Raw genomic sequence first — 55,990 nt, forward strand, 5'->3', positions numbered from 1 at the left:
GTTCCCAGTATTACGTTCAGGCGCGCGAGGCGCTATCCAAGGCCAACGCCGAGGTGGATATGGTCTCGGCGATCCTCAAAGGCCGCGAGGATTCCGTCACCCGCCTGACGGTAAAATCCCCGGTGCGCGGGATCGTGAAAAATATCAAAGTCACCACCATCGGCGGCGTGATCCCGCCCAACGGCGAACTGATGGAGATTGTGCCGGTGGACGATCATCTGCTGATTGAAACCCGCCTCTCGCCGCGCGATATCGCCTTTATCCACCCGAACCAGGAGGCGCTGGTGAAGATCACCGCCTACGATTACGCCATCTACGGCGGGCTGCACGGGGTGGTGGAGACTATATCCCCGGACACTATCCAGGACGAGGCCAAGCCGGAGGTGTTCTACTACCGCGTGTTTATCCGCACCAGCCAGGATTACCTGGTGAATAAGGCGGGCAGGCATTTCTCGATCGTGCCGGGGATGATTGCCACAGTGGACATTAAGACCGGGGAGAAAACGGTACTGGATTATCTGATCAAGCCGTTTAACCGGGCGAAGGAGGCGCTGAGGGAGCGATAGTCTTCGCCGGGCAGCGGCTACGATCTTCTCCCTCTCCCCAAAGGCTGAGGGTTCCCCACACATTAATGCTAGCACTGAACAATCCCCTCGCCCCTTTGGGGAGAGGGTTAGGGTGAGGGGAACATACGGCTGTGGTGGTCATTCCGTTCACTTTAGCCACCTTTAATCCCCCACTGCCCCGGCGTTTTACCGGTCCATGCTCTGAAAACCTCAATAAATGCGCTGACGCTGCTGTAGCCGCAGGACAGCGCAATCCATCCCACCGGCTTCCCCGCCGCCAGCCACTCTATTGCCTGCATGACGCGCGCCAGCTGCCGCCAGTTGACGAAGTTCATTCCCGTCTGGGCGCTAAATCGACGGTTAAACGTACGTACGCTCATCCCGGCATGGCTGGCATGGCTCTTGACCGTTTGATTATCATCGACACACTGCAGCAAGTGGCTGACCACGTTCTTCAGACGCGGATCCGTCGGTACGGGCAGATAAAAGTGCACCTGAGGCGTCAGGGCAAGCTCATCCAGCAGCAGGGTGAGCTTTCGCGGATCGTACTCGTTTTCTGCAACGCTTAAGCGGGAAAACAGTGCATGAGTGAGATCGTCGGGCTCGAACAGCGCGGGGGCATCGGGAAGCATTGCACAGCACGGAGGGTCAAGATAGATAGCGCAGCCTTCTATCGCGCTTTCAGAAAAGGCGGCATGCTGCTGGCCCGGCGGGATCCAGCCAATATGGTTTGCCGGTACAACCGAACGCCCCTGTTGGGTCTCAATCACCAGCAGCCCCGTTGCAATACGCCAGAGCTGTCCGGTGGGATGGCTGTGCCACGCGGTGCGGTAACCGCCGGGATGGCGGAGCGTCTCTGTACCGATCATCTTATCCTGGCCGAAAATCGTTATTCATCGACGTATTACAGAAACTACGCCGTCGACTGTCAAGGATAATGGTGGCTCAACTACACAAGGAGCCAACATGAGCATCATCACAACCCTGATAGCCCAGCCTGACAATACCCTACAGCGCGAAAAAATGGCGTGCCTGTTAAGCCGCTTGTTCAAAGGCGAATTAGATCCCGCAGAGGTGTTCACGCCCGATTACCAGCAGTACACGGATGGTCACGCGCTTGATTATCGGGGTTTTGTGCAGCACCTGAACCACGTCCGCTCGCAGATCCGCGCGATCGCATTCAGGGTAGAAGAGCTGGCCTGTCACGAGAATCTTTTAGCAGACCGGCACTGGGCTACGGTGACGTATCCAGATGGTCGCCAGGCGGAATTAGAGGTGTATATGTTTGCCGCACTACGCGAGGGGAAAATCTGTCGTATCCATGAAGTGACGCAGACGATCGGCGGCGATGCTTCAGACCGCGCGCTCGCCCACGCCACGCAATAAGCTCACCCTGCGCGCACAACGGCAACTGCCGTTATGCGCGCTCTGTTACAGGGAGATTTTCAGGCGTCGAACCGCTTCTTTAAGCTGCTCATCCGTTGGGGTGACGAATGACATGCGCAGCGTTGTCGGGTCCGGTTCGTTGCAGTAGAAGAACTCGCCCGGTACAAACACCACGCCGTTGCTTAAGGTTTTTTCCAGCCATTTCGTCGTATTCATGCCGTTGTTCATTTTTGCCCACAGGAACATCCCGCCCTTCGGCTTATGGAACGACATCACATCGCCCAGCTCGGCTTCCAGTTCCGTTGCAAACGTCTGGTATTTCTGGCGATAGGCCTCGCGGATCATTTTAATCTGGTTCGCCAGACGCCCGGTTTTCAGGTACTCGTAGGTCATCAGCTGGGACAGCGTGCTGGTGTGCAGATCGGTGGTTTGCTTGAGGTTCACCACCGCGCGCTTCAGCCATTCCGGCACCAGCACCCAGCCCACGCGGGTGCCCGGCGCGAGGATTTTGGAGAAGGTAGAGGTGTACACCACGTTATCCTCATTGCCGATATCTTTCGCATGGGCAATCAGCGGGCGGAACACGTCGTCGGTGTAGTTAATTTCGCTGTATGGATCGTCTTCGATAATCACGAAATCATAGCGCTTTGATAATTCCACCAGCTGTTTACGGCGCGCTTCGGAAAGCGTTACGCCGCCAGGGTTACCAAAGGTTGGAACGATATAAACCGCCTTGATGGTTTTCTTCGCCACCAGCGCCTCAAGTTCATCGACCTTCATGCCGTCGCCATCGGTGCCGACGGATTCAAAATTCGCCTGTGCCAGGCCAAAGACCTGCAGCGCGGCGAGATAGGTAGGACGTTCAACGACAACCGTATCGCCCGGATTAATTAACGCACGCGCCAGCACGTCCAGAGATTGTTGAGAGCCGGAAGTAATGACCACGTCATCGGCCTTACAGGCGATGCCGCGCCCCTCGCAGATGCGTTTAATTTCTTCGCGCAGCCCCGGTACGCCTTCCGTCAGGCCATACTGGAACGCCTCGCCAAAATTCTGTGACAACACGGCATCGGCGGCAATTTTAAGCCCTTCGCGATCGAACAGGTCCGGATTGGGAATACCGCCGCCCAGCGAAATCACGCCCGCCATTTTGCTATGTTTTAATAATTCACGGATGGCAGATGATTGCAGGCCCTGCGCGCTGCTGGCGAGTTTGTTTGCAGACATTCTTTGATTACCTTCTTTTTTTATATTGTGCCCAATCTTAGCAGAATATGAGCAATAAATTCCGTTAGCTTAGGGAGGGGGCGCAAATCCTGACGCCACAGTAAATGTACCGGCCTCGGCGCGGGCGTGAACGGCTCCAGCACGCGCACCAGCCTGCCGCTAGCCAGCTCTTCCGCCACCAGCACTTCCGGTTGCAGCAGCAGCCCTGCCCCGGCTCGCGCCGCCATGCGTAAGCCGTAGCCGTCGTTGCATCTTAAGATCGCATCACGCTTCCAGCGCACCTCCCCTTCCGCACCCGGCAGCCGCCACTCGTTGCGCGCGGTCCACACCGTGTGCGACAGGCACAGATGATCCACCAGATCGGCGGGCGTCTGCGGCGTGCCGTGTCGCGCCAGATAATCCGGCGCGGCGCAGATCACCATGTTGTAGGGACACAGATATTTCGCCACCAGATCGTCATTGCGGATATCGCCAATGCGAATGGCCAGATCGACCCCCTCTTCCACCAGATCGACCATCCGGTTGGTGAGATCCAGTTCGATACGCACTTCCGGGTAGCGCTGCAAAAATGTGGCCGTCAGAGGGGCGATCGCGCAGCCGCCAAACGACGTGGGGGCGGTGACGCGCAGGGTGCCGGCGGGCGCCGCGCGCAGCCGTTCAACCGCGCTTTCGGCAATCGAGACCTGCTCCAGCACGCGCCTGGCCTCTTCGAAATAAACGCGTCCGGCGTCGGTCAGGCTCTGGCGACGGGTATTGCGCTCCAGCAGCCGCGTGCCGAGCTGAGATTCGAGCAGCGCAATATATTTCCCGACCATCACCGCCGACATCTCCAGCCGCGCCGCCGCGCCGGTGAAGCTGCCGCTCTCTACCACCGCGATAAACGTCTCCATGCCGCGAAGCTTATCCATATTCCAAACCCCTGGTTAGCAATCATCTAACTTTAGCCCAGTTTATCTGACTTTTTATTTATTAAAGAATGAGGGCTCACAACATGAGGAGTCGGATATGAAAATCGTCATTATTGGTGCCAGCGGTACGGTCGGTCGTGCCGTAACCGAAGAGTTAAGCCGTCGTCACGAGGTCATCCGCGTGGGTCGCACGCGGGGCGACTACCAGGTGGATATTACCTCGCAGGCGAGCGTGCAGGCGCTGTTTGAGAAAATCGGCCCGGTGGATGCGATTGTCTCCGCCAGCGGTGGTCTCTACTTTGGCCCGCTCGCGACCATGAAGGACAGCGACTTCAACCAGGGCCTGCAGGATAAGCTGCTCGGGCAGGTGCGCCTGGCGCTGACCGGCCAGCATTATCTGAACGAAGGCGGCTCGATTACGCTGATAAGCGGGATTGTGGCGCACGAGCCGATTGCGCAGGGCGTAAATGCCACCACGGTCAATGCGGCGCTGGAAGGGTTTGTCCGCGCCGCAGCCTGCGAACTGCCGCGCGGGATCCGCATTAACCTGATTAGCCCAACGGTATTGACGGAATCCGCCGAAGCGTATGACGGGTTCTTCCCTGGCTTTGAAAGCGTTCCCGCCGCGACCGTGGCCCAGGCCTACCGCCGCAGCGTGGAAGGGGTGCAGAGCGGGCGGGTGTATAAGGTAGGTTACTGAGCCTTACGGGCGGACATCAGCACCAGCATCGGGCGCTCCGCCTCTTCGGACAATGCAGGCCAGGCGTCAATCTGCGCCTGCGTTGGTCCCCACTCATTGACTTCACTTATCGTTAACCCGGCCTTTATCAGCGCGTTAAGCGTGGTGCCCAGCGTGCGGTGGTATTTAATCACTCCATCCGCCAGCCAGTTGCTGACGCGCTGGCTTTCATCCTGATAATGGTTCACGCCCCAGAACCGCTCGCCGCTGTCGTCGGTCAGCCAGCCCTGACGGGTGGCGCAGGTGTAAATCGGGTGCTCCATCGAGAAGACCAGGCTGCCACCCGGTTTTAGCGCGCGCTGAACGTTGGCGAATAGCGTGTCCAGTTCCGGCAGGTAGTGCAGCGCCAGCGAGCTGTAGACCAGATCGAGACTGTTTTCGCGAAGCTGAAGAGATTCCAGATCGCTACGCTGATAGTGAATCTGCGGGTCATTCGTCAGTTCAGCCGCGCGGGCAAGCATTTTTTCTGAGATATCGACGCCCGTAACGTCGCTAGCGCCCAGCGCGCGCGCCGCGCGGCAGAACCAGCCGTAACCGCAGCCGAGATCGATAACCGCTTTACCGGTTAAATCAGGCAGCATTGCCTTGAGCGCAGGCCACTCAGGCGCACCGTCCAGCCCGTGCACCGAACGCGGAAGCTGAGCGTAGCCTTCAAAAAACGCCGGGTTGTCGTAGATGTTTTGTGCCATGACGGACTCCTTTATCGCAACAGAGGCGAGGGTAAAGCACCCCTCGCCCGTTGGCAACGTATCCGTCTGATAAATCACAGCCTGCGCCGGATTTTCTCCACCATGGCTGTGGTTGAGATCCCGTAGCGGTCATGGAGGGTTGGCAACGCGCCCGCATCAAGGAACGCGTCCGGCAGCGCGACGGTATCGAAATCCACGTTCACGCGGTTGCGCATCAACAGCGACGCGACGGCTTCGCACAACCCGCCTACGCTGCTGTGGTTTTCCGCCACGATGAGCAGCCGTCCCGGCTTCGCGGCCTGCGCCAGGATCGTCTCTTCGTCCAGCGGCTTAATGGTGGGCGAGTGCAGCACCGCCACGCTGACGTTATCCTTACGCAGCTGCTTCGCCGCCTCCAGCGCACGCATGGTCATCAGGCCTGAGGCGACGATCAGGACATCGCTCCCCTCTTCCAGCAGCGCAGCTTTGCCAATCTTAAACTGGTAGTTGTACTGGTCCAGCACCACCGGCACCTTGCCGCGCAGCAGGCGCATATAGACAGGGCCATCGTGCGCTGCCATCGCCGGCACCGCCTGTTCCGTGTCGATTGCGTCACAGGGATCGATAATCGTCATGCCCGGAATACCGCGCATAATCGCAATATCTTCCGTCGCCTGGTGGCTCGGCCCGTAACCGGTGGTTAGCCCCGGCAGCGCCGCACAGATCTTCACGTTCAGGTGCTCTTCAGCAATCACCTGATGGATAAAGTCGTAGGCGCGGCGGGTAGCGAAGACGGCATAGGTTGTGGCGAAAGGAATAAAGCCCTCTTTCGCCATGCCGCCCGCGGCCCCCATTAGCAGCTGTTCGGCCATGCCCATCTGGAAGAAGCGTTCCGGGTAGGCCTGGGCAAAAATGTGTAGATCGGTGTACTTCGACAGATCCGCCGTCATGCCGACGATCTCCGGTCGCTGTTCCGCCAGCTTCACCAGCGCGTGACCGAACGGTGCGGCGCGCGTCTCCTGGCCCTCTTCCGCGATAGAGGCAATCATCGCCGACGTGGTTAAACGCGGTTTTTTCTCCGTGGTCTGGCTCATTACAGCACTCCTTCAGGTTTGTTGGCATCCAGCACGGCGAGTGCCTTTTGCCACTCGTCAGCATCCACGCGAATAAAATGGTTCTTGTCACGCTTTTCGAGGAACGGCACGCCCTTGCCCATCAGCGTGTCGCACAAAATGACGCGCGGCTGGTTTTCCGGGTAGCGTTTGGCGTTATCAAACGCCGTCACCAGCGCAGGAACATCGTTGCCGTTCACGCGCTGCACGTACCAGCCGAAGGAGGTCCATTTATCCTCCAGCGGCTCAAAGCCGAGGATCGCGTGCGAGTTGCCATCCGCCTGCTGGCGGTTAATGTCCACCAGCACGATCAGGTTCGACAGGCCGTGATGTGCCGCCGACATCGCCGCTTCCCAGGTTGACCCTTCGTCCAGCTCGCCGTCCGACATGGAGTTAACGACCCATGCCGCGCTCTGCTTGTGCTTCAGCCCCAGCGCCATGCCAACGCCAATGCTTAAGCCCTGCCCCAGCGAACCGCCGGAGATCTCCATACCTGGCGTGTAGGTTGCCATACCGGACATCGGCAGGCGGCTGTCGTCCGCACCATAGGTCTCCAGCTCCTCTTCAGGAACGATCCCGGCTTCAATCAGGGCCGCATAACAGGCAATGGCGTAATGGCCGTGGGAGAGCAGAAAACGGTCGCGCTCTTCCCACTCCGGCTCGCCCGGCTTTAGGTTCATTCCGTGGGTAAACGCGGTGGCCAGCACATCGGCATAGCCCAGCGCCTGCCCGATGTAGCCCTGCCCCTGCACTTCGCCCATGCGCAGCGCGTAGCGGCGAATGCGCCAGGCCGCAGCGGCAACCTGTTGAACTGTGGTATCCATCATCGTCGTATCTCCTTAATGGATCAGCATCCCGCCGTTCACGTCGAGCGTGATACCGGTGGAGTAAGAAGAGAGGTCGCTGCCGAGGAACAGCGCGGCGCGGGCAATATCCTGCGCGTCTCCGAGGCGGTTAAGCGGAATGCCCGCCAGAATGGACGTTTTCATCTCATCGCTCAGCTTGCCTGCGGTGATGTCCGTCTGGATAAGACCCGGCGTGATGCAGTTTACCCGCACATTGTCGGGCCCCAGTTCACGCGCCATGGCTTTTGCCAGTCCCAGCACACCCGCTTTTGCAGCGCTGTAGTGTGGGCCGCCGAAGATGCCGCCGCCGCGCTGGGCCGATACCGATGAAATGCAGACGATGCTGCCCGACTTTTGCGCGCGCATAGTGGGAATAACCGCCTGGGACATTAGCAGCGTGCCGCGCAGGCTGACGTCAAGCACCGCATCGTAATTTTCGCGTTTGATATCCATCAGCTTGATCGGCTGAGTAATGCCGGCGTTATTCACCAGAATATCGATGCGCCCGTATTTCCCCAGCACCTGCTCAATGGCGGCATTAACCTGTAATTCATTGCTGACGTTCGCCGCAAGGCCCAGATGTTCGTCGCCCAGACTCGCGGCGGCAGCCCGGCTGGCTTCAGCGTTTAAATCGATAATCACCACTTTCGCACCCTGTTCGGCATATAATTTCGCCGTAGCGAAACCCAAACCGCGTACGGAAGCCGCGCCGGTAATAACGGCGACTTTATTTTTCAGTAGCATATATTTACTCCATTCGGACAAGAGATATTTAATGATTTATTTCGGTTCTTCCAGCAGCATAATCATAATTAAGCCAATGGCTGCGCAAATACCGAAATAAATAAACACGGAATTAAAACTACCTGTTTTATCCAGCAGATAACCTGCCAGCATCGGGGAAACAAATCCGCCGAGATTACCGCCGCTATTGATGATGGACGCGGCAATGGGATAGGTTTTACTGTCCGCAACAGCCATGCCATAAGCTGTAAAAGCGGGCCAGCCAATATTCAGACAGAGACCGACAAAAAATAGTCCGACGCAAACCGCCACGGTGCTTTGCGGAATATTCAGCATAATGACCATCATTAAAACGGTGCTGATGGCGGTAAACATCATGGTCGGTTTACGTCGGCGGCCGAGCAGTTTGTCGGAGACGTAGCCGCCAAAAATCGCACCGATAAATCCACCGATGCACGGCATGCTGGCGACCAGCCCCATGCTCATAAACGTAAAGCCTTTCTCTTTCACCAGATAGAGCGGGATCCACGTCAACAGTCCGTACAGCACGCTGACCATCATAAAATAGGCCAGGCAGTCGCCGAGAATATTCTTCGAGGTAAACAGCCCTTTCACCGTGCTTACCGGGGCTAACTCCCGCACGCGGATCAGCCGATCGAGGCGTGCAAAGCCCGGTGAAATCACGATGTTTTCACGTCTGGCGTCCGGCGTCTCCTGGCCGGCGGTAATGGTCTCCAGCTCCGCTTTAGAGACGAATGCGCTCTCGGACGGCTTCGTACGTACCAGCAGATACCACAGGACGGCAATGACCAATCCTGGGATCGCAAAGGAGAAAAAGACCCAGCGCCAGCCCCAGGTCATGGCGATCCACACGGCCAGCGGCGGCACGAGGATGGGCGCGAACATGGTGGCGGCGATGTAGACGCCCGTGGCCGTGGCCTTCTCCTTTGGCGGAAACCAGTTATTGATGGTGGAGGCCAGCCCGACCGGGCACGGCCCCTCTGTTAACCCCAGCCCCAGGCGGATACACTTCAGGCCCAGAACCGAGGTTGCGGTGCCCATCAGCCAGGTAAAGGCAGAGAAGCCGAATATCGACAGTGCCACCATGCCGCGAATTCCCTTTTTGGCAATAAAAAAGCCCGCAGGAATTTGGCTCAGGGCGTATCCCAAAAAAAACATGCTGGCGATGGCACCGGCTTCGAAATTATTGATATGAAATTCGTCAATGATAAACGGCAGTACCGCACCAATATTTGTTCGGTCAGCATAGTTAATGGCATAAACAATAAAAATTAATGCCAGCACAACGAAACGGTAATTGGTTTTTTTAGTCTTTATGTAGGGGACAGCTTGTTCTATACGAGACATAACTTACCTCATTATTCGAACACCGTGAGTCGTTTTATTATTGCGTTCAACGTCAATATATCGGCTCCCCCATGAAACGCCATTCAATAAAGCTCATTTATTGCTGAGATAAATTTGATTCGCGATACAGCTCAAAAAAATAACATCGGGATAAAATTGCCCGCTCGCAGTCTCAATGTTATGTTTTTTATCAATTATCGTGTAAGGAGTAGGCCATGTCCGCGCAGGATCGCCAGACGTTATCGCTGCCCTCGCTCAGAAATTTGCAGGCGTTTATCGCCGTTGCTAACGCCCTGAGCATCCATCAGGCGGCGGAACAGCTCAACGTCACGCCTTCGGCGGTAAGCCACCAGATCGCGTCGCTGGAATCGTGGCTGGGCAAGAAATTATTTATCCGCAGCGGCAAAGGGGTTCAACTCACCCCGACGGGAGAAAAATATCTGCGGGAGGTCTCGGCGGCGATGAGCGCCATTGGACGCGCCACCGATCAGATCGTGAAAGAAAAAGACAATGCTGTGCTTCGCGTGCACTCTTCCCCCACTTTCGGACTGTCATGGCTGTTGCGCCGTCTGGGCAGATTCCGCGCAGAATATCCTGATATCACCATCAATCTCACCTGCTCCTATGAGAACCTGCAGTTCGCCAGAGATAATATCGACATTGATATCCGTCATGGTATTCCGGACTGGGATGCTTACCGGGTGATGACCATTAAAAACGACACGCTGGTAGTATTAGCCTCGCCGGGCTATGCAGAAGAGCATCCCATCAGCACGCCCGCCGATCTGCTGCAACAGTCGCTTATCTCCTCCACCAGCACTCTGGTGAACTGGGAAAAATGGTTCGCCTGGCACAATATCGACAGGCCCTGGCTCAATTTCAGCCTCAGCTTCGACCGTTCCTATATGAGCTTTGAAGCGGCGCGCATGGGGCTGGGGTTTATTCTGGAGAGCAAAATGATGGCTACCGATCACCTGAAGGATGGCTCGCTGGTACAGGTGCTGCCGGATGAGATGGGAATCGCCATTAACGCGCATCATCTGGTGATGCCGCACATGAACGAACGCGCGTGGAAGATCCAGCAGTTCGTCGAGTGGATTGATCGGGAGTTGCGATTGTCGGGGTATCACCTGTAGCGATACCCCATCGTGGCGTCAGGCGACCGTGCCCCAGACGAGATTCCCCTTGTGGAACGTCGCGGTGCGCGGAGAAATGCGCGCCACGGCCTCGGCGGAACAGGAGGCGTCCACCAGCACAAAGCTGGCGTCGTCCTGCGCTTTCGGCCATACGCGTTCACCTTTATCGTTCAGCGGCAGCACGTCGCCGGTAGCGATGCCGAGCGCGCGGGAGAGCGTCTGCTCGTTCGGGCGAATATAGAGCTGGGCGTACAGATTGGCTTTCTCCAGCATGTCACCCAGACCGTACGGCGACCAGTGGTCGATCACGCTGTCGGTGCCGGTCATAACAAACACGCCCTTCTCCCGCAGCTGCTTCAGCGGCATGTGCAGGGTGCCAATCGGCACGGTGGAGGCGATGGTCACCTGCTGCGCCGCCATGCGGGTGGCAATCTCATCCACCTGCTGCTCGTTGAGCGTCGCCAGCGCGAAGGCGTGGCTGATGGTCAGCTTCCCCTTCAGCTCCGGCGTTTTCTCCACGGTTTCCACCATGTAGTTCACCGCCGCCACGCCCGCCGGGCTGGTTTCATGGAGGTGAATATCCACCCCTTTGTCGTAATCCAGCGCAATCTGGAACATGGTATCGAGCGATTTCTCCATCGCGCCGTCAACGCTGGTTGGGTCCAGCCCGCCTACGTAGTGCGCCCCCGCCTGCATCGCCTCGCGCATCAGCTTTTCAGCGTTGGAGAGCAGCAGGCCGTGCTGCGGGAAGGCAACGATTTCGCAGTCAAAACCTGCGCTGCGGCGCGCCAGCACCGCCTGCAAATTTTCCAGGTTTTTCAGGCCGGAAACCGGCTCAATATTGCAGTGGCTGCGGGCGATGGTGGACCCTTTAGACTGGATCAGGTCGATCAGCTTTTCGGCGCGTTCTTGCGTGTAGGGCTGTAACTCCGGCAGCAGCTTCTGCTCCAGGCGGATCATGTCCTGAATGGTGGTGCCCGCCGGACGGTTCAGGGAGCGCCACGGGCCGCCGTAGAAGGTTTTATCCAGGTGAATGTGCATGTCGCGCATCGCCGGAAGCATCAGCTTTTTACCCGCGTCGTAGTGCGGCAGGGTCGCGTCGGCGTGGCTGCCGTTATCGCGCAGGGCGACAATTTTCCCGTCTTTGATCTCCAGCGTTTTCAGCTCGGTGCGGGTGCTCGTCGCCACGCTGCCCTCGAAATTAAACCCGGCCTCCAGCAGCACGTTGTCCAGATAGTAATGTTTCGCGATGATCTTCATCGGTTTACCCGTCTCGCAGGTTGCCTTTGCAGAGTCGGCAGCATACGCGACGGAGCCGGTGGCGCCAAACAGCGCGCAGGCGGTGACCATTTTGCCGCTCTGGCTGATAAACTCGCGGCGGCTTTTGTTTTCACTCATCTTATCTTCCTTCATTAACAATGTGGGTACCCGTTTCACCGCGCAACGCCGCGGGAAGGCGGTCCGGCGAGGTGATGATCACGCGCCTGCCGCCGTGGCGTAAAAATGCCAGCGAGGCGACGATTTTGGGCAGCATGCTGCCCGCCGGGAAGTGGCCTTCGTCCATGTAGCGCGTCATCTGCGCTACATTGACGGTGTCCAGCATCTGCTGGTCTGGCTTGCCGAAGTTAACGCAGACTTTCTCCACGCCGGTGGTTATCACCAGCACGTCGGCGCAAATCTCACGGGCCAGCAGCGCGGTGGAGAGATCTTTATCGATAACCGCATCCACGCTCTGATAATCCCCCTGCTCGCTGCGCACAACGGGAATGCCTCCGCCGCCCGCGCCGATGACCACAAAACCTTTCTGCGTTAGCGCCTTAATCGCATCCGCCTCGACGATGCGCAGCGGCTGGGGCGAGGCCACCACGCGGCGATAGCCCCGGCCTGAATCCTCGACAAAGTGCCAGTCCGGGTGCGCGCGCTGCAGTTCGTCGCGCTGCGCCTCGCTGAAGAACGCGCCGATCGGTTTTGTCGGATGCGTAAAGCCGGGATCGTTTTTATCCACCTCCACCTGGGTAACGACCGTGACCGCCTTTTGCTCGCCACGCGCCGCCAGGCGGTTGTTTAGCGCCTGCTGAATCAGGTAGCCGATGCCGCCCTGGGTATCCGCCACGCAGTTTGCCAGCGGGGTCAACGGCAGCCCTTCCCGCTCGTGGGCGATCTCGGCGCGGCGCAGATCCAGCCCCACCTGAGGGCCGTTGCCGTGGGTAAGCACGATGTCATAGTCGGAGGCCAGCATTTCGAGCACGGACTCGGCCACCGCTTTAACCGCCTGCGCCTGATGCTCAACCGACTGGCTGGCGTTGTCTTTGATAATGCTGTTGCCGCCAATGGCGACGACCATAAGCTCTTTCATTTTGTTTCCTTTAGAAGGTGCGTTCTGGTGCCCTCACCCCGGCCCTCTCCCACAGGGAGATGGGGATTAACAGAGGTATCCAGCACATGCTTCACCACAAACATGCCGCCCATCATCAGATACGCGGTGACGAACATCAGCGAACTGCCTTCGGCAAAGCCCACGACCGGAGCGTGGATCACCCCGAACAGCGCCAGCAGCGCCCCGCCCGCCGCAGCCACGGCCCCGCGCAGCGGTTTGTTGATGATGGCGAAGATAGCGATACAGCCCCAGAGCATGCTGGCGAGCGGCGCGCCGTTGCCGAGGTGCATCAGCCCCTCGTAGTAGATCCCTTTGCTGTGCAGCACGTCGGTGCCAATTTTCGCCGCGCTGGTTCCCGCCGCGCTCATCACGCTGTTCATCATGGTCAGCGCCCAGTTAGCGATCCACGGGAACAGGCAGATAAAGATGACGGGCACCTCCACTTTCGGCGTTTCCCGCACCACCTGGTTGGCGGTGACAACGCCGATAAACACCAGAATCGGCACGATAGCGGTCATCGGTATGATGGCGAGCATAAAGGCCCCCAGCCCGAACAGCGGCACGATGAACATGGTCACGCCGGACGCCAGCGTGTAGCCGATGCTCGCCCCCCATCGCCTTCCAGCCGGGATGGCCCACGTAGACCGTGACCGGGAACGGGTTGCCCATCAGGCAGCCGAGCATGGAAGCCAGGCCGTTCGCCAGCATCACCCTGCGGGTCGGGTACTCATCCCCCGCCGCGTGGGCGCTTTCGATGTTCTCCAGGTCAAAGATGTAGTTCGCCAGACCCAGCGGTACGGCGGACGCCAGATAAGGCAGCGCGTGCGGCAGGCCCTGCATAAAGCTGTCCACGTGCACCTCCGGCGGGTTAAAGCCGAAGGATGACATGGACGCCTTAATGGCATCCGGGCTTTGCAGTCCGGAAATCCACGCCAGCGCCGTTCCGGCAATCAGCAGCAGCAGGCCGGTCGGGATTTTGGCGAAAATCGGCTTTTTACCGAACCAGTTAATGAAGATCAGCAGCAGAACGATGAACGACACGGTGGGCGCTTCGAACGCCTGCAACATCGGGTTCATCGCCAGCAGCAGCAGGCCAAGACCGGACAGGCACGACAGCAGCACGGTACGCGGGATCATCTTGCGAATGGTCTCACCCAGGAACGAGCCGCCCGCGAGGATCATTGCTTCCACAAAGCACCACACCAGGCCAATCTGAATCGCGAAATCCGCATCCCCGGTTTGCTGGTAGACGGGCATCAGAACCAGAAAGGTCACGGTAAAAATCGAGGGTGCGCTCGGGCCGGACGGCAGCGCGGTGACGTCCGTACGTCCGGTGGTGCGCGCCATTTGCAGACCAAACCATGTGTAGCATAAGCTCGCTACCAGCACCGCCAGCCCGAAGGCCGGCGCGATGCGTCCATAAACAATCTCCTTCGGGATGCCGACGACAAAAATGAGCAGCCCCATCATGGTCAGCAAATTAGTCAGGTTGTTGGTCATCAACCCGAAATAGGCCGCCCAGTCACCTCTTTTCCACTCCAGTTTCATGTTTTTCATGGATGCATACCTTATAGAACGTAGCGATCGCGGAAGGTCAACAGCGCCTTTTCAAAACAGCTAAACGGCGGGTGAACGATGCCCGCCCCAATCATGCCGATGCCCGCGTCTTTGTGAGCAATGGCGGTGTTGATCACCGGCAGAATGCCGCTGCCCGCCACTCTGGTGATGTCGATGGCGGTTGGAATGCCCATAAACGACAGCAGCGGAATGGTGACGTTCGGGTTCTCGCCGAGGGTGATTTCGCGCATCTGGCGCGAGAAGTCGATGGCTTCCTCCACCGTGCCACCCACCAGCGCAACGATGGCCGGTGCCGTCGCCATCGCAAAGCCGCCGATGCCGTAGGTTTCGGTGATGGCGCTGTCGCCAATATCCAGTCCGGAGTCTTCCGGCCTGTAGCCCGCGAACATCGGGCCAATCACCTGCTGCGCCGGGCCGGTGAACCACTGTCCCGGCAGGCCGGAAACGCGCAGGCCGAACTCGTAGCCGTTGCGCGCCATGGTGGTAACCACGGTGCTATATTCAATGCCGTGAGCGGCATCCAGCGCGGCTTTACACATCGCCATCCACGTCGGGCCGGAGAAGTAGTCGCTGCTGGCGACAAACTCAAACACCTCGCGCTGCTGCTCCACCGGGTAGCCCGCCTGAATCAGCCCCGGCGTCAGCGCCTGGATCAGCAGCGTGGTGCCGGCGTTGTTGCGGTTGTGGCACTCGTCGCCCATGTGCAGCGCCTGGGCCAGCATCAGGCGCAGGTCGATTTCGCCGATGATATTCATCGCGTCGCGCAGCATCGGGCCGAGCACGTCGCGCATCCAGTTCAGGCGGTCGATCACGCTCTGGTCGTTAGCGCCCATACGCAGGATCTTCGCCATCTGCTCGCTGAGGTTGGTGAAGGCGCGGTTGCCGTAGGTTTTGTTCTCAACAATGTGCATAAACATCGACGCGGAGGTGACGCCCGCCATGGAGCCCACGCAGTCGTGCTCGTGGCACGGCGAGAAGGTGATCTCCCCGGAAGCAGCCAGCCTTGCAGCATCCTCCAGATCCGTCGCCAGCCCTTCAAATAGCAGCGCCCCGGTAACCGCGCCCTTCATCGCGCCGCACATGTTTTCCCATGCGACGGGCGGACCGGCGTGCAGAATGGTGGTGCGGGTCATGCCCGGCACTACGTTAATTGCCTGGTCATAGCCCACCAGCACCGGGTGAGACTGGATGATGCGCTCAAGGGCGATTTTGTTCGCGGCGGCGATCTTCTCCGCCAATGGTTTTTTCGCCAGCTGGTCGAGCGCTTCCACCACCTGCATGTTGCCCTGCCCCGGCGGCGTCCAGTCGAGCTGGGTCACGGGAACGTGCTGCTTTTTGAGGTCGTCGCTGAACATCGCAATGCCGACGTTAATGACGTTAAGCGGCTGGTTGAATAAAGTGGTCATTATGCTTTCTCCCCTTTGCAGACAAATTCGCGTGCCAGTAATCCGGTGTTGGTGCTGCTGCTGGCCCAGATGACGCCTGCGTCGGTCAGCCGCTGGCACTGCTGCGCCAGCGACTGCGGATCCTGGTCGGTGCCGAGCACGTAGCCGAGGATCTCCAGCGGACGGTTATCGGCTTTCGCGATCGCCTGTGCCTCTTTGATCGCGTCGATCATCACCCCTACCGGATCCTCGTGCGCGCCAAAGCCGAGCACGAAGTCCATCACGATGACGCCCACCTGCGGATCGCGCGCCTCCTGCAGCAGGCGGCTGATGCGGTTGGTCGGGTCGATCATTGGGTGCGGTTTGCCGTTGGTGAAGTCGTCGTCACCGAAGTCAAGGAAGGTGTGGGCCTGGCTGACGCTGATGTCCTTCAGGCGCTTAGCCGGATCCGGCTGGATATTGCTCCAGACATCGTCGAACTTCTCCAGCGCGGCAAACATCGCCTCGTCGCACAGGGTGCCGCCGCAGAACAGGCCGCGAATGTACTTCTGCTGTGGGGTCAGGCGGGCGCGCACCTCTTCAATCAAAGGCCAGTTGAGCGGATGCAGATCCAGGGACTCTTTTTTAATGCCGGTAAGCAGCACCGCCTTCAGCGCCGCTTCTTTGGTGCCACGCGCAAACTGCAGGCCGTCTTCATCGGCGGGCGGTTCGCTGCGGCCGAGGAAGCAAACAATCACCGGCTTGCGGCAGGCTCTGGCGCGGGCCAGCACTTTTTCTGCCACGGCAGGAGCCGCTGGTTTGGAGATGAGCGCAATCACCCGGGTGCCCTCATCCGCCTCAAGCATGTCGATGGCGTCGAGCATCATCAGGCCACCGATTTTTTCGCTGAGATCGCGCCCGCCGGTGCCGATCAGCTGCGACACGCCGCCGCCGAACTCGTGAATGCGCACGCTCAGCTCCTGGCTGCCGGTGCCGGAGGCGCCAACAATCCCAATCGGCCCGCGACGTACCGCGTTGGCGAAGCACAGCCCCGCACCGTTGATGATGGCGGTCCCGCAGTCTGGCCCCATCATCAGCAGCCCTTTCTCATGCGCCAGCTGCTTCAGTGCCAGCTCGTCGTCGAGCGACACGTTATCGGAGAACAGCATGACGTTAAGATCGTTTTCCAGCGCCTGACGCGCTTCGCGGGCGGCAAAGGTGCCGTTGACGGAAATGACCGCCAGGTTGCTGTCCGGGCGATGAGTTTTGGCGCTGGCAATCGTCGCGTAGCGTGCTTCATGGGTGCCGCCGCTCGCTTTATGGGTAAATAAAGCCTCTATTTCCGCCAGCGTTTCATCGTTCGCCGCGTCGCCTTTAATCACGATCATCAGGTCGCCATTTTTGGCTTCCGCTAATTCCGGCGTGAGCAGCCCGAGATTTTTCAGAACGCCTTTATTCATTTCCGTCGCCATTGCCACAAACGCCTGTTCGACGCCCGGCAATTTATTGGCTTTGGTGGAAACCGACATTAAGGAAACCGAATCGAAATACGTGTTCTTTTTTATGACGATTTTGGTTGGCATTGTTTTCTCCTGAATACGGATAAAAGGGGGCCGCCGTCGCGCAGAATGCACGTCGGTAAAAATACTGTTTGAATTAACGGCCAGCCGGACGTGGCTGGCCGAATGCGTTATGCGCCCGCCGCCAGCAGCAGATCGGCTATTGCATCGAAGCCTTTTTCCCGCGCCAGTTCGAGCGGGGTTTTGCCGTATTTATCGGTCATGTGCGGATTCGCGCCGTGATCCAGCAGCAGCTTCACAATTTCCTGCTGCTTTGCGCCGCCGTCATTCAGCACGATGGCTTCCAGCAGCGGCGTCCAGCCGACAAAGTTAGTGTGGTTGACGTTAATATCGGTTTTTTCCAGCAGCTCGCGCACGATTTCAACGTGGCCTTTTTCACTGGCAGGGGTAATGCCCACGCCGCCGAAGCGCGTCAGACGGTCGAGATCCGGATTCGCCGGAAGAACGATGCGCAGCAGGGTTAAATCATTAGTCAGGCAGCTTATCAGGAAGGGGTTAAAACAGGTCTGGTCCTGTTTATCAATATCCGCGCCGGCGGCAATTAAAAATTCCACGCAGGCATAATGCTTTTTCAGGCTGGCAATAATAATGGCGGTTCTTTTCTGGCGGTTGGTGGCGTTAATATCCACGCCGTTATCCAGGCAGGCTTTTAGCGCGTCGATGTTGCCCTCTTCTGCCGCCAGCAGAAATTCCGTAACGAGTGCGTTTGCAGACATATTCAGTCTCCCAATGTTTCACTTCTGTTGACCTGAGAATAGCAACAGCCTGGTCACAAAAGAATCCGCTTAAAAATGATTCATCGACACGCAATTCATTGTTGAGTTAAATTCAACAGTCAGGCGAAAACGTGCGTCTGTGCAACCTTTTTCTTATGGTTTACCGCTATTTAGCGCCTCAGACAGCATTATCCTTATGGTTGTAAAAGCCTTGCAGGACACGGCTCCGCGTAAATAGTCAGAACTGTGACACACTTCAAATATGATGTAACGGCGCTGTTAAAATATGTTCAAAACTGATGGCTGAGGATGCTGTGATATGAATTCCATCTTTACCGAAGAGAACCTGCTGGCCTTCACCACCGCGGCACGCTTCGGCAGCTTCAGCAAAGCCGCCGCCGAGCTGGGTGTGACGACCTCCGCCATTAGCTACACCATTAAGCGCATGGAGACCGGGCTGGATGTGGTGCTGTTTGTGCGCAACACGCGCAGCATCGAGTTGACGGAGTCCGGGTTTTATTTTTACCGTAAGGCCACCGACCTGCTGAACGATTTCCACGCCATCAAGCGCGGGATTGATACCATTTCGCAGGGCATCGAGGCGCGAGTACGCATCTGCATTAATCAGCTCTTGTATACGCCGCGCCATACCGCGCGTTTGCTGCAGGTGCTGAAAAAGCAGTTTCCCACCTGCCAGATCACGGTGACGACCGAGGTGTATAACGGCGTCTGGGATTCGATCATCAACAATCAGGCCAACATCGCGATTGGCGCGCCGGATACGCTGCTGGACGGCGGCGGGATTGATTACACCGAAATTGGCGCCATTCGCTGGGTGTTTGCCATCGCGCCGGAACATCCCCTCGCCTTTGTTCCCGAACCGATAGCGGAGAGCCAGTTGCGCCTGTACCCCAACATCATGGTGGAAGATACCGCGCATACCATCAACAAGAAGGTCGGCTGGCTGCTGCACGGGCAGGAGGCGATTCTGGTGCCGGATTTCAACACCAAGTGCCAGTGCCAGATTCTGGGGGAAGGGATTGGCTTTTTGCCGGAATACATGGCAAGAGAAGCGATGGAAGACGGTCTGCTCATCACGCGGCGTATTAACAATCCGCGTCAGGACTCGCGCATGCTGCTCGCCACGCAGCATGCGGCGACCGGCCAGGTGACGCGCTGGATCAAACAGCAGTTTGGCCCGGAAGGCGTATTAACCGGTATATACAGTGATTTACTGTGGCGTGCTTAGTTTTTCGTCTGCACCCAAAACGCGTGGATAAGGCCCGGGAAGTAACCCAGGATGGTCAGAAGGATGTTCAGAATAAACGCCCAGCCCAGTCCCTTGCCAAGCAGCACGCCCAGCGGCGGGAGAATAATCGTAAAAACAACGCGCCAAAAACCCATAATCACTCCGTGCAAGCTAACCAATTGAAAATTAAAAAGAGACATTTCTCTAAGCATAGCCAGTTTACGGGTTACTGCCATTCGTCTCTCGCGCTTTTACCTGCCTTTACCCTCTTTACACTGGCTTAAGCCCTTCCTTAAATGTTCTACTACTCATAAATTGACCGTAAGGAAACACCATGTCTCTTTCTCTTATTTCGCCACAGCAGGCGAACGCGCTTATTAAAGAAGGCGCAAAACTGATTGATATTCGCGATCCCGATGAGTATGCCCGCGAGCATATTCCGGCAGCACGCTCCATACCGCTGGATTCTTTACCCGGCGGGCTCAACGCTGCCCCTGGTGAAACGGTGATTTTCCACTGTCAGTCCGGGACACGGACATCAAACAATGCTGCGCGACTTGCGCAGGCAGCGTTGCCGGCTCAGGCCTTCGTGGTTGAGGGGGGCATTCAGGGCTGGAAGCAGGCCGGGCTGCTGACCGTTGAAGATAAATCCCAGCCGCTCCCGCTGATGCGGCAGGTACAAATTGCCGCCGGGCTGCTGATCCTCTGCGGCGTGGTGCTGGGTTATAGCGTCTCCAGCGGCTTTTTCCTGCTGAGCGGTTTCGTCGGTGCCGGGCTGCTGTTCGCCGGTGTGACAGGTTTTTGCGGTATGGCACGGTTGCTGAAAGTGATGCCGTGGAACCGTCATACCTCATAAGCAGTAATCAATGAATTACGCTGTACCCGGCATCAGACGTCGGCTAAGGTGAAGATCGCTAAAACGATGAGGAGGTTATATGTTTTCTGTCGGTGATTATGTGCAACCGCTTAAAGGCGGCCCAAAGCTGAAAGTGCTCGAAGTGAACGGTGAAAACGTGGTGGCGGTACAGGCCAGCAATGAACAAGGCGAGAAATATACGCTGAAAGCGGTCGATTTGGCGCCGTATACCGAAGAAGGTGATTTCGGCGTCTGCTGAACAGACAACCGGGCGGCTTGTTCCGCCCGGTCCACGTATTAGATCAGAAAATCATCCAGTGATTTACCCTCTGCCAGCGCGCTGGCAATAGGCTTCGGCGTGCGGCCCTGGCCGGTCCACGTTTTTTCTTCACCGTTCTGGTCAATAAAGCGATATTTCGCTTCACGCGGTTTACGCTTTTTAGTCGGTTTACCCGCCTGCGCCAGTTCTGAACCCAGCAGGTCAGTCGGAGAAATACCATCGGCTTTCATCAGTTCCAGCAGGGTATTAATTTTTTCCTGCTGTTCAGCGCGCTGCTGCTCTAATTCCGCCAGCTCATTGCGTTTTTCTTCAGTAACGACCCTGACCTTTTCCAGCATTTCCTCAAGAACGTCCAGGGTTAATTCTCGCGCCATCGCGCGCAGGGTTCGGATATTATTAAGATTCTGTAACGTCAAAGACATATTATTGAAAACCTTTTCTTTGGGGTAAATAGATAAATCGCCCCAAGAATAATTCATTTCAGTTGAAATATCTACTCAAAGGTCCAAACGGGCATAAATGTAAATATATTTAAATATCGCCGTTAATAATAGCGCATAGCATTGGCGGGAAACACGTAGATCTAATCACTGAATCAATATAAATGGTCAACTTTAATCCAAATCACAGCATACTGCGCTCTCATCAGGGGAGTGGATTTCTGCGTCAAAAGCAAAACATCTAAGACATTGATTTATATAAGTAAAACATTTGATGAGACATATTATAACGAACCGGATAAAAAACAACCAATTTTAGAGAATTTTGTGGACAAAAGGCGAGTAAATAAAAATTAATCACTAGTTGTTAGTTCAAACACAGAGATATACGCTATACACCTCAAACAAACCAACCTAAAGCACTAGCCGCTGAAGGAAAACCGATTCCACTGCGTTCTTCTCAAGGAGTTCAGACATGTTCTCGCCGCAATCTCGCCTGCGCCACGCGGTGGCGGATACTTTCGCGATGGTTGTCTACTGTTCCGTTGTGAACATGCTGATTGAAATATTCCTCTCCGGAATGACCTTCGAGCAGTCACTTTCTTCTCGTCTGGTGGCGATCCCGGTCAATATTATTATCGCATGGCCTTACGGGCTATACCGCGATGCCGTCATGCGTTTCGCGCGCCGCATCAGCCCGGCGGGCTGGATGAAAAATCTTGCCGACGTGCTGGCGTACGTCACATTCCAGTCGCCGGTCTACGTGGCTATTCTCCTGACAGTGGGCGCGGACTGGCACCAGATTGCCGCAGCGGTCAGTTCGAATATCGTGGTATCAATGCTGATGGGTGCGGTATACGGCTATTTCCTCGACTACTGCCGCCGCCTGTTTAAGGTCAGCCAGTATGGCCAGGTAAAAGCGTAATGTGAAGCGACTGGCGAAAGCCAGTCGCAGATTTACTGTACGTCGCCAAACAGTCCCTTTAGAAACCGCTCCAGCGCCATACGCGAACTGAAACCGTGCGGAATACCATAATGCTCATGCCGTTCACCGCCTAAATAGAGCGGAAATTGCTGATAGTGGTCGCAGGTTTTAATATCCGAGGCAGGCTCAGCAAATGACAGACTTCTGTCTTTCAGCGTCGGGTGAATAATGAGAGCGGTACGTCCCATCCTGGCTTCACGATTAACATAAACATAATTCTCGCCGCGGCGATATCCATACGCTTTTGGCGTTACCTCATCCATGGTGAATCCCTCTTTTTCAAGAACGCGTGCCACCTCGTCAGGTCGTAAATACATATCTTTTCCTCGTTATCTTTTCCTGCCCGGCAACCTTACAGTAATCAGCATTAGCAGGGCTTTCAGAATAGTCCATAAACTGGCGGATAACGCGTGACGCGCTTCAGATATTAAATTTCTGAACTAAACTAAACGGGAACACAAAATTACGGAGGATCGTATGTTTAACAGACCGAACCGAAACGATATTAACGACGACGCGCAGGATATTCGTAATGATGTCAGCCAATTAGCGGACACGCTTGAGGAAGTGCTGAAATCCTGGGGATCGGATGCGAAGGATGAAGCAGATGCTGCGAAACGTAAGGCTCAGTCTCTGCTCCGTGAAACCCGCGCCCGTATGAACGGACGTTCACGCGCTACGCAGGCGGCCTGCGACATGGCAAGCTGTGCTACGACCTTCGTACGTGAAAAACCACTGTGTACGCTGGGAACCGTCGCGGCGGTCGGCATTTTTGTCGGAGCCCTGCTCAGCCTGCGTAAGTAAGCCCGCATTCTCAACCCCGGTAGCCTCAGGCGCCGGGGCTTTTTTATGCCTGTAAGCCTGAAAAACCCGTACAGCCCGCCGTGCCCCGCTGTGCTCATCACCAGGGCAATACTAATCTGAATTTCCCATATCTTGTATGGTTGAATCTTTTCTCAACTACATCTAGTATTCCCTTAAGAAAGACACACACTCTATGACGCGTTAACTCGCGCCGTTTTCTCATTCTAAATGGAAATACGAATCATGAGCATTATTATTTACACTCGTAACGATTGTGTTCAGTGCCACGCCACCAAACGGGCGATGGAGAGCCGCGGCGTGGCGTTTGAGATGGTAAATATCGACCTGGTGCCCGATGCCGCGGATACCCTGCGCGAACAGGGATTTCGTCAGCTTCCGGTAGTGGTTGCCGGTGATACCAGCTGGTCTGGCTTTCGCCCGGACATGATTAACCGCCTGAGCGCTCAGGCCACGCGTGCATGAGTGGGCTGGTCTTCTTCTCCAGCAGCTCAGAAAACACGCTGCGCTTTATTGAGCGCCTCGGGCTGCCTGCGGTGCGTATTCCGCTCAATGAGCGGGAGCGCATTCAGGTAGACGAACCTTACATTCTGGTGGTGCCCAGCTATGGCGGCGGCGGTACGGCAGGAGCAGTACCTCGCCAGGTGATCCGCTTTCTGAACGATCCTCATAACCGGGTACTGATTCGGGGCGTGATCGCGGCGGGCAATCGTAATTTTGGCGATGCCTTTGGCCGCGCCGGGGATGTCATCTCTCAAAAATGCGGGGTGCCGTATCTCTATCGTTTTGAACTGATGGGGACACAGCAGGACGTAGAAAACGTGCGTAAAGGAGTGAACGAATTTTGGCAACGACAACCGCAGAACGGGTAATTCAGGCGACGCCGGACTACCACGCATTAAACGCGATGCTTAACCTCTATGACCGGGAGGGGCGCATTCAGTTTGGCAAAGATCGCGAGGCGGTAGAGGCTTTTTTCGCCGCCCACGTGCGGCCCAACAGCGTGACGTTTGCAAGCCAGAATGAACGTCTCGACTATCTGGTTAACGAGGGCTACTACGAGGAGCGCGTCCTGGCCCGCTACGATCGTCCCTTCGTGGTAAGACTGTTTGAACGTGCGCACGCCAGCGGTTTTCGCTTCCAGACGTTTCTTGGCGCATGGAAGTATTACACCAGCTACACCCTGAAAACCTTCGACGGCAAACGCTACCTGGAAAGCTTTGAAGATCGCACCGTGATGGTGGCCCTGACGCTGGCCCAGGGCGATGAAGCGCTGGCTGAACGGCTGACGGAGGAGATCCTCTCCGGCCGCTTCCAGCCCGCCACGCCGACGTTTCTCAACTGTGGTAAAGCCCAGCGCGGCGAGCTGGTCTCCTGCTTCCTGCTGCGCATCGAAGACAATATGGAGTCGATTGGCCGTGCGGTGAACTCAGCGCTGCAGCTTTCCAAACGCGGCGGCGGCGTGGCGTTTCTGCTCTCGAACCTGCGGGAAGCGGGCGCGCCGATCAAACGCATCGAAAACCAGTCTTCCGGCGTCATCCCGGTGATGAAGATGCTGGAAGATGCCTTCTCCTACGCCAACCAGCTTGGCGCGCGCCAGGGGGCGGGGGCGGTTTACCTGCACGCGCACCACCCGGACATCCTGCGTTTTCTCGATACCAAGCGCGAAAACGCCGACGAAAAAATCCGCATCAAAACCCTGTCGCTCGGCGTGACGATCCCGGATATCACGTTTAAGCTGGCCAAAGAGAATGCCGACATGGCGCTCTTCTCGCCGTATGACGTGGAGCGGATCTACGGCAAAGCGTTTGGCGACGTGGCGATAAGCGAGCTTTATGACGAGCTGGTTGCAGACGATCGCATCCGCAAGAAATTCATCAACGCCCGCGATTTCTTCCAGACGCTTGCGGAAATTCAGTTTGAATCCGGCTATCCGTACATCATGTACGAGGATACGGTAAACCGCGCCAATCCGATTGCCGGGCGCATCAACATGAGCAACCTGTGCTCGGAAATTTTGCAGGTCAACAGCGCCTCCGCTTACGACGAAAACCTGGACTACGCGGAGATCGGCAAAGATATCTCCTGCAACCTCGGCTCGCTGAATATTGCCCACACCATGGATTCGCCAGATTTTGGCCGCACGGTGGAGACTGCCGTTCGCGGGCTGACGGCGGTATCGGACATGAGCCACATCCGCAGCGTACCGTCCATCGAGGCGGGCAACGCCGCATCGCACGCCATCGGCCTGGGGCAGATGAACCTGCACGGCTATCTGGCACGGGAAGGCATCGCCTACGGCAGCCCGGAAGGGCTGGATTTCACGAATCTCTATTTCTACACCGTCACCTGGCATGCGCTGCATACCTCAATGATGCTGGCGCGCGAGCGCAACCAGCGGTTCGCAGGCTTTGAGCAGTCGCGCTACGCCAGCGGGGCGTATTTCAGCCAGTATCTGGAAGGCGACTGGCAGCCGAAAACCGAAAAAGTGCGCGCGCTGTTTGACCGCGCCGGCATTACCTTGCCGACGCGCGAGATGTGGCAGCAGTTGCGCGACGACGTGATGCGCTACGGCATTTATAACCAGAACCTGCAGGCGGTGCCGCCAACCGGTTCGATTTCCTACATCAACCACGCCACGTCGAGCATTCACCCGATCGTGTCGAAGATTGAAATTCGTAAGGAAGGCAAAACCGGACGCGTCTACTACCCTGCCCCGTTTATGACCAATGAAAACCTGGCGCTGTACCAGGACGCGTACGAGATCGGCCCGGAAAAAATCATTGATACCTACGCCGAGGCCACGAAGCACGTGGACCAGGGGTTGTCGCTGACGCTCTTCTTCCCGGACACCGCTACCACGCGGGATATCAACAAAGCGCAGATTTACGCCTGGAAGAAAGGCATCAAAACGCTGTACTACATTCGCCTGCGCCAGCTTGCGCTGGAAGGCACCGAAATCGAAGGCTGCGTGTCCTGCGCGCTGTAAGGAGAAAGGATGAAACTGTCACGCGTGAGTGCCGTTAACTGGAACAAGATTCAGGACGATAAAGACCTGGAGGTGTGGAACCGCCTGACCAGCAACTTCTGGCTGCCGGAAAAGGTGCCGCTCTCCAATGATATTCCAGCCTGGCAGACGCTGAGCCACGCCGAACAGCAGCTGACGATCCGCGTCTTTACCGGCCTGACGCTGCTGGACACCATTCAGAATACCGTCGGTGCGCCCGCTCTGATGAGCGACGCGCTGACGCCGCACGAAGAGGCGGTGATGTCGAACATCAGCTTTATGGAGGCGGTGCACGCCCGCTCCTACAGCTCGATTTTCTCCACGCTGTGCCAGACCAAAGACGTGGACGCGGCCTACGCCTGGAGCGAAGAGAGCGCGTCATTGCAGCGCAAGGCGGAGCTGGTGCTGGAGTATTACCGCGCCGACGAGCCGCTGAAGAAGAAGATCGCCAGCGTGTTCCTGGAATCCTTCCTCTTCTATTCCGGCTTCTGGCTGCCCATGTACTGGTCGAGCCGGGGCAAGCTCACTAACACCGCCGATTTGATTCGCCTCATTATCCGTGACGAGGCGGTGCACGGGTATTACATCGGCTATAAGTATCAGAAAGGGCTGGAGAAAGTCAGCCCGGAAAAACGCGAGGAACTCGAGGGTTTCGCCCTCGATTTGCTGATGGATCTGTATGACAACGAGTTGAGCTATACCGAAGAGCTGTACGCCGGAACGGGCTGGGAAGAGGACGTGAAAGCGTTTCTCTGCTACAACGCGAACAAAGCGCTGATGAACCTGGGCTACGACGCGCTTTTCCCGCCGGAGATGGCGGAGGTAAACCCGGCGATCCTCGCGGCGCTGTCGCCCAATGCGGACGAAAACCACGATTTCTTCTCCGGGTCCGGATCGTCGTACGTGATGGGTAAAGCGGTGGAAACAGAAGATGAGGACTGGGATTTTTAATGTATGAATTAACGTTCATTAATTAAATATAAATCTCATTATTTCCACACCACTATTTCACCAGGCACTACACTGTAATTTCCCCGTCATATTCGCCTGAATCACACCGATTCAGGCGAATTTCCCGACGCAGCAGCAAAAAATTGAGAAAAATTCAAACCGCCCTCAGCCCTTTATTCATGGGAAATTCAGCCGTTTCGCTTGCAGCAAAATTCCGGCATCAAGCCAAGTCAGGGTTGTCTCAGATTCTCAGTATGTTAGGGTTATGCCCGTTAACAATTTACCATGGTAATCATATCGACATAAACAAATAACAGGACACTCTCTATTGCATGGCAATTAAATTAGAAGTGAAAAATCTTTATAAAATATTTGGCGAGCACCCGCAGCGCGCATTCAAATATATTGAGAAAGGCCTTTCGAAAGAGCAAATTCTGGAAAAAACCGGGCTGTCGCTTGGCGTTAAAGACGCCAGTCTGGCCATTGAAGAAGGCGAGATTTTTGTCATCATGGGGTTATCCGGTTCGGGTAAATCCACTATGGTTCGCCTTCTCAATCGCCTGATTGAACCCACCCGCGGACAGGTGCTGATTGACGGCGTGGATATCGCCAGAATCTCAGACGCAGAACTCCGCGAGGTGCGCAGAAAGAAGATCGCAATGGTGTTTCAGTCATTCGCGCTGATGCCGCATATGACGGTGCTCGATAATACCGCCTTCGGTATGGAATTAGCCGGCACGCCTGCTCAGGAACGTCAGGAAAAAGCCCTGGATGCTTTGCGTCAGGTTGGGCTGGAAAATTACGCTCATGCCTACCCGGACGAGCTTTCGGGCGGGATGCGTCAGCGCGTCGGATTAGCCCGCGCGTTAGCCATTAATCCAGACATATTATTAATGGATGAAGCCTTCTCCGCCCTCGATCCTTTAATTCGCACCGAGATGCAGGATGAGCTGGTAAAATTACAGGCCAAACACCAGCGCACCATTGTCTTTATTTCTCACGATCTCGATGAAGCCATGCGTATTGGCGACCGCATTGCCATTATGCAAAATGGCGAAGTGGTGCAGGTCGGCACGCCGGATGAAATTCTGAATAATCCGGCAAATGATTACGTGCGCACCTTCTTCCGCGGCGTGGATATTAGCCAGGTATTTAGCGCGAAAGATATTGCCCGACGAACGCCAAACGGCATTATCCGAAAAACGCCAGGCTTCGGCCCGCGCTCCGCGCTGAAGCTGTTGCAAGATGAAGACCGTGAATACGGTTATCTGGTTGAACGCGGTAATAAATTTGTCGGCGTTGTCTCTATCGACTCTCTGAAAAACGCCCTGAGCGAAAACCAGGGAATCGATGCGGCGTTGATTGACGCTCCACTTGCCGTGGATGCCGAAACGCCGCTTAGCGAGTTGCTCTCTCACGTGGGTCAGGCGCCTTGCGCCGTGCCGGTTGTCGGTGAAGAACAACAGTACGTTGGCATCATCTCAAAACGGATGCTGCTACAGGCTTTAGATCGCGAGGGGGCAAACAATGGCTGATCAATCAAACCCATGGGGTACCACTGAAGCTGTGGACAGCGCGGCGCAATCTGCCGATGCGTGGGGTTCCACGCCCGCACCTGCTGACGGCGGCGGCGCGGCGGACTGGCTCAACAGCGCACCCGCGCCTGCGCCAGAGCATTTCAATATTATGGATCCGTTCCACAAGACGCTGATCCCGCTGGACAGCTGGGTGACAGAGGGGATCGACTGGGTCGTTACCCATTTCCGCCCGGTGTTCCAGGGGATCCGCATCCCGGTGGATTACATCCTGAACGGCTTCCAGCAGCTGATGCTGGGCATGCCGGCGCCCGTGGCGATAATCCTGTTCTCGCTGATCGCGTGGCAGTTCGGTAGCGCGGGTATGGGCGTCGCCACGCTGATCTCCCTGATTGCCATCGGCGCGATTGGCGCGTGGTCTCAGGCGATGATTACCCTGGCGCTGGTGCTGACTGCCCTGCTCTTCTGCATTGTCATCGGCCTGCCGATGGGGATCTGGCTGGCGCGCAGCCCGCGAGCGGCGAAGATTATTCGTCCCCTGCTGGATGCGATGCAGACCACCCCGGCGTTCGTCTATCTGGTGCCTATCGTGATGCTGTTCGGCATCGGTAACGTGCCGGGCGTGGTGGTGACCATTATCTTCGCCCTGCCGCCGATTATTCGCCTGACGATTCTGGGCATTAACCAGGTGCCTGCGGATCTGATTGAGGCCTCGCGCTCGTTCGGCGCCAGCCCGCGTCAGATGCTGTTTAAGGTTCAGCTTCCGCTGGCGATGCCGACCATTATGGCGGGCGTTAACCAGACGCTGATGCTGGCACTGTCCATGGTGGTGATCGCCTCGATGATCGCCGTTGGCGGTCTCGGCCAGATGGTGCTGCGCGGTATTGGCCGTCTCGACATGGGGCTGGCGACCGTCGGCGGCGTCGGGATTGTGATCCTCGCCATTATTCTTGACCGCCTGACCCAGGCTGTCGGTCGTGATTCACGCAGTCGCGGCAACCGTCGCTGGTACACCACCGGCCCTGTCGGGTTACTGACCCGCCCATTTACAAAATAAGGAACAACGATGCGACATAACGTACTTTTTGCCACAGCGTTTGCCACCCTTGTCTCCACCAGCGCGTTTGCCGCTGACCTGCCGGGCAAAGGCATTACCGTGCAGCCGGTGCAGAGCACCATTTCAGAAGAGAGCTTCCAGACCCTGCTCGTCAGCCGCGCGCTGGAGAAACTCGGCTACACGGTTAACACGCCGAGCGAAGTGGATTACAACGTGGGCTACACCTCGATTGCCTCCGGTGACGCCACCTTTACCGCAGTGAACTGGCAGCCGCTGCACGACGACATGTATGCCGCCGCCGGTGGTGACAAGAAATTCTACCGCGAAGGCACCTTCGTGACGGGCGCAGCGCAGGGGTATCTGATCGACAAGAAAACCGCCGACCAGTACCACATCACCAATATTGAACAGCTGAAAGATCCGAAGATCGCCAAACTGTTCGACACCAACGGTGACGGTAAAGCCGACATGATGGGCTGCTCGCCGGGCTGGGGCTGTGAAGCGGTGATTAACCACCAGAACAAAGCCTTCGATCTGGCGAAAACCGTCGACGTGAGCCACGGCAACTACTCCGCGATGATGGCCGATACCATTGCCCGCTTTAAGGAAGGCAAGCCGGTGATCTACTACACCTGGACACCGTACTGGGTGAGCGACGTGCTGAAGCCGGGTAAAGACGTGGTGTGGCTGCAGGTGCCGTTCTCCTCTCTGCCGGGCGAGCAGAAAGATATCGACACCAAACTGCCGAATGGCATGAACTATGGCTTCCCGGTGAACACCATGCACATCGTGGCGAACAAAGCCTGGGCGGAGAAAAACCCGGCTGCGGCGAAGCTGTTCTCGGTGATGAAGCTGCCGCTGGCGGACATCAACGCCCAGAATGCGATGATGCACGCGGGCAAATCCTCTGAGGCGGATGTTAAAGGCCACGTGGATGGCTGGATCAAAGCCCACCAGCAGCAGTTTGATGGCTGGGTGAAAGAGGCGCTTGCGGCGCAGAAGTAAAAACACAGCACAACCTTACCCCTCACCCCGGACCGTACACCCCTCTGGGGTGTGGGTTAGGGTGAGGGGATTAACCGCACAAACCCACACATAACAATCCCCCAACATTCACAATCATTAGCTATTATGGTTTCCGGAAAAATAATCACTTAACTCACGATTCCTGAAACTAATGACAAAAACATCTCAGGGGCTTAGCCCCGCACTCATCCTTTTAATGTCCGTGGCAACGGGTCTGGCAGTCGCCAGCAACTATTACGCACAACCTCTGCTTGATACTATCGCGCGCGCCTTTGATCTCTCAGCCAGCTCCGCCGGCTTTATCGTCACCGCTGCGCAGCTAGGCTATGCGGCAGGGCTGCTGTTCCTGGTGCCATTGGGCGATATGTTTGAGCGCCGGATGCTTATCGTCTCTATGACGCTTCTGGCGGCAGGCGGCATGCTGATCACCGCCAGCAGTCAGTCGCTGACGATGATGATCGTCGGTACCGCGCTAACGGGGCTTTTCTCCGTCGTGGCGCAAATCCTGGTGCCTCTCGCCGCAACGCTCGCCTCGCCGGAAAAACGCGGCAAAGTGGTCGGCACTATCATGAGCGGCCTGCTGCTGGGCATTCTGCTGGCGCGAACCGTTGCCGGGCTGCTGGCAAGCCTCGGCGGCTGGCGCACCGTCTACTGGGTGGCGAGCGTATTGATGGTGGTGATGGCGCTGGCGCTGTGGCGCGGGCTGCCGAAGGTGAAGCAGGAAAACCACCTGAATTACCCGCAGCTTCTGGCCTCCGTGTTTAGCCTGTTCACGCAGGATAAACTGCTGCGCACCCGCGCTCTGCTGGGGTGTTTAACCTTCGCCAACTTCAGCATTCTCTGGACGTCGATGGCGTTTCTGCTGGCAGCACCGCCGTTCAATTATTCCGAAGGGGTGATTGGTCTGTTCGGTCTGGCCGGTGCAGCAGGTGCACTGGGCGCTCGCCCGGCAGGCGGGCTGGCTGATAAAGGCAAATCGCACATGACCACGACAGCCGGACTGATTTTGCTCCTGCTCTCCTGGGCGGCCATCTGGTATGGGCACGTCTCGGTGCTGGCGCTGATCGTCGGTATTCTGGTGCTCGATCTCACCGTACAGGGTGTGCACATCACCAACCAGACCGTGATTTACCGCGTGAAGCCCGAGGCGCGTAACCGCCTCACGGCCGGATACATGACCAGCTACTTCATTGGTGGTGCGGCGGGTTCGTTAATATCAGCGTCGGCGTGGCAGCATGCCGGCTGGTCAGGTGTGTGCGGGATAGGGGCACTCGTCGCCGCGCTTAACCTGGTTGTATGGTGGCGCGGCTATCATCGTCAGGAAGCAATTCATTAAGTTTTACATTGCTTTGGGCCTCTTAGGGTGTAAAGGGGCCCGGCAGTCTGTTAATGTAAACGTAATCATTTATCCCAGAAATTTTAATGTGGGTGACATATCTACAATTGGCATGAATAGTTCAGACCCCCGTCCCCACATCCTCTCTTCAGCGGGTTTATACCCTACGCTTTCTGTGCTCACCGGGTCACGGACTTACCCGGCGCTCTTTGATGGTGGCATTCGTTTGGCGGATATAACCGCACAAATAATTCATTTACATTATTTGTCACCATCGTTACTATATCGGCTGTAATTAATGAGGTTATGCCCAAAATGGATAGTTCGTTTACGCCCATTGAACAAATGCTTAAATTCCGCGCCAGTCGTCATGAGGACTTCCCGTATCAGGAAATCCTGTTGACCCGCCTGTGCATGCACATGCAGGGTAAGCTACTGGAAAATCGTAATAAAATGCTGAAAGCTCAAGGGATTAACGAGACGTTGTTTATGGCGTTGATTACGCTGGAGTCTCAGGAAAACCATAGCATTCAGCCTTCTGAGCTGAGCTGCGCGCTGGGATCGTCCCGTACCAATGCGACCCGTATTGCCGATGAGCTGGAAAAGCGCGGCTGGATTGAGCGCCGTGAAAGCGATAACGATCGCCGCTGCCTGCATCTGCAATTGACCGATAAAGGTCACCAGTTCCTGCGTGAGGTGCTGCCACCTCAGCACAATTGCCTGCACAAACTCTGGTCTGCCCTCAGTACTTCCGAGCGCGACCAGCTTGAGCATATCACTCGCAAGCTGCTCACCCGTCTGGACCAGATGGATGAAGAAGGCGCTGTTCTTGAGGCGCTGCGCTAACGCGACGACACGCTCAACAATCCAGATTTATATAAGAAAACCGACAGGCCAGCACGTCACACTGCTGGCCTTTCTGACAACAGGTCGGCTCAGCCGATGTGAAAATAAGAAGATCGTGGAGAACAACAATGAGCGCAAATGCGGAGAGCACTACCCCGCAGCAACCGGCCAATAAGAAAGGCAAACGTAAAAGTGCCCTTCTTCTGTTGACCTTGCTCTTTATTATTATTGCCGTGGCATATGGGATCTATTGGTTTTTAGTATTGCGTCATGCAGAAGAGACTGACGACGCATACGTGGCAGGGAACCAGGTACAGATTATGGCGCAGGTGTCGGGCAGCGTGACGAAAGTCTGGGCTGACAATACCGACTTTGTGCAAAAAGGCGATGTGTTGGTGACCCTCGATCCAACCGACGCCCAGCAGGCATTTGAGAAAGCCCAGACCGCGCTGGCCTCCAGCGTCCGTCAGACCCGCCAGCTGATGATCAACAGTAAACAGCTGCAGGCCAACATCGACGTGCAGAAAACCGCACTCGCGCAGGCGCAGAGCGACCTGAATCGCCGTGTACCGCTCGGCACGGCCAACCTGATTGGCCGTGAAGAGCTGCAGCACGCCCGCGACGCCGTCGCCAGCGCTCAGGCACAGCTGGATGTGGCCATTCAACAGTACAACGCCAACCAGGCGATGGTGCTCGGCACCAGCCTCGAAAACCAGCCCGCCGTACAACAGGCGGCGACTGAAGTACGCAACGCATGGCTTGCCCTGCAGCGTACCAAAATCGTCAGCCCGATGACCGGCTACGTCTCCCGCCGTTCCGTCCAGCCAGGGGCGCAGATTAGCCCGACCACGCCGCTGATGGCGGTCGTGCCGGCAGACAACCTGTGGGTAGACGCCAACTTTAAAGAGACGCAGCTCGCCCATATGCGTATCGGCCAGACCGCGACGGTCGTCAGCGACATCTATGGCGATGACGTGAAGTACACCGGGAAAGTGGTGGGTCTGGATATGGGGACCGGCAGCGCCTTCTCCCTGCTGCCTGCGCAAAACGCCACCGGTAACTGGATTAAAGTGGTTCAGCGTCTGCCCGTGCGTATCGAGCTGGATGCCAAACAGCTGGCGGATCACCCGCTGCGTATCGGCCTCTCAACGCTTGTGACGGTCGATACCGCCAACCGCGACGGTCAGATCCTGGCAAGCCAGGTGCGTAGCAGCCCGGTTTATGAAAGTAACGCCCGTGAAATTAGCCTCGATCCGGTCAACAAACTGATCGATGACATCGTGAAGGCAAACGCCGGTTAAACCGAAGGTGAGCGTTATGCAACAGCAAAAGCCGCAAAAACCGCTGGAAGGCGCGCAGCTGGTCATTATGACCATTGCGCTGTCGCTGGCGACATTCATGCAGGTGCTGGACTCCACCATCGCAAACGTGGCGATCCCAACCATCGCCGGCAACCTTGGCTCGTCGCTGAGCCAGGGGACCTGGGTCATTACTTCGTTTGGGGTGGCAAACGCCATCTCCATCCCTATCACCGGCTGGCTGGCGAAGCGCGTCGGTGAGGTGAAGCTGTTCCTCTGGTCCACGGTAGCGTTTGTTCTTGCCTCCTGGGCGTGCGGCATGTCCAGCAGCCTGACGATGCTGATTTTCTTCCGCGTCATTCAGGGGATTGTCGCCGGGCCGCTGATCCCGCTGTCGCAGAGTTTGCTGCTGAGCAACTACCCCCCAGCAAAACGTTCGGTCGCGCTGGCGCTATGGTCAATGACCGTTATCGTCGCGCCTATCTGCGGACCGATTCTGGGCGGGTACATCAGCGATAACTACCACTGGGGCTGGATCTTCTTTATCAACGTACCGATTGGCGCCGTCGTGGTATTGATGACGCTGCAGTCGCTGCGGGGACGAGAGACGCGCACCGAACAGCGCCGTATCGACAGCATCGGGCTGGCGCTGCTGATCCTGGGTATCGGCAGTCTGCAGATCATGCTCGACCGCGGTAAAGAGCTCGACTGGTTCAACTCGCAGGAGATCATCATCCTGACCATTGTCGCGGTGGTGTCGATAAGCTTCCTGATTGTCTGGGAGCTGACGGACGACAACCCGATTGTCGATCTCTCGCTCTTCAAATCGCGAAACTTCACCATCGGCTGCCTGTGTATCAGCCTCGCCTATATGCTCTACTTCGGCGCGATTGTTCTGCTGCCGCAGCTGTTGCAGGAGGTGTATGGCTATACCGCGACCTGGGCGGGTCTGGCCTCAGCGCCCGTTGGGGTGATCCCGGTTCTGCTGTCGCCGATTATTGGCCGCTTCGCCCACAAGCTCGACATGCGTCGGCTGGTGACGTTCAGCTTCATTATGTACGCCGTGTGCTTCTACTGGCGCGCGTATACCTTTGAGCCGGGAATGGACTTTGGCGCCTCGGCGTGGCCGCAGTTCATTCAGGGCTTTGCGGTGGCGTGCTTCTTTATGCCGCTGACCACCATTACGCTCTCTGGCCTGCCGCCTGAGCGTCTGGCGGCGGCATCAAGTCTGTCGAACTTCACCCGTACGCTAGCGGGTTCCATCGGGACGTCGATCACCACCACCCTGTGGACCAACCGTGAATCGATGCACCATGCCCAGCTGACCGAAGCGGTGAACCCGTACAATCCGAATGCCCAGCAGATGTACAGTCAGCTTCAGGGCATGGGGATGACGGAGCAGCAGGCATCCGGCTGGATTGCCCAGCAGATCACCAACCAGGGGCTGATTATCTCGGCAAACGAGATTTTCTGGATATCAGCGGGGATCTTCATCGTCCTGCTGGGGCTGGTGTGGTTTGCCAGACCGCCGTTTGGCGCCGGTGGCGGCGGCGGAGGGGCGCACTAATTCGCGTTGTCCAGAACGCGACAGCGATTGTCAGTTTCGATGAAGCAGCGCTCCTGAAATCAATTCACGATAGTGAAAAGACAACAGGAGCGCATCATGCTGAACACACCCGCCGACAAATACCAGCCTTATCCCACCGTTTCATTGCCCGACCGCCGCTGGCCGGAGCAGACCATCACCCGCGCGCCGCGCTGGCTTTCGACAGACTTACGCGACGGCAACCAGGCGCTTGCCGAGCCGATGGACAGCGCGCGCAAGCTGCAGTTCTGGGATTTGCTGCTGGGCTGCGGATTTAAAGAGATTGAGGTCGCCTTCCCGTCCGCCTCGCAGACCGACTTCAACTTTGTCCGCCAGCTCATCGAAGAGAACCGCATTCCGGATGACGTCACGATTCAGGTGTTAACACAGGCGCGGGAAGATCTTATCCATCGTACTTTTGAATCCCTGCGCGGCGCGAAGCAGGCCACCGTCCACCTGTATAACGCCACCGCCCCGCTGTTCCGCCGCCTGGTGTTCGGCATGGAGAAAGCGCAGATCGTCGAGCTGGCCACCCGCGCCACGCGGCTTATCCGCCAGCTTTGTGAAGAGAACCCTGAAACCCGCTGGCAGTACGAGTACTCCCCGGAAACCTTCTGCTTTACCGAGCCGGAGTTTGCGCTGGAGATTTGTGAAGCCGTGGCGGAGATCTGGCAGCCGTGCGATGAACGGCCAATGGTGATCAACTTACCCGCTACCGTCGAGGTCAGTACGCCGAACGTCTATGCCGATCAGATAGAGTATTTCTGCCGCCACTTCAGCCGTCGCCGCGACGTTTGCATCAGCGTGCATCCGCATAACGACCGCGGAACGGGCGTCGCCAGCGCGGAGCTGGCGGTGATGGCCGGGGCCGACCGCGTAGAGGGCTGCCTTTTTGGCAACGGCGAACGCACGGGCAACGTTTGCCTGGTAACGCTGGCGATGAACCTCTACAGCCAGGGCATTAGTCCCAATCTGGACTTTAGCGATATGAATCGGGTGGTCGAAACGGTAGAGGCCTGCAACCAGTTGCCTGTCCATCCGCGCCATCCGTGGGCAGGACGGCTGGCCTATACCGCCTTCTCCGGCTCGCACCAGGACGCCATTAAGAAAGGCTTTGATGCCCGCAGGCCTGGCGATCGCTGGGAGATGCCCTATCTGCCCGTCGATCCGCAGGACATCGGCTGCACCTACGAAGCGGTGATCCGCGTGAACAGCCAGTCAGGAAAAAGCGGCAGCGCCTGGCTTATTGAGCAAAACCACGGCCTGAAGCTGCCCCGCGCCCTGCAGCAGGATTTTAGCCATCACGTGCAGCAGGAAACGGATCGCCACGGGAAAGAAATGACGCAGAACGCACTGTGGCAGCTATTCCGCACCCGCTACGGGCTGGTAACGACGCCGCAGCTGGCGCTGCAATCCTACCGCAGCGACGGCCAGCAGGACGGCCAGCTGCGGCTGACGGCAAGCGTCGTCATGCAGGGGGTAACGCGCCAGCTGGAGGGTCAGGGCAACGGTCTGCTCTCCGCTGCCGCGCAGGGCCTGAGCCGCTGGGTCAACGCGCCGTTTGTGATTAAGGATTATCACGAACATACGCTGGGCGAACGCAGCGACAGCCGCTCGGTGGCCTATATCCGCTGCCTGTTCCAGGACGGCACGAGCAGCTGGGGCGTGGGCATTGACAGCGACGTGGCGCGCGCGTCGCTTCAGGCGCTGTTTAACGCGGTCAGTCGTTCTTAAAGTAATCGCTGGGAGAGATACCCATCGCCCGGCGGAACATCGCCGTAAAGGCGCTGTGGCTGCCGTATCCCAGATCCAGCGCCACGCGCAGCACCGGCTGGCCCTGCGCCAGCCGCACTAAGGCTTCCAGCAGGCGCGCCCTTCTCACCCACTCGCCGTAGCTTAACCCGGTCTGCTGCTGAAAATGGCGGTTCAGCGTACGCTCGCTCATGCCGAGCAAGCTCGCGCTCTGTTGACCGCTCCAGCTTTCACCTGGTAACTGACGGACCTGCCGACATAGCTGGCGTAACGCTTCACTTTCCGGTTCCGGCAGGTGAAACGGCAGCACCGGCATGATGCGAATTTCATCCAGAATGAGCTCATACACGCGCTCGTCACGGCTTCCCGGCGAGTACGACTCCGGTAGCGTCAGGGAGGTGAGGATCAGCTCGCGCAGCAGCGGGGAGATCTGCACGATCTGACAGGTCGCCGGGAGATCGGCTCGCGCCAGCGGATCGATAAACAGCGTGCGGGCTGCAACGTTGCCGGTGATGCGAAGCGAGTGCTGTGTTCCCGCCGGTAGCCAGACGCCGCGCCCGGGCGGCACTACCCAGCAGCCGGATGCGGTATCGACCCGCACGACGCCCGTCAGGCTGTGCAGCAGCTGCGCGCAGTCGTGCTCATGCCACGGCTCGCTATCGCCATGAGCATAATCATGCGAAAACGGCACAAGCGGGCGATGGGTAAAGGAGAAGGTGGTGGTTGTCGTCATGAGGATTGTAGGCCCGGCCAGCGAAGCGCCACCGGGCATCCACAGGCACAATACTAGATGTGCAGCTCCTGCAGTTTTTCTTTTGGCAGGGCCAGCTCTTCATTGCTGTTTACGCGTACGTCACGCTCGATGATGTGACGGGCAATTTCCTGGGCTTCTTCCAGAGAGTGCATCTGGTAAGTGCCGCACTGGTAAACGTTCAGCTCAGGGATCTGGTTCTGCTCTTTCACTTTCAGCACGTCTTCCATCGCCGCTTTCCACGCATCGGCGACGCGTTTCTCTTCAGGCTGACCAATCAGGCTCATGTAGAAGCCGGTACGGCAGCCCATCGGAGAGATGTCGATGATCTCAACGCCGTTGCCGTTCAGGTGGTCACGCATGAAACCGGCGAACAGGTGTTCCAGGGTGTGAATGCCTTTCTCCGGCATCACTTCTTTATTCGGCACGCAGAAGCGCAGATCGAATACGGTGATCGTGTCGCCGTGCGGGGTGTGCATGGTCTTCGCCACGCGGACTGCAGGTGCTTCCATACGGGTATGGTCGACAGTAAAGCTATCTAATAACGGCATACGTCACCTCCGATAGTGATTTTTTTAAAATAAACTGAACTCTTCTACAGAATGCACGTCTGAGTATATGAAAGACGCGCATTTGTTATCATCATCCCTGAATTCAGAGATGTATATTTTGGCCACAGCGATGTGGCCTTTTTCTTTTCTGCTTAAGCCTGCTTCGCCAGAAACGCCTCAAACGACTCCGTATCCGCCGCTTCAACCTCTTTCTGACGCACCAGGGACGCGTCGCGCTCCGCGACAAAATCCGCTTCGCTCAGGATCTCTAACGGCTCCTGTATCAGCATCTCACGGTACTCCGCTGAGAGTGAACGCCCCGTGCCGCCAATCCCCTGCTCGATCATGGTGCGCAAAATGCGCGCAGAGAACGTCAGTTCCGGATTATCAAAGCATTCCACCAGCTGGTCGCAAATCTGTTGATACGCGTCGCCGCCGTCGATGCTGTCCAGGGTGCGGGCAACACGCTTCAGGTCACGGAACAGATCCTTACCAACCTTAGCCAGCGGGAACTGCGCCGTTTCGCAGCCAATACCCAGCGTCAGACCCGGTTTACGGCCTTCCAGAATCACGCGGTTCCAGTTCGTGCGCGTACAAAGCAGTTCGTCTGAACTCATTTCCGGCGCATCCGCCAGCGCGCACCAGACCATAAACAGATCCAGGAAGCGAACCTGCTGCTCGTCAACGCCAATCGGTGAGAACGGGTTGATGTCCAGCGAGCGCACTTCAATGTATTCAATGCCGCCGCGCTGCAGCGCATCCGACGGCGTTTCACCGCTGCGCGTCACGCGCTTCGGACGAATTGGCGCATACAGTTCGTTTTCAATCTGCAATACGTTGCTGTTGATTTGCAGGCGCTTTCCGTCTTTTTCGAGGCCGATTTTCGCGTACTCTTCCGACGGAGTTTTAATCGCCCGCTTCAATCCTGCCACATATTCGTGCAATTCGTTAAACGTAATACCGAGATTGCTTTGCGATTTATTGGTATAGCCCAGATCGCTCATGCGCAGAGAAGTCGCGTACGGGAGATAGTACATGCCACACTCGGTTTTTTCGAACGGCAGCGTGGTCGGTTTCCCCTGCAGGAACGATGAACAAATGGCAGGCGACGCGCCAAACAGATACGGAATCACCCAGCCAAAACGGTAATAGTTGCGGATCAGACGGAAATAACCGGCGGAGATCGCTTCTTTATCCGTTTCTCCCCCCTTCGCCTGCCAGAACGCCATCGGCAAAGAGAAATTGTAGTGCACGCCAGAGATCGTCTGCATCAGCGCGCCGTAGCGATTTTTAAGACCTTCGCGATAGAGCGTTTTCAGCCGACCAATGTTTGACGTGCCGTACTGCGCCAGCTCAATCTCCTGGCCCTGCTCGATATAGCACGGCATGCTGAGCGGCCACATACGCTCATCGCCGAGATTGCGCGCGGTGTAGCGATGGATGTCGCGCAGGATCGTCAGCATATGATCAATATCGCCGTCCACCGGCGTAATGAACTCCAGCAGCGCTTCAGCGAAATCGGTTGTGATCCATTTATGTGTCAGCGCCGAGCCTAACGCCTTCGGGTGACCCGTCGTCGCTAAGCTACCGTCCGCGTTAACGCGCAGCGTTTCACGCTCAAGACCACGCTGAATACCCTTCAGAGCCTGAGGGTGGTTTTCCAGCCAGGCCAGCGCCTGAGATACGTCCGGGATCAAATTGACCTCCCGCCTGTCAAAGTAATGTTACTCAGCATAATTGTAATGGTTGACGATTGAAGGTCGCGTATTCATTCCACCAATTAGTGCCACCACGTCATACCCTGTAGTGTTGCCCACGCCACGAGAACATAGCGCAACGCCTTGCCAAGGCACAAAAAAAAGAGCACCGGTCCCCAGGAGATGCGCATCCATCCCGCCAGCAGACACAGTAAATCGCCTATTACAGGCATCCAGCTTAATAACAGCGTGGCAGCGCCATAGCGTTTTAGCCAGCCGACTGCCTTTTCCTGCCAGCGCGATTTTTCGCGCAGCGGAAAGAAACGCCCAAGAATAACGTTAGTCAGCCCTCCAAGGCTATTACCCATTGTTGCTATTAATACAAGCAGCCAGGGCTGACTCACGCCGGACAACAGCATCGCCACCAGTACCACTTCCGAATTTCCCGGTAACAGCGTGGCGCTTAGAAAACTGCTGGCGAATAATGAGGCAAGCGACAGCGCGTCACTCACAGTAAGCGCACATCCACCGCCGCCATTCCGGCATCACGCGCGGCCTGAATACCGAAGTCGGCATCTTCAAACACGACGCATTTTGCCGCCGGTACGCCCATTAATTCTGCACAAAGCAGGAAGGTGTCCGGCGCGGGCTTGTGATTTTTAACATGATCGGCGGCCACCACGGCAGAAAAATAGTGGCGCAGGCCAAGATGGTTGAGCAACGCTTCTGCTATCGCGCTCTCGCTGCCCGTCCCGACAGACATCGGGCGACGCCCGTGCCACTCTTTTACCACATCAATCAGTGGCAGAGGGCGTACGGTATCTAAAAGCATGGCTTTTACCGCATCGGTTTTTTCACGCGCGAGAAGGTGTGGGTCGAGATCGGCCTGATTCAGTTCAATCACGGCCTGCGCAATACGCCAGGTTGGGGATCCGTTGAGGGCAATCATCGCCTGAAGGTCGAAACGCATGCCGTAGCGGCCAAGGACCTCGGTCCAGGCTTGACGATGCGTGGGTTCAGTATCCAGGATGGTGCCATCCATGTCGAAGATCAAACCGTCATACTGTGCGTACATCGTGCTCTCGCTAAACGATTAACAAAGCATTACTTTATCGTAAAAGGGGGTTTTTGTCGCTGATTGAGAAGTGATAACTACGAGAGTGATTAAGAACTAAACATCGAAGGGAATAACAGAAGGGATGGTGCATCCGGGAGGATTCGAACCTCCGACCGCTCGGTTCGTAGCCGAGTACTCTATCCAGCTGAGCTACGGATGCATCGGGGAAATGCTTTTAGAAACAGTAAATGGTGCATCCGGGAGGATTACTCGGCTGCGCCTCGCCCTTCGGGCCGTTGCTAAAGCAACGTTATCCTCCCTGGTGCTTGCGATTAACTCGCAGAGCTTGAAAAAACAGCATCGCTGTTATCTCGGAGAATATGGTGCATCCGGGAGGATTCGAACCTCCGACCGCTCGGTTCGTAGCCGAGTACTCTATCCAGCTGAGCTACGGATGCATCGGGATTTACTACTGTACTGCTCGATATTCATATCACTTCGAAAGCAATATGAAGTAATAGATGGTGCATCCGGGAGGATTCGAACCTCCGACCGCTCGGTTCGTAGCCGAGTACTCTATCCAGCTGAGCTACGGATGCATCGGGATTTACTACTGTACTGCTCGATATTCATATCACTTCGAAAGCAATATGAAGTAATAGATGGTGCATCCGGGAGGATTCGAACCTCCGACCGCTCGGTTCGTAGCCGAGTACTCTATCCAGCTGAGCTACGGATGCAAAATGGCGGTGAGGCGGGGATTCGAACCCCGGATGCAGCTTTTGACCGCATACTCCCTTAGCAGGGGAGCGCCTTCAGCCTCTCGGCCACCTCACCACACAACGCCTCTTTCGAGTGCTTCGAGTGACTCGTTAAGAGCTTCTCGTCGCTGCGTGGCGCATATATTACTTTCTGGGACTTATAAGTCAAACAATTTTCCAAAAGCTTTTATCGTTTGCACAAATCACACGCAATTCGCATGTAAAAGCCGCAAAGAGGGTGTTTTATAAGCGGATTTTGCAGGCAATGCCACAGAAAACATCTGCCGAAATGGCGGTATTGAGACGAGTTAAGGGTAACGGAGTGGTTAAAAAGAGAGCGATTGAAATTAAACGGTAACTTTGAGCAGGAAAAATAGCGGGAGGGTTGCGTCTCGCCCGACAGCGAGACGCGACAATATCAGTAACTGGACTGCTGGGATTTTTCAGCCTGGATACGCTGGTAGATCTCTTCACGGTGGACAGATACTTCTTTAGGAGCGTTAACACCAATACGTACCTGGTTACCCTTTACCCCTAAAACTGTCACGGTGACCTCATCCCCAATCATGAGGGTCTCACCAACTCGACGAGTCAGAATCAGCATTCTTTGCTCCTTGAAAGATTAAAAGAGTCGGGTCTCTTGTATCCCGGCATTATCCATCATATAACGCCAAAAAGTAAGCGATGACAAACACGTAAAGTGTAAGCAGTCACGGCATCACATTCTGTTAAACGTAAGTTTAGCCGATATACACAAACTCAACCTGACTTTATCGTTATCGATAGCACAGTGAACAAGACGCCATAACGTTGCCGCTATGGCGTCTGCTTGTGCTTTGTAGTTATTACAGTTTCGCGCTTACCCAGCTTTCAACGCTGGCTAATGCCGCAGGAAGTGCCGCCGCATCCGTACCACCGGCTTGCGCCATGTCCGGACGACCGCCACCCTTGCCGCCCACCTGCTGAGCGACCATACCAATCAGTTCCCCTGCTTTAACGCGGTCGGTCACATCCTTAGAGACGCCCGCAATCAGAGAAACCTTACCTTCTGCCACCGTCGCCAGCACGATAACGGTAGAACCAAGCTGGTTCTTGAGATCGTCGACCATAGTACGCAGCATCTTAGGCTCAACGCCCGCCAGATCGCTGACCAGCAGTTTGACGCCCTTAATGTCTACCGCTTTACTGGAGAGGTTTGCACTCTCCTGCGCCGCAGCCTGTTCTTTCAGCTGCTGGAGTTCTTTTTCCAGCTGACGAGTACGATCCAGCGCAACGCGCACTTTCTCGCCCAGATTCTGGCTATCGCCTTTCAGCAGCTGCGCGATGTCGTGCAGCTGATCGCTCTGCGCATGCAGGCTGGCGATTGCGCCTTCACCGGTCACCGCTTCAATACGACGCACACCTGCAGCCGTACCGGATTCGGAAACAATGCGGAACAGGCCGATGTCACCGGTGCGCGAGGCGTGAGTACCGCCGCACAGTTCGGTAGAGAAGTCGCCCATGCTCAGCACGCGAACGCGCTCGTCATATTTCTCGCCAAACAGCGCCATCGCACCTTTTTTCTTCGCGTCCTCAAGATCCATGATGTGGGTCTCAATTGGCAGGTTACGACGGATCTGCGCGTTCACCAGGTCTTCCACCGCGCGAATTTCAGACGGCTTCATCGCTTCAAAATGCGAGAAGTCGAAGCGCAGCACTTTATCGTTTACCAGAGAACCTTTCTGTGCAACGTGGGTACCCAGCACGTCGCGCAGGGCTGCGTGCATCAGGTGGGTTGCAGAGTGGTTCAGACGAATGCGCGCACGGCGTGCTTCATCAACGTTAGCCTGTACGCCCTCGCCCACTTTCAGAGAACCGGATACCAGTTTGCCCTGGTGACCGATCGCCTGACCGTATTTCTGGGTGTCGCTGACGCTGAAGCTAAAACCGTTGCCTTTCAGTTCGCCTTTATCGCCAACCTGACCGCCGGATTCCGCATAGAACGGCGTTTTGTCCAGAATGACAACGGCTTCCTGACCCGCGCTGATGCTGTCTACGGCTTTACCGTCAACAAACAGGGCGGTCACTTTGCCGGTCAGTTCCAGCGCTTCATAACCTTTGAATTCAGACGCGCTATCAACGCGGATCATCGCGTTGTAGTCTGCACCGAAACCGCTGGACTCACGCGCACGACGACGCTGCTCTTCCATCGCAGCTTCAAATCCTGCTTCATCAACTTTGATGTTGCGCTCGCGGCAAACGTCCGCCGTCAGGTCAACCGGGAAGCCGTAGGTGTCGTACAGGCGGAAAGCGGTTTCGCCATCCAGCGTGTCACCCTTAAGCTTCGCCAGTTCTTCGTCCAGCAGCGCCAGACCGCGCTCCAGCGTACGAGCGAACTGCTCTTCTTCGGTTTTCAGAACCTGCTCAACCTGCGCCTGCTGGCGTTTCAGCTCGTCGCCGGCTGACCCCATCACGCCAATCAGTGGCCCAACGAGTTTATAAAAGAAGGTGTCCTTCGCGCCCAGCATGTTGCCGTGACGGATCGCACGGCGAATGATGCGACGCAGCACGTAGCCACGGTTTTCATTCGACGGAATAACGCCGTCGGCAATCAGGAACGCACAGGAACGAATATGGTCTGCGATAACGCGCAGCGATTTGTTGTTCAGATCGGTCGCGCCGGTAACGTTCGCAACGGCTTTGATCAGAGTGCTGAACAGGTCAATCTCGTAGTTGGAGTTAACGTGCTGCAGAACCGCGGCGATACGCTCCAGGCCCATACCGGTATCAACGGATGGCTTCGGCAGCGGCTCCATAGTGCCGTCAGCCTGGCGGTTGAACTGCATGAAGACGATGTTCCAGATCTCAATATAGCGATCGCCGTCTTCTTCCGGGCTGCCTGGAGGGCCACCCCAGATATGGTCGCCGTGATCGTAGAAGATCTCGGTGCACGGACCGCAAGGACCGGTGTCGCCCATCTGCCAGAAGTTATCAGACGCATATGGCGCGCCTTTGTTATCACCGATGCGAATAATACGCTCGCGCGGGATACCCACTTCTTTTTCCCAGATTTCGAACGCTTCGTCATCGGTTTCGTAGACGGTCACCCACAGACGCTCTTTCGGCAGGTTGAACCAGTTTTCACCGGTCAGCAGCTCCCATGCGTATTGAATGGCATCATGTTTGAAGTAGTCGCCGAAGCTGAAGTTACCCAGCATTTCGAAGAAGGTGTGATGGCGCGCGGTGTAACCGACGTTTTCCAGGTCGTTGTGTTTACCGCCCGCACGCACGCAACGCTGTGAGGTTGTGGCGCGGGAATAATTACGCTTGTCGAGACCAAGGAACACATCCTTGAACTGGTTCATCCCGGCGTTGGTAAACAGCAGAGTCGGATCGTTGTTCGGTACCAGGGAGCTGCTGGCAACAACCTGGTGTCCCTTACTATGGAAAAAATCGAGAAACGCCTGACGGATCTCAGCGGTGCTCTTGCTCATAATTATCCTGAAATCAAGCTAACGAAATGTCGTAGCCAGCCTGTATCGGTAAACCGTTGGACGGACCAGCTACTGGAAAAAGTGGGAATAAGATAAGTTTTCTTTAGTGGGAAGTAAAATCCCGCATGCGTTCAATCGGCAAAATTACGCCAGATATCCTGAATATCTTCCATCAGAAAGCCGCGGTAGAGCAAAAAGCGCTGGATTTTGACTTTTTCTGAAAATTCACGCGGCAGCGGTTCGCCGTACTTACGAATCGCCTGCTCTTTTGCCAGTTCGCACCAGTCCGTGTCGCTTTCGCGCATCGCTTTTTCGATGGACTCCCTGGCCACCCCTTTCTGGCTTAGCTCCTGGCGGATGCGCGCGGGCCCATACCCTTTGCGACCACGGCTGGCGAGAAAACGCGAGGCAAACCGGTCATCGTCCAGGTAATGATGCTCATAGCACCAGGCCACCACGCGGTCGTAGTCTTCCGCAGTGGCATCAATCTCCTCCGGCCCGTTTTTGCTCATGACGGGCGCTGACAGCTTCCGCCGCAGCTCCTGTTCACTGTGGTCGCGCACGGCGAGAATGCGTACCGCACGATCCAGCAAGCGCGCGTAGGCGGGTCGGCGTGATGTCGGTTCACTCATAAAAAACCTGCAGAATCAGAAATGCAAAAAGGGCCGCGTCAGCAGCCCTTCATCTTTACACGAGAGACTTAAAAGTCTTCGTTGGTTTCTTCAGCATCCGCAGCATCCACCACGAAATCAGGTTTGGAGTCCTGGTTGTTCAGCAGAAGCTCACGCACCTTCTTCTCAATCTCTTTCGCCGCAGCCGGGTTCTCTTTCAGCCAGGAGATAGCATTCGCTTTACCCTGACCAATCTTGTCACCGTTGTAGCTGTACCAGGCGCCCGCTTTTTCAATCAGCTTCTCTTTCACGCCCAGGTCAACCAGCTCGCCGAGGAAGTTGATACCTTCGCCGTAGAGGATCTGGAATTCGGCCTGTTTGAACGGTGCTGCGATTTTGTTCTTCACAACCTTCACGCGGGTTTCGCTACCCACCACGTTCTCGCCCTCTTTCACCGCGCCGATACGGCGGATATCCAGACGGACAGAGGCGTAGAATTTCAGGGCGTTACCACCGGTGGTGGTTTCCGGATTACCGAACATCACACCAATTTTCATACGGATCTGGTTGATGAAGATCAGCAGCGTATTGGACTGCTTCAGGTTACCGGCCAGCTTACGCATCGCCTGGCTCATCATACGTGCCGCGAGGCCCATGTGAGAGTCACCGATTTCACCTTCGATTTCCGCTTTTGGCGTCAGCGCCGCAACGGAGTCGACGATGATCACGTCAACCGCACCGGAGCGTGCCAGCGCGTCACAAATTTCCAGCGCCTGCTCGCCGGTGTCCGGCTGGGAACACAGCAGGTTGTCGATATCAACGCCCAGCTTACGGGCATAGACCGGGTCCAGCGCGTGCTCGGCATCGATAAACGCACAGGTTTTACCTTCGCGCTGCGCCGCTGCAACAACCTGCAGGGTCAGCGTCGTTTTACCTGAGGATTCCGGACCGTAGATTTCTACGATACGCCCCATCGGCAAACCGCCCGCGCCCAGTGCGATATCCAGAGAAAGCGAACCGGTGGAGATAGTTTCCACATCCATGGAACGGTCTTCACCCAGGCGCATGATGGAGCCTTTACCGAATTGCTTTTCAATCTGGCCCAGTGCTGCCGCCAACGCTTTCTGTTTGTTTTCGTCGATAGCCATTATTACTCCTGTCATGCCGGGAGAAGCAACTGCGCTTCACCATGGACTTCTGTTCTGTTGGTGCAATTATACTGTATAGTCATACAGTATCAAGTGTTTTGTAGAAATTGTTGCCAGAGCGTTTTTAACGCATAAACGGTAGCCTGACGACGCACGCTTTCGCGATCGCCGCTAAAGCACTCCCGGCGGGTTATCCCTTCCCCTTTGGACGTGGCAAACCCGAACCAGACGGTGCCGACAGGCTTCACGTCGCTGCCGCCGTCCGGCCCCGCGATGCCGCTGATGGAAATGGCGTAATCTGCCCGCGCCTCTTTCAGCGCGCCAATGGCCATTTCAATGACAACTGGTTCGCTGACCGCGCCATGCTGTTCCAGCGTGGCTTCGCGCACGCCAATCATCTGCGCCTTAGCTTCGTTACTGTAGGTCACAAAGCCACGTTCAAACCAGGCGGAACTGCCGGCGATATCGGTAATCGCTTTCGCCACCCAGCCGCCGGTGCAGGATTCCGCGGTGGTGATTGTCGCGCCACGCTGCTTCAGGGCAAGGCCAACGATCTCGCTTAGCTGCATCAATTCATGGTCAGTCATTCTAGCTCCAGGCTTGAGAAAAACGTGCAGCACAAGATAGCACTTTCTCGTCAGATATGGGGATGCGCTTCAGGTTTTACGAGGGGGCTTCAGAAAAAAGCCGGTGCGGGCGCACCGGCTGTAGAAATATTATTTCATGCTGTTCGCAAGCGTATCGACATTATGGCGAAACGCCTTAACGTAGGTGTCTGCTGCCCCACCTTTTGCCGACAGGGCTTCCGGGTAAAGTTCGCCGCCCGGCTGTGCGCCCGTCGCCGACGCAATCTGCTTCACCAGACGCGGATCGAGCTGGTTTTCCATAAACCACGTTTTCACGCCGTCGGCTTTAATCTGCTTGATAATCTCCGCCACCTGCGACGCGCTGGCCTCGCTCTCTGAAGAGAGTCCTTGAGGTGCCAGGAAGGTTACGCCGTAAGCGCGGCCAAAATAACCAAACGCGTCATGGCTGGTCAGCACTTTGCGCTTTTCCTGCGGGATCTGGCTAAAGCGCGTTTTGGCCCAGCTGTCCAGTTGGGTCAGTTGCTCAATGTAAGGTTTTCCTGAAGCCTCCAGCGCCGCTTTGTCTTCCGGATCGGCTTTCACCAGCCCGTTCAGAATATTTTGCGCATACAGCGCACCGTTCGCCGCGCTGTTCCAGGCGTGCGGATCGGTCACGGTCTTTCCATCTTCCTCAAGCGTGTGGGTTTTCACCCCGTTTGAGGCAACGACCAGCTGGCCTTTGAACCCGGAGGCTTTCACCAGGCGGTCGAGCCAGCCTTCCAGCCCTAAACCGTTGACCACGACCACGTCAGCCTTGCTCAGCGCCGCGCTGTCCTTAGGCGACGGTTCGAAGGTATGGGGATCGCCGTCCGGCCCCACCAGCGTCGTCACGTTTACACGATCGCCCCCCACCTCCTGCGCGATATCCCCCAGTATCGAAAAGCTGGTGACCACATTCAGCGTTTTCGCCATCACGCTATGCGACATCATCCCCAGCGCTAGCGCCATGATTAATCCTGTACTTTTCATCGTTTCCCCTTGCGTTAATAAAGCGCCCGCAGGCTGCCAGCCAGCCTGCTGCGCGTGCCAAATAAAACGGAAATAAAGAACAGCGCGCTGGCGGTCAGCACAATAGATGGCCCCGCCGGTAAACTTGCCGCCCAGGAGAGGCTTAGCCCCAGCCACGCGCAGAAAATACCGCTGATACCGGCCATCAGGAGTAATCCGGGTAAGGTGCGGACCCAACAGCGCGCCGCCACCGCCGGGAGCATCATCAGCCCGACGGCCATCAGCGTGCCGAGCACCTGAAAACCGGCCACCAGGTTCAGGACCAGCAGCGCCAGAAACAGACCGTGCAATACGCCGGGTAGCCAGCGGGCATTCACCTGCAGCCAGGCGGTGTCAAACGCCTCCGTCACCAGCCCGCGGTAAAAAAGGGCCAGCATGATAAGGGTGAAGATGCACACGCCGGTCACAAACAGCGCGGCGTCGTTGTCCACCGCGAGGATTGAACCAAACAGCAGATGCAGCAGATCGACATTCGAGCCGCGCAGAGATACCAGCGTGACGCCCAGCGCCAGTGACCCCAGGTAAAAACCGGCAAAGCTGGCATCCTCTTTCAGCGGCGTGCGGCGGCTGACCAGCCCGGCCACCAGCGCAACGGCAATCCCGGCGATAAACCCGCCGACGGTCATAGCCAACAGCGACATCCCGCTGAGCAAATACCCCACGGCGACGCCGGGCAAAATGGCGTGAGAAAGCGCATCGCCCATCAGGCTCATCCGGCGCAGCTGAAGAAACACGCCGAGCGCGGTGGTGCTGACGGAGAGCGCCAGGCAAACCACCAACGCGCGGCGCATAAAGCCGAATTCGATAAACGGCTGGAAGAATGTGTGCCAGATCATGCCACCCTCACCCGTTCGGTTTTCCACTGGGGGGCGTCAGTATCCAGCCGCAGCGTCTGCGGGAAGTGGCGCGCCACGCGCTCGCTGTCGTGCAGTACCGCGAGCAGCGTTTGCCCCTGCATATACATCTCCAGCATCAGGTCCATCAGCACGTTGCAGGTCGCTTCATCAACGCCGGAGAAGGGCTCGTCGAGCATCACCAGCGGCGCCTGCTGTACTAACACGCGGGCAAAAAGCATGCGCTGAAACTGGCCGCCGGAGAGTTCATCAATGGTGGAGAGCGCCATCGACTCCAGCCCCACGCGCTCAAGTGCACCACTAATGCGCAGACGCGCTTCGCGACGAAAACCGGCGAAAAGCGAAATTCCGGGCCAGCAGCCCATGCTCACCACGTCCTGGACGGTCAGCGGAAATTGCGCTTCCAGCGCGTGACGCTGCGCCAGCCAGCCGATTACCGGTCGTCTACCCTGCCAGTGAAATCTGCCGCTGACGGGCGGAATAAATCCGGCGAGGGTTTTCAGCAGCGTGGATTTGCCGCAGCCGTTGGCGCCGATAATCGCGGTCATGCTGCCGCGTTCAATCACGCCCGAAAGCGGACGCGTGACGGGCTGGCGGTCGTAGCCCGCAACCAGTGCGTTCATCACGATCATGGCAGCGCCACCGCCCAGCGCACGGCCAGCCCGAGAAACAGAATGAGCACCATCGCCAGCAGCAGCCGAACCGGGGATGAGAGAGAAAACAGGGACATGGATATTTCAACTCAAAAATAATGTTATAACATAACAATAATGAAAGGCGATGAAGATGTAAACGGCGGGAATGAAATGGGAGTGTGGCGAAATGTTTCTGCGGGAAAGAGGTGCGCGCGGGTGCCCTCTCCCACAGGGAGAGGGCGGAATAAGGCGAGTTACTGACTAAACGGCGACGCCGCCGGGACGCGAGCCTGCGATACCGCCAGCCCCAGTTGCCACACCGCCATCGCATAGTGGGTGCTATGGTTGTAGCGGGTGATGGTGTAGAAGTTCGGCATGCCGTACCAGTACTGGTAGCCGGTTCCCACGTCCAGACGCAGCAGGCTCACCTGGTCAACGTTGCCCAGCGGCTGGGTTGGCGTTAAGCCTGCCGCCGTCAGCTGCGCAACGCTGTATTTGGTTTTAAAGCCGTTTTCCAGACCAAACGCTTCGCCGTTCGCCTGCACGGCAACCTGGCCGCCCGGCGTCCAGCCGTGCGCTTTAAAGTAGTTCGCCACGCTGCCGATGGCATCCACCGGATCCCACAGGTTAATGTGACCATCCCCGTTAAAGTCGACGGCATACTGTTTATAGGACGACGGCATAAACTGGCCGTAACCCATCGCGCCGGCAAATGACCCTTTCAGATCGAGCGGATCGTCCTGCTCGTTGCGCGCCATCAGCAGGAAGGTTTCCAGCTCGGAAGAGAAATACTCCGCGCGGCGCGGGTAGTTAAAGGAGAGTGTCGCCAGTGCGTCGAGGATGCGGGTTTTGCCCATCACGCGCCCCCAGCGGGTCTCTACGCCGATAATCCCGACGATGATTTCCGGCGGCACGCCGTAAACCTGCCACGCGCGGTTGAGCGCATCTTCATACTGGTTCCAGAACGCCACGCCGTTTTGCACGTTGTCCGGGGTAATAAACTGTTTGCGGTAGCGCAGCCATGCGCCGTTCGGCCCGCTCGGCACCTGGGCGGATGGTGCCTGCCTGTCCATCAGGCGCAGAACGTAGTCCAGACGCTTCGCCTGAGACAAAATTTCATGCAGCTGCTGGCGGTCGAAACCGTGTTTGCTCACCATTTTATCGATGAACTGCTCGGCCGCCGGGTTATTCGCGAAGTCGCCTCCCATCTGCATCATATTGTGCTGCGGCTCCAGCAGGAATCCCCCGGAAGGCGCGCCCGCCGTTTGCTGAACGGCTTCGGTCTTAGGTTTGCTGCTACAGGCAGACAGCAGGATAAGCGCAGGCAACAGCGCTGCATAACGACGCTTGAACATGAGACATCCATTTAACGGGTTCGATAAGAACCCAGTATGGTAAAGCATCCGCAACACCTCAAGGAAGCGGTACGCGCCTCCACAACGCAAATCCGCGCTTTTTTCCACCGAAAATCATTCACCCCACCAATTAACTTTCAAAATAATACATTTTTCTTTCATTGTGAGATCTAACTAACACTTTAAAACCTTTCAAAGTGATTATTATTAGCCGCAGTTATACAAAAACAAAAAAGCCCCACAGGAGAGAAGAATGATAGAAACCATTACCCACGGCGCCGAGTGGTTCATCGGGCTGTTTCAGAAAGGCGGAGAAGTGTTCACCGGCATGGTGACCGGGATCCTGCCCCTGCTGATCAGCCTGCTGGTGATCATGAACGCGCTGATCAACTTTATCGGCCAGCAGCGCATCGAACGCTTTGCCCAGCGCTGCGCCGGTAACCCGCTGTCCCGCTACCTGATATTGCCATTCATCGGCACCTTTGTTTTCTGTAACCCGATGACCTTAAGCCTCGGCCGCTTTATGCCGGAAAAGTACAAGCCGAGCTACTACGCCGCCGCCTCCTACAGCTGCCACTCGATGAACGGCCTGTTCCCGCACATCAACCCCGGAGAGCTGTTTGTCTATCTCGGGATCGCCAGCGGCCTGACCACGCTTGGCCTGCCGCTCGGCCCGCTGGCGGTGAGCTACCTGCTGGTTGGCCTGGTGACCAACTTCTTCCGCGGCTGGGTGACTGACCTCACCACCGCTATTTTCGAGAAAAAAATGGGCATCCAGCTTGAACAGAAGGTCCATCTTTCAGGAGCGACAGCATGAACCGGATCCGCATTGAGAAAGGCACGGGCGGCTGGGGCGGCCCGCTAGAGTTCGACGCCACCGAAGGCAAAAAGATCGTCTACATCACCGCGGGCACGCGCCCGGCGATTGTCGACAAGCTGCGCGAGCTGACCGGCTGGGAAGCGGTTGACGGCTTTAAAGAGGGCGAGCCGCCGGAAGCGGACATCGGCGTGGCGGTGATTGACTGCGGCGGCACGCTGCGCTGCGGCATCTATCCGAAGCGCCGCATTCCGACGGTGAATATTCACTCCACCGGGAAATCCGGCCCGCTGGCGCAGTACATCCTTGAGGACATTTATGTCTCGGGCGTGAAGGAGGACAACATCACTCTGGTGAATGGCACTGCCGCGCCGCAAAAAGCAGCCCCGCGCGAGTACGACACCAGCAAGAAAATCACCGAGCAGAGCGACGGCCTACTGGCGAAGGTCGGGATGGGGATGGGCTCCGCCGTGGCGGTGCTGTTCCAGTCCGGGCGCGACACTATCGACACGGTGCTGAAAACGATTCTGCCGTTTATGGCGTTCGTCTCGGCGCTGATCGGCATCATCATGGCGTCCGGCCTGGGCGACTGGATTGCCCACGGCCTCGCCCCGCTCGCCAGCCACCCGCTCGGGCTGGTGACGCTGGCGCTAATCTGCTCCTTCCCGCTGCTGTCGCCATTCCTCGGCCCGGGCGCGGTGATTGCCCAGGTCATCGGCGTGCTGATTGGCGTGCAGATTGGACTGGGGAACATTCCTCCGCACCTCGCCCTGCCCGCCCTGTTTGCCATTAACGCCCAGGCGGCGTGCGACTTCATCCCCGTGGGGCTGTCGCTGGCCGAAGCGCGCCAGGACACCGTGCGCGTGGGCGTGCCGTCCGTGCTGGTGAGCCGCTTCCTGACGGGCGCGCCAACGGTGCTGATTGCCTGGTTTGTCTCCGGCTTTATCTATCAATAAGAGGTTCCTGCAATGAACGTCATTTACCAGACCACCATTACCCGCATCGGCCAGAGCGCAGCGGACGCGCTGAGCGACCAGATGCTGATCACCTTCCGCGAAGGCGCTCCGGCGGATATCGAAGAGTTTTGCTTTATCCACTGCCACGGCGAACTGAACGGCGAGCTGAAGGCCGGAAGCCAACTGGAGCTGGGCGAGGCGCGCTATGCCGTCACCGCCGTCGGCGACGTGGCCGAACAAAACCTGCGCGAGCTCGGCCACATCACCCTGCGCTTCGACGGCCAGCCGCAGGCGGAATACCCCGGCACGGTTCACGTGGATGGCCCGGTTCCGCAGTCTGTCACCCCAGGCTGCACGTTAAAATTTGTTGCGTAATTAAGGAGAATCACATGAGTCAGGTTGCCGTTGTCATTGGTGGAGGACAAACCTTAGGCGAGTTCCTCTGCCGTGGGCTTGCCGCTGAGGGTTACCGCGTGGCGGTAGTGGACATTCAGAGTGAAAAAGCCGCCCGCGTGGCCGACACCATTAACACCGAGTTTGGCGAAGGGATGGCGTACGGGTTTGGTGCCGACGCCACCAGCGAGCAGAGCGTGATGGCGCTGGCCCGCGGCGTGGACGAGATTTTTGGGCGCACCGACCTGCTGGTCTACAGCGCGGGGATTGCGAAAGCGGCGTTTATCAGCGATTTCGAACTGGGGGATTTTGACCGTTCGCTGCAGGTGAATCTGGTGGGCTATTTCCTCTGTGCCCGCGAGTTTTCCCGCCTGATGATCCGCGACGGGATTCAGGGGCGCATCATTCAGATCAACTCAAAATCCGGGAAAGTGGGCAGCAAGCACAACTCCGGGTACAGCGCGGCGAAGTTTGGCGGCGTGGGGCTGACGCAGTCCCTGGCGTTGGATCTGGCCGAATACGGGATTACCGTGCACTCGCTGATGCTGGGCAACCTGCTGAAATCGCCGATGTTCCAGTCCCTGCTGCCGCAGTACGCCACCAAGCTCGGCATCAAGGCTGAGGAAGTGGAGCAGTACTACATCGATAAAGTGCCGCTGAAGCGCGGGTGTGACTATCAGGACGTGCTGAACATGCTGCTGTTTTACGCCAGTCCGAAAGCGTCGTACTGCACCGGGCAGTCGATTAACGTGACCGGTGGGCAGGTGATGTTCTGATTGAGCGGCCTGATGCCCTCACCCTAACCCTCTCCCACCGGGAGAGGGAACAAAACAAGGAGTCGATATGGTAACCGCACTCATCACCGTCGCCGCCCTCGCCTGGCTGTGCCAGATGGCGTTTGGCGGCTGGCAGATCCACCAGTTTAACCGCGCGTTTGATGCGCTGTGTCAGAAGGGCCGCGTCGGCGTCGGGCGTTCCGGCGGACGCTTTAAACCGCGCGTGGTCGTCGCTGTAGCGCTGGACGAGCACGACCGGGTGTGCGATTCCCTCCTGATGCGTGGCATGACGGTATTTGCCCGTCCGGCCAAAATCCAGGCAATCAACGGCCTCTTGTTACAGGAATTGCAGCCTGATGTGATCTTTCCCCATGATTCACTCTGTCAGAATGCACTATCATTAGCGCTCAATCTGAAACATGGATAATTTCGTTGTGAAAGTTATAGACTTGCGAAATTATCATTTCGCAACCTAAGGAACGAAGCGCCTATGAAACCACGTCAGCGGCAGGCGGCCATTCTCGAGCATCTGCAAAAGCAGGGAAAATGCTCGGTAGAGGATCTGGCCCACTACTTTGACACCACCGGCACGACAATACGCAAGGACCTGGTATTGCTCGAAAACTCTGGCGCCGTTATTCGCACCTACGGCGGCGTGGTGCTCAACAAGGACGAAGCGGACCCGCCAATCGATCACAAAACGCTGATCAATACCCACCAGAAAGCGCTGATTGCCGAAGCCGCCGTCAAATTTATCCAGGACGGCGATTCCATCATCCTCGACGCAGGCAGTACCGTCCTGCAGATGATCCCCCTGCTCAGCCGCTTTAACAACATCACGGTGATGACCAACAGCCTGCACATCGTCAACGCGCTGTCGGAGTTCGACAGCGAGCAGACCATCCTGATGCCCGGCGGCACCTTCCGCAAAAAATCGGCGTCCTTTCACGGCCAGCTGGCGGAGAACGCTTTCGACCACTTCAGCTTCGATAAACTGTTTATGGGCACCGACGGCATCGACCTGAACGCAGGCGTCACGACGTTTAACGAGGTGTTCAGCGTCAGCAAAGCGATGTGTAACGCCGCGCGGGAAGTGATTTTAATGGCCGACTCGTCGAAGTTTGGCCGCAAAAGCCCCAATATTGTCTGTAGCCTCGAAAGCGTTGATAAGCTGATTACCGA

The 55,990-nt window shown here is 57.0% G+C and carries 57 protein-coding genes, 5 tRNA genes and 1 pseudogene (2 of these 63 only partly in view); 27 read left to right on the forward strand and 36 right to left on the reverse strand.

The window, feature by feature from the left end; translation table 11 throughout:
- Positions 1 to 566 carry the end of an HlyD family efflux transporter periplasmic adaptor subunit gene (locus IB212_RS17770; RefSeq protein ID WP_088204896.1) on the forward strand. Its footprint begins 604 nt before the window's first position, so the window shows 566 of its 1,170 coding nt (coding positions 605-1,170); the start codon falls outside the window, past its left edge; the stop codon is at positions 564 to 566.
- Between the two features lie 152 nt (positions 567 to 718).
- Here the strand turns inward: IB212_RS17770 and IB212_RS17775 are convergent, their stop codons facing one another.
- A complete protein-coding gene (locus IB212_RS17775; protein WP_045629905.1) occupies positions 719 to 1,435 on the reverse strand; it encodes a helix-turn-helix domain-containing protein in 717 nt (238 codons plus the stop codon).
- Positions 1,436 to 1,532: 97 nt separating this feature from the next.
- Between IB212_RS17775 and IB212_RS17780 the strand changes: the two genes are divergently transcribed.
- On the forward strand, positions 1,533 to 1,952 hold the full coding sequence (locus IB212_RS17780) for a nuclear transport factor 2 family protein (protein ID WP_023619020.1): 420 nt from the start codon (positions 1,533 to 1,535) through the stop codon (positions 1,950 to 1,952).
- 45 nt (positions 1,953 to 1,997) lie between these two features.
- Here IB212_RS17780 and IB212_RS17785 read toward each other — a convergent pair whose 3' ends face one another.
- Together IB212_RS17785 and IB212_RS17790 are read right to left on the reverse strand one after the other, a co-directional pair.
- On the reverse strand, positions 1,998 to 3,179 hold the full coding sequence (locus IB212_RS17785; protein ID WP_047367525.1) for a PLP-dependent aminotransferase family protein: 1,182 nt from the start codon (positions 3,177 to 3,179) through the stop codon (positions 1,998 to 2,000).
- 20 nt (positions 3,180 to 3,199) lie between these two features.
- Positions 3,200 to 4,087 (reverse strand): LysR family transcriptional regulator, encoded by an 888-nt coding sequence (locus IB212_RS17790; protein WP_045260881.1) that lies wholly within the window; start codon positions 4,085 to 4,087, stop codon positions 3,200 to 3,202.
- A gap of 97 nt (positions 4,088 to 4,184) precedes the next feature.
- Between IB212_RS17790 and IB212_RS17795 the strand changes: the two genes are divergently transcribed.
- A complete protein-coding gene (locus IB212_RS17795) occupies positions 4,185 to 4,787 on the forward strand; it encodes a short chain dehydrogenase (protein WP_028014155.1) in 603 nt (200 codons plus the stop codon).
- On the opposite strand, the gene IB212_RS17800 is transcribed toward IB212_RS17795, so the two are convergent.
- From IB212_RS17800 to IB212_RS17820, 5 genes are all read right to left on the reverse strand, one after another.
- Positions 4,781 to 5,515 carry a bifunctional 2-polyprenyl-6-hydroxyphenol methylase/3-demethylubiquinol 3-O-methyltransferase UbiG gene (locus tag IB212_RS17800; RefSeq protein ID WP_041908558.1) on the reverse strand — a complete coding sequence of 245 codons (735 nt, stop codon included), beginning with the start codon at positions 5,513 to 5,515 and terminating at the stop codon, positions 4,781 to 4,783. The genes IB212_RS17795 and IB212_RS17800 overlap by 7 nt on opposite strands.
- 74 nt (positions 5,516 to 5,589) lie before the next feature.
- Entirely contained in the window at positions 5,590 to 6,588 is a 999-nt protein-coding gene (locus IB212_RS17805) for a transketolase family protein (protein ID WP_041908555.1), read from the reverse strand.
- Positions 6,588 to 7,433 (reverse strand): transketolase, encoded by an 846-nt coding sequence (locus IB212_RS17810; protein WP_041908553.1) that lies wholly within the window; start codon positions 7,431 to 7,433, stop codon positions 6,588 to 6,590. The genes IB212_RS17805 and IB212_RS17810 overlap by 1 nt, the downstream gene beginning before the upstream one ends.
- Positions 7,434 to 7,445: 12 nt before the next feature.
- The gene (locus IB212_RS17815; RefSeq protein WP_003862216.1) at positions 7,446 to 8,195 is read right to left on the reverse strand and encodes an SDR family NAD(P)-dependent oxidoreductase; all 750 of its coding nucleotides are present in this window, start codon (positions 8,193 to 8,195) and stop codon (positions 7,446 to 7,448) included.
- Positions 8,196 to 8,231: 36 nt separating this feature from the next.
- Positions 8,232 to 9,563 (reverse strand): MFS transporter, encoded by a 1,332-nt coding sequence (locus tag IB212_RS17820; protein ID WP_041908551.1) that lies wholly within the window; start codon positions 9,561 to 9,563, stop codon positions 8,232 to 8,234.
- Positions 9,564 to 9,778: 215 nt separating this feature from the next.
- On the opposite strand from IB212_RS17820, the gene IB212_RS17825 reads away from it, so the two are divergent.
- On the forward strand, positions 9,779 to 10,699 hold the full coding sequence (locus IB212_RS17825) for a LysR substrate-binding domain-containing protein (protein ID WP_028014161.1): 921 nt from the start codon (positions 9,779 to 9,781) through the stop codon (positions 10,697 to 10,699).
- An 18-nt stretch (positions 10,700 to 10,717) separates the two neighbouring features.
- Here the strand turns inward: IB212_RS17825 and IB212_RS17830 are convergent, their stop codons facing one another.
- The 6 genes and pseudogenes from IB212_RS17830 to IB212_RS17855 all read right to left on the reverse strand — a co-directional run bounded on the left by IB212_RS17830 (position 10,718) and on the right by IB212_RS17855 (position 18,314).
- Complete coding sequence (locus IB212_RS17830) at positions 10,718 to 12,097, reverse strand: amidohydrolase family protein (RefSeq protein ID WP_041908549.1); 1,380 nt, start codon at positions 12,095 to 12,097, stop codon at positions 10,718 to 10,720.
- Between the two features lies 1 nt (position 12,098).
- Positions 12,099 to 13,055: a carbamate kinase family protein gene (locus tag IB212_RS17835; protein WP_041908547.1), complete on the reverse strand. Its 957-nt coding sequence runs from the start codon at positions 13,053 to 13,055 to the stop codon at positions 12,099 to 12,101.
- A pseudogene (locus IB212_RS17840) lies at positions 13,052 to 14,633 on the reverse strand (xanthine permease). The gene IB212_RS17835 and the pseudogene IB212_RS17840 overlap by 4 nt, the downstream one beginning before the upstream one ends.
- A gap of 11 nt (positions 14,634 to 14,644) precedes the next feature.
- Positions 14,645 to 16,060, reverse strand: coding sequence for a DUF1116 domain-containing protein (locus IB212_RS17845; protein WP_041908543.1), 1,416 nt, complete (start codon positions 16,058 to 16,060; stop codon positions 14,645 to 14,647).
- A complete protein-coding gene (gene fdrA / locus IB212_RS17850; protein ID WP_041908541.1) occupies positions 16,060 to 17,601 on the reverse strand; it encodes an acyl-CoA synthetase FdrA in 1,542 nt (513 codons plus the stop codon). The genes IB212_RS17845 and fdrA overlap by 1 nt, the downstream gene beginning before the upstream one ends.
- Positions 17,602 to 17,708: 107 nt before the next feature.
- Complete coding sequence (locus tag IB212_RS17855; RefSeq protein WP_041908539.1) at positions 17,709 to 18,314, reverse strand: ankyrin repeat domain-containing protein; 606 nt, start codon at positions 18,312 to 18,314, stop codon at positions 17,709 to 17,711.
- 319 nt (positions 18,315 to 18,633) lie between these two features.
- Here IB212_RS17855 and IB212_RS17860 point away from each other — a divergent pair, with 319 nt between their 5' ends.
- Positions 18,634 to 19,563, forward strand: a complete 930-nt coding sequence (locus tag IB212_RS17860) for a LysR substrate-binding domain-containing protein (RefSeq protein WP_028014168.1) — start codon at positions 18,634 to 18,636, stop codon at positions 19,561 to 19,563.
- Here the strand turns inward: IB212_RS17860 and IB212_RS17865 are convergent.
- Complete coding sequence (locus tag IB212_RS17865; RefSeq protein WP_032644909.1) at positions 19,560 to 19,718, reverse strand: YqaE/Pmp3 family membrane protein; 159 nt, start codon at positions 19,716 to 19,718, stop codon at positions 19,560 to 19,562. The two genes, IB212_RS17860 and IB212_RS17865, sit on opposite strands and share 4 nt — an antisense overlap.
- Before the next feature lie 179 nt (positions 19,719 to 19,897).
- On the opposite strand from IB212_RS17865, the gene IB212_RS17870 reads away from it, so the two are divergent.
- Both IB212_RS17870 and IB212_RS17875 read left to right on the forward strand, forming a co-directional pair.
- Entirely contained in the window at positions 19,898 to 20,419 is a 522-nt protein-coding gene (locus IB212_RS17870) for a rhodanese family protein (RefSeq protein WP_028014169.1), read from the forward strand.
- Between the two features lie 79 nt (positions 20,420 to 20,498).
- Complete coding sequence (locus IB212_RS17875) at positions 20,499 to 20,678, forward strand: hypothetical protein (protein ID WP_041908537.1); 180 nt, start codon at positions 20,499 to 20,501, stop codon at positions 20,676 to 20,678.
- Between the two features lie 38 nt (positions 20,679 to 20,716).
- On the opposite strand, the gene stpA is transcribed toward IB212_RS17875, so the two are convergent.
- Positions 20,717 to 21,121, reverse strand: a complete 405-nt coding sequence (gene stpA, locus IB212_RS17880) for a DNA-binding protein StpA (protein WP_041908535.1) — start codon at positions 21,119 to 21,121, stop codon at positions 20,717 to 20,719.
- A 493-nt stretch (positions 21,122 to 21,614) separates the two neighbouring features.
- Between stpA and alaE the strand changes: the two genes are divergently transcribed.
- Positions 21,615 to 22,064, forward strand: coding sequence for an L-alanine exporter AlaE (alaE, locus tag IB212_RS17885; protein ID WP_028014172.1), 450 nt, complete (start codon positions 21,615 to 21,617; stop codon positions 22,062 to 22,064).
- Positions 22,065 to 22,096: 32 nt separating this feature from the next.
- Here alaE and IB212_RS17890 read toward each other — a convergent pair whose 3' ends face one another.
- A complete protein-coding gene (locus IB212_RS17890; protein ID WP_023308923.1) occupies positions 22,097 to 22,441 on the reverse strand; it encodes a DUF2002 family protein in 345 nt (114 codons plus the stop codon).
- 160 nt (positions 22,442 to 22,601) lie between these two features.
- Between IB212_RS17890 and IB212_RS17895 the strand changes: the two genes are divergently transcribed.
- From IB212_RS17895 to leuA, 13 genes are all read left to right on the forward strand, one after another.
- Positions 22,602 to 22,928 (forward strand): DUF883 domain-containing protein, encoded by a 327-nt coding sequence (locus IB212_RS17895; RefSeq protein ID WP_023308924.1) that lies wholly within the window; start codon positions 22,602 to 22,604, stop codon positions 22,926 to 22,928.
- Between the two features lie 243 nt (positions 22,929 to 23,171).
- The gene (nrdH, locus tag IB212_RS17900; protein ID WP_041908533.1) at positions 23,172 to 23,411 is read left to right on the forward strand and encodes a glutaredoxin-like protein NrdH; all 240 of its coding nucleotides are present in this window, start codon (positions 23,172 to 23,174) and stop codon (positions 23,409 to 23,411) included.
- Positions 23,408 to 23,818 carry a class Ib ribonucleoside-diphosphate reductase assembly flavoprotein NrdI gene (gene nrdI, locus IB212_RS17905; RefSeq protein WP_041908531.1) on the forward strand — a complete coding sequence of 137 codons (411 nt, stop codon included), beginning with the start codon at positions 23,408 to 23,410 and terminating at the stop codon, positions 23,816 to 23,818. Before nrdH ends, nrdI begins: the two co-directional genes overlap by 4 nt.
- Entirely contained in the window at positions 23,791 to 25,935 is a 2,145-nt protein-coding gene (nrdE, locus tag IB212_RS17910; RefSeq protein ID WP_041908529.1) for a class 1b ribonucleoside-diphosphate reductase subunit alpha, read from the forward strand. The genes nrdI and nrdE overlap by 28 nt, the downstream gene beginning before the upstream one ends.
- A 9-nt stretch (positions 25,936 to 25,944) precedes the next feature.
- The gene (nrdF, locus tag IB212_RS17915) at positions 25,945 to 26,904 is read left to right on the forward strand and encodes a class 1b ribonucleoside-diphosphate reductase subunit beta (protein WP_041908527.1); all 960 of its coding nucleotides are present in this window, start codon (positions 25,945 to 25,947) and stop codon (positions 26,902 to 26,904) included.
- Positions 26,905 to 27,236: 332 nt separating this feature from the next.
- The gene (proV, locus tag IB212_RS17920) at positions 27,237 to 28,439 is read left to right on the forward strand and encodes a glycine betaine/L-proline ABC transporter ATP-binding protein ProV (RefSeq protein WP_028014177.1); all 1,203 of its coding nucleotides are present in this window, start codon (positions 27,237 to 27,239) and stop codon (positions 28,437 to 28,439) included.
- Complete coding sequence (proW, locus tag IB212_RS17925) at positions 28,432 to 29,496, forward strand: glycine betaine/L-proline ABC transporter permease ProW (protein WP_041908525.1); 1,065 nt, start codon at positions 28,432 to 28,434, stop codon at positions 29,494 to 29,496. The genes proV and proW overlap by 8 nt, the downstream gene beginning before the upstream one ends.
- Before the next feature lie 9 nt (positions 29,497 to 29,505).
- The gene (gene proX, locus IB212_RS17930) at positions 29,506 to 30,501 is read left to right on the forward strand and encodes a glycine betaine/L-proline ABC transporter substrate-binding protein ProX (protein ID WP_041908524.1); all 996 of its coding nucleotides are present in this window, start codon (positions 29,506 to 29,508) and stop codon (positions 30,499 to 30,501) included.
- A gap of 172 nt (positions 30,502 to 30,673) precedes the next feature.
- Positions 30,674 to 31,858: an MFS transporter gene (locus IB212_RS17935; protein WP_028014180.1), complete on the forward strand. Its 1,185-nt coding sequence runs from the start codon at positions 30,674 to 30,676 to the stop codon at positions 31,856 to 31,858.
- 315 nt (positions 31,859 to 32,173) lie between these two features.
- Positions 32,174 to 32,704, forward strand: coding sequence for a transcriptional repressor MprA (mprA, locus tag IB212_RS17940; protein WP_041911975.1), 531 nt, complete (start codon positions 32,174 to 32,176; stop codon positions 32,702 to 32,704).
- Positions 32,705 to 32,832: 128 nt separating this feature from the next.
- A complete protein-coding gene (gene emrA, locus IB212_RS17945) occupies positions 32,833 to 34,005 on the forward strand; it encodes a multidrug efflux MFS transporter periplasmic adaptor subunit EmrA (RefSeq protein ID WP_021241959.1) in 1,173 nt (390 codons plus the stop codon).
- Positions 34,006 to 34,021: 16 nt separating this feature from the next.
- Positions 34,022 to 35,569, forward strand: a complete 1,548-nt coding sequence (emrB, locus tag IB212_RS17950; RefSeq protein WP_028014182.1) for a multidrug efflux MFS transporter permease subunit EmrB — start codon at positions 34,022 to 34,024, stop codon at positions 35,567 to 35,569.
- A 96-nt stretch (positions 35,570 to 35,665) separates the two neighbouring features.
- The gene (gene leuA / locus IB212_RS17955; protein WP_188245876.1) at positions 35,666 to 37,321 is read left to right on the forward strand and encodes a 2-isopropylmalate synthase; all 1,656 of its coding nucleotides are present in this window, start codon (positions 35,666 to 35,668) and stop codon (positions 37,319 to 37,321) included.
- Here the strand turns inward: leuA and IB212_RS17960 are convergent.
- From IB212_RS17960 to mltB, 19 genes are all read right to left on the reverse strand, one after another.
- Positions 37,308 to 38,072: a helix-turn-helix domain-containing protein gene (locus IB212_RS17960; RefSeq protein ID WP_045260898.1), complete on the reverse strand. Its 765-nt coding sequence runs from the start codon at positions 38,070 to 38,072 to the stop codon at positions 37,308 to 37,310. The two genes, leuA and IB212_RS17960, sit on opposite strands and share 14 nt — an antisense overlap.
- A 53-nt stretch (positions 38,073 to 38,125) precedes the next feature.
- Positions 38,126 to 38,641 (reverse strand): S-ribosylhomocysteine lyase, encoded by a 516-nt coding sequence (gene luxS / locus IB212_RS17965; RefSeq protein WP_008499539.1) that lies wholly within the window; start codon positions 38,639 to 38,641, stop codon positions 38,126 to 38,128.
- A gap of 152 nt (positions 38,642 to 38,793) precedes the next feature.
- Positions 38,794 to 40,338, reverse strand: coding sequence for a glutamate--cysteine ligase (gene gshA, locus IB212_RS17970; RefSeq protein ID WP_126344971.1), 1,545 nt, complete (start codon positions 40,336 to 40,338; stop codon positions 38,794 to 38,796).
- 83 nt (positions 40,339 to 40,421) lie between these two features.
- Positions 40,422 to 40,850 carry a YqaA family protein gene (locus tag IB212_RS17975; RefSeq protein WP_008499541.1) on the reverse strand — a complete coding sequence of 143 codons (429 nt, stop codon included), beginning with the start codon at positions 40,848 to 40,850 and terminating at the stop codon, positions 40,422 to 40,424.
- Positions 40,847 to 41,413 carry a fructose-1-phosphate/6-phosphogluconate phosphatase gene (yqaB, locus tag IB212_RS17980; protein ID WP_028014186.1) on the reverse strand — a complete coding sequence of 189 codons (567 nt, stop codon included), beginning with the start codon at positions 41,411 to 41,413 and terminating at the stop codon, positions 40,847 to 40,849. The genes IB212_RS17975 and yqaB overlap by 4 nt, the downstream gene beginning before the upstream one ends.
- 125 nt (positions 41,414 to 41,538) lie before the next feature.
- A tRNA-Arg gene (locus IB212_RS17985) sits at positions 41,539 to 41,615 on the reverse strand.
- 161 nt (positions 41,616 to 41,776) lie between these two features.
- Positions 41,777 to 41,853, reverse strand: a tRNA-Arg gene (locus tag IB212_RS17990).
- 64 nt (positions 41,854 to 41,917) lie between these two features.
- Positions 41,918 to 41,994: transfer RNA gene (locus IB212_RS17995), tRNA-Arg, on the reverse strand.
- 64 nt (positions 41,995 to 42,058) lie between these two features.
- A tRNA-Arg gene (locus tag IB212_RS18000) sits at positions 42,059 to 42,135 on the reverse strand.
- A 4-nt stretch (positions 42,136 to 42,139) separates the two neighbouring features.
- Positions 42,140 to 42,232 (reverse strand) — tRNA-Ser (locus IB212_RS18005).
- 342 nt (positions 42,233 to 42,574) lie between these two features.
- Positions 42,575 to 42,760: a carbon storage regulator CsrA gene (csrA, locus tag IB212_RS18010; protein WP_000906486.1), complete on the reverse strand. Its 186-nt coding sequence runs from the start codon at positions 42,758 to 42,760 to the stop codon at positions 42,575 to 42,577.
- Positions 42,761 to 43,001: 241 nt separating this feature from the next.
- Entirely contained in the window at positions 43,002 to 45,629 is a 2,628-nt protein-coding gene (gene alaS / locus IB212_RS18015; RefSeq protein ID WP_028014187.1) for an alanine--tRNA ligase, read from the reverse strand.
- 131 nt (positions 45,630 to 45,760) lie between these two features.
- Positions 45,761 to 46,261 (reverse strand): recombination regulator RecX, encoded by a 501-nt coding sequence (gene recX / locus IB212_RS18020; protein WP_045629917.1) that lies wholly within the window; start codon positions 46,259 to 46,261, stop codon positions 45,761 to 45,763.
- 68 nt (positions 46,262 to 46,329) lie between these two features.
- Positions 46,330 to 47,388, reverse strand: coding sequence for a recombinase RecA (gene recA / locus IB212_RS18025; RefSeq protein WP_028014189.1), 1,059 nt, complete (start codon positions 47,386 to 47,388; stop codon positions 46,330 to 46,332).
- An 89-nt stretch (positions 47,389 to 47,477) separates the two neighbouring features.
- A complete protein-coding gene (gene pncC / locus IB212_RS18030) occupies positions 47,478 to 47,975 on the reverse strand; it encodes a nicotinamide-nucleotide amidase (protein WP_028014190.1) in 498 nt (165 codons plus the stop codon).
- A gap of 129 nt (positions 47,976 to 48,104) precedes the next feature.
- Positions 48,105 to 48,983, reverse strand: coding sequence for a metal ABC transporter substrate-binding protein (locus tag IB212_RS18035; RefSeq protein WP_188246053.1), 879 nt, complete (start codon positions 48,981 to 48,983; stop codon positions 48,105 to 48,107).
- Positions 48,984 to 48,997: 14 nt separating this feature from the next.
- The gene (locus IB212_RS18040; RefSeq protein WP_188246054.1) at positions 48,998 to 49,858 is read right to left on the reverse strand and encodes a metal ABC transporter permease; all 861 of its coding nucleotides are present in this window, start codon (positions 49,856 to 49,858) and stop codon (positions 48,998 to 49,000) included.
- A complete protein-coding gene (locus tag IB212_RS18045) occupies positions 49,855 to 50,508 on the reverse strand; it encodes a metal ABC transporter ATP-binding protein (RefSeq protein ID WP_041908506.1) in 654 nt (217 codons plus the stop codon). Before IB212_RS18045 ends, IB212_RS18040 begins: the two co-directional genes overlap by 4 nt.
- A gap of 257 nt (positions 50,509 to 50,765) precedes the next feature.
- The gene (gene mltB / locus IB212_RS18050; protein WP_168733281.1) at positions 50,766 to 51,866 is read right to left on the reverse strand and encodes a lytic murein transglycosylase B; all 1,101 of its coding nucleotides are present in this window, start codon (positions 51,864 to 51,866) and stop codon (positions 50,766 to 50,768) included.
- 253 nt (positions 51,867 to 52,119) lie between these two features.
- Between mltB and srlA the strand changes: the two genes are divergently transcribed.
- The 6 genes from srlA to IB212_RS18080 form a co-directional block, all read left to right on the forward strand.
- Positions 52,120 to 52,683 carry a PTS glucitol/sorbitol transporter subunit IIC gene (gene srlA / locus IB212_RS18055; RefSeq protein ID WP_003862164.1) on the forward strand — a complete coding sequence of 188 codons (564 nt, stop codon included), beginning with the start codon at positions 52,120 to 52,122 and terminating at the stop codon, positions 52,681 to 52,683.
- Positions 52,680 to 53,639 (forward strand): PTS glucitol/sorbitol transporter subunit IIB, encoded by a 960-nt coding sequence (locus IB212_RS18060; RefSeq protein WP_045261264.1) that lies wholly within the window; start codon positions 52,680 to 52,682, stop codon positions 53,637 to 53,639. Before srlA ends, IB212_RS18060 begins: the two co-directional genes overlap by 4 nt.
- Before the next feature lie 12 nt (positions 53,640 to 53,651).
- Positions 53,652 to 54,014: a PTS glucitol/sorbitol transporter subunit IIA gene (gene srlB, locus IB212_RS18065; protein WP_041908503.1), complete on the forward strand. Its 363-nt coding sequence runs from the start codon at positions 53,652 to 53,654 to the stop codon at positions 54,012 to 54,014.
- A 14-nt stretch (positions 54,015 to 54,028) separates the two neighbouring features.
- Positions 54,029 to 54,808 (forward strand): sorbitol-6-phosphate dehydrogenase, encoded by a 780-nt coding sequence (gene srlD / locus IB212_RS18070; RefSeq protein WP_023294411.1) that lies wholly within the window; start codon positions 54,029 to 54,031, stop codon positions 54,806 to 54,808.
- Between the two features lie 67 nt (positions 54,809 to 54,875).
- Entirely contained in the window at positions 54,876 to 55,235 is a 360-nt protein-coding gene (gene gutM, locus IB212_RS18075) for a transcriptional regulator GutM (protein WP_041908501.1), read from the forward strand.
- Between the two features lie 63 nt (positions 55,236 to 55,298).
- Positions 55,299 to 55,990: the 5' portion of a DNA-binding transcriptional repressor gene (locus IB212_RS18080; protein ID WP_010434430.1), read on the forward strand. Its footprint extends 82 nt past the window's final position; the window shows 692 of its 774 coding nt (coding positions 1-692); it begins with the start codon at positions 55,299 to 55,301; its stop codon lies beyond the right edge, outside the window.

This window comes from Enterobacter sp. E12 (assembly GCF_014596715.2).
Classification (GTDB): Bacteria; Pseudomonadota; Gammaproteobacteria; order Enterobacterales; family Enterobacteriaceae; genus Enterobacter; species Enterobacter bugandensis.

Bases quoted from the DNA above. Each gene is read 5' to 3' on its own strand.
- proW (WP_041908525.1), top strand. From the start codon at position 28,432: ATGGCTGATCAATCAAACCCATGGGGTACCACTGAAGCTGTGGACAGC.
- stpA (WP_041908535.1), bottom strand. From the start codon at position 21,121: ATGTCTTTGACGTTACAGAATCTTAATAATATCCGAACCCTGCGCGCG.
- luxS (WP_008499539.1), bottom strand. From the start codon at position 38,641: ATGCCGTTATTAGATAGCTTTACTGTCGACCATACCCGTATGGAAGCA.
- yqaB (WP_028014186.1), bottom strand. From the start codon at position 41,413: ATGTACGCACAGTATGACGGTTTGATCTTCGACATGGATGGCACCATC.
- IB212_RS17870 (WP_028014169.1), top strand. From the start codon at position 19,898: ATGTCTCTTTCTCTTATTTCGCCACAGCAGGCGAACGCGCTTATTAAA.
- IB212_RS18035 (WP_188246053.1), bottom strand. From the start codon at position 48,983: ATGAAAAGTACAGGATTAATCATGGCGCTAGCGCTGGGGATGATGTCG.
- proV (WP_028014177.1), top strand. From the start codon at position 27,237: ATGGCAATTAAATTAGAAGTGAAAAATCTTTATAAAATATTTGGCGAG.
- IB212_RS17960 (WP_045260898.1), bottom strand. From the start codon at position 38,072: ATGACGACAACCACCACCTTCTCCTTTACCCATCGCCCGCTTGTGCCG.
- csrA (WP_000906486.1), bottom strand. From the start codon at position 42,760: ATGCTGATTCTGACTCGTCGAGTTGGTGAGACCCTCATGATTGGGGAT.
- IB212_RS17795 (WP_028014155.1), top strand. From the start codon at position 4,185: ATGAAAATCGTCATTATTGGTGCCAGCGGTACGGTCGGTCGTGCCGTA.
- mltB (WP_168733281.1), bottom strand. From the start codon at position 51,866: ATGTTCAAGCGTCGTTATGCAGCGCTGTTGCCTGCGCTTATCCTGCTG.
- IB212_RS17775 (WP_045629905.1), bottom strand. From the start codon at position 1,435: ATGATCGGTACAGAGACGCTCCGCCATCCCGGCGGTTACCGCACCGCG.
- IB212_RS17825 (WP_028014161.1), top strand. From the start codon at position 9,779: ATGTCCGCGCAGGATCGCCAGACGTTATCGCTGCCCTCGCTCAGAAAT.
- emrB (WP_028014182.1), top strand. From the start codon at position 34,022: ATGCAACAGCAAAAGCCGCAAAAACCGCTGGAAGGCGCGCAGCTGGTC.
- fdrA (WP_041908541.1), bottom strand. From the start codon at position 17,601: ATGCCAACCAAAATCGTCATAAAAAAGAACACGTATTTCGATTCGGTT.
- srlA (WP_003862164.1), top strand. From the start codon at position 52,120: ATGATAGAAACCATTACCCACGGCGCCGAGTGGTTCATCGGGCTGTTT.
- IB212_RS17790 (WP_045260881.1), bottom strand. From the start codon at position 4,087: ATGGATAAGCTTCGCGGCATGGAGACGTTTATCGCGGTGGTAGAGAGC.
- IB212_RS17815 (WP_003862216.1), bottom strand. From the start codon at position 8,195: ATGCTACTGAAAAATAAAGTCGCCGTTATTACCGGCGCGGCTTCCGTA.
- IB212_RS17860 (WP_028014168.1), top strand. From the start codon at position 18,634: ATGAATTCCATCTTTACCGAAGAGAACCTGCTGGCCTTCACCACCGCG.
- recA (WP_028014189.1), bottom strand. From the start codon at position 47,388: ATGGCTATCGACGAAAACAAACAGAAAGCGTTGGCGGCAGCACTGGGC.
- IB212_RS17785 (WP_047367525.1), bottom strand. From the start codon at position 3,179: ATGTCTGCAAACAAACTCGCCAGCAGCGCGCAGGGCCTGCAATCATCT.
- IB212_RS17835 (WP_041908547.1), bottom strand. From the start codon at position 13,055: ATGAAAGAGCTTATGGTCGTCGCCATTGGCGGCAACAGCATTATCAAA.
- pncC (WP_028014190.1), bottom strand. From the start codon at position 47,975: ATGACTGACCATGAATTGATGCAGCTAAGCGAGATCGTTGGCCTTGCC.
- gutM (WP_041908501.1), top strand. From the start codon at position 54,876: ATGGTAACCGCACTCATCACCGTCGCCGCCCTCGCCTGGCTGTGCCAG.
- proX (WP_041908524.1), top strand. From the start codon at position 29,506: ATGCGACATAACGTACTTTTTGCCACAGCGTTTGCCACCCTTGTCTCC.
- IB212_RS17865 (WP_032644909.1), bottom strand. From the start codon at position 19,718: ATGGGTTTTTGGCGCGTTGTTTTTACGATTATTCTCCCGCCGCTGGGC.
- IB212_RS17895 (WP_023308924.1), top strand. From the start codon at position 22,602: ATGTTTAACAGACCGAACCGAAACGATATTAACGACGACGCGCAGGAT.
- IB212_RS18060 (WP_045261264.1), top strand. From the start codon at position 52,680: ATGAACCGGATCCGCATTGAGAAAGGCACGGGCGGCTGGGGCGGCCCG.
- emrA (WP_021241959.1), top strand. From the start codon at position 32,833: ATGAGCGCAAATGCGGAGAGCACTACCCCGCAGCAACCGGCCAATAAG.
- IB212_RS17810 (WP_041908553.1), bottom strand. From the start codon at position 7,433: ATGATGGATACCACAGTTCAACAGGTTGCCGCTGCGGCCTGGCGCATT.
- mprA (WP_041911975.1), top strand. From the start codon at position 32,174: ATGGATAGTTCGTTTACGCCCATTGAACAAATGCTTAAATTCCGCGCC.
- IB212_RS18040 (WP_188246054.1), bottom strand. From the start codon at position 49,858: ATGATCTGGCACACATTCTTCCAGCCGTTTATCGAATTCGGCTTTATG.
- alaE (WP_028014172.1), top strand. From the start codon at position 21,615: ATGTTCTCGCCGCAATCTCGCCTGCGCCACGCGGTGGCGGATACTTTC.
- srlB (WP_041908503.1), top strand. From the start codon at position 53,652: ATGAACGTCATTTACCAGACCACCATTACCCGCATCGGCCAGAGCGCA.
- nrdI (WP_041908531.1), top strand. From the start codon at position 23,408: ATGAGTGGGCTGGTCTTCTTCTCCAGCAGCTCAGAAAACACGCTGCGC.
- IB212_RS17830 (WP_041908549.1), bottom strand. From the start codon at position 12,097: ATGAGTGAAAACAAAAGCCGCCGCGAGTTTATCAGCCAGAGCGGCAAA.
- IB212_RS17780 (WP_023619020.1), top strand. From the start codon at position 1,533: ATGAGCATCATCACAACCCTGATAGCCCAGCCTGACAATACCCTACAG.
- leuA (WP_188245876.1), top strand. From the start codon at position 35,666: ATGCTGAACACACCCGCCGACAAATACCAGCCTTATCCCACCGTTTCA.
- IB212_RS17935 (WP_028014180.1), top strand. From the start codon at position 30,674: ATGACAAAAACATCTCAGGGGCTTAGCCCCGCACTCATCCTTTTAATG.
- IB212_RS17875 (WP_041908537.1), top strand. From the start codon at position 20,499: ATGTTTTCTGTCGGTGATTATGTGCAACCGCTTAAAGGCGGCCCAAAG.
- IB212_RS17890 (WP_023308923.1), bottom strand. From the start codon at position 22,441: ATGTATTTACGACCTGACGAGGTGGCACGCGTTCTTGAAAAAGAGGGA.
- IB212_RS17845 (WP_041908543.1), bottom strand. From the start codon at position 16,060: ATGACCACTTTATTCAACCAGCCGCTTAACGTCATTAACGTCGGCATT.
- alaS (WP_028014187.1), bottom strand. From the start codon at position 45,629: ATGAGCAAGAGCACCGCTGAGATCCGTCAGGCGTTTCTCGATTTTTTC.
- recX (WP_045629917.1), bottom strand. From the start codon at position 46,261: ATGAGTGAACCGACATCACGCCGACCCGCCTACGCGCGCTTGCTGGAT.
- IB212_RS17800 (WP_041908558.1), bottom strand. From the start codon at position 5,515: ATGGCACAAAACATCTACGACAACCCGGCGTTTTTTGAAGGCTACGCT.
- IB212_RS17855 (WP_041908539.1), bottom strand. From the start codon at position 18,314: ATGTCTGCAAACGCACTCGTTACGGAATTTCTGCTGGCGGCAGAAGAG.
- nrdF (WP_041908527.1), top strand. From the start codon at position 25,945: ATGAAACTGTCACGCGTGAGTGCCGTTAACTGGAACAAGATTCAGGAC.
- srlD (WP_023294411.1), top strand. From the start codon at position 54,029: ATGAGTCAGGTTGCCGTTGTCATTGGTGGAGGACAAACCTTAGGCGAG.
- IB212_RS17820 (WP_041908551.1), bottom strand. From the start codon at position 9,563: ATGTCTCGTATAGAACAAGCTGTCCCCTACATAAAGACTAAAAAAACC.
- nrdH (WP_041908533.1), top strand. From the start codon at position 23,172: ATGAGCATTATTATTTACACTCGTAACGATTGTGTTCAGTGCCACGCC.
- IB212_RS18045 (WP_041908506.1), bottom strand. From the start codon at position 50,508: ATGATCGTGATGAACGCACTGGTTGCGGGCTACGACCGCCAGCCCGTC.
- IB212_RS17805 (WP_041908555.1), bottom strand. From the start codon at position 6,588: ATGAGCCAGACCACGGAGAAAAAACCGCGTTTAACCACGTCGGCGATG.